The following is a 57,671-nucleotide window of genomic DNA, read 5'->3' as shown; positions in this document are numbered from 1 at the left end:
CTCGGGCATGAGCACCCGGTGACACCCGAACCCCAGACCCGCGAGCCGAATACCTGATGATCCGCGACATTCTCAAGATGGGCGACGAACGCCTGCTGCGCATCGCCCCGCCGGTGCCGGAGCATATGCTCGGCAGCCCCGAGCTCAAGCAACTGATCGACGACATGTTCGAGACCATGGCCCATGTCGGTGGGGTAGGCCTGGCCGCGCCGCAGATCGGCATCGACCTGCAACTGGTGATCTTCGGCTTCGAGCGCAGCGAGCGCTACCCGGACGCCGAGCCGGTGCCGCGGACCATCCTGCTCAACCCGGTGATCACGCCGCTGGCCACGGAAGTCGAGGACGGCTGGGAAGGCTGCCTGTCGGTGCCGGGCCTGCGCGGCGTGGTGCCGCGCTACAAGCACATCAGCTATTCGGGCATCGACCCCCAGGGCAACCCGATCAACCGCTTTGCCGATGGCTTTCATGCGCGGGTGGTGCAGCATGAGTGCGATCACCTGATCGGCCGGTTGTACCCCTCACGCATCCAGGACTTCAGCAAGTTCGGCTACACCGACGTGCTGTTCCCCGGGCTCGATGTGGCCGACGACTGATCCCGCACCAGCGCCACCAAGGGCTTGCTGCGCTGGTAACGGGCCAGGCGCGAGGCCAGGGCTTCGGGCAGTGTGGTGGCGGGCGTGAAGGCCAGGCGCTGGTAGAAGGGCGTCAGGTCCGGATGGCAGAACAGCCAGGTCGCGCAGGTGCTGTCGGCCAGCGCGGCCTCCAGCATCTGTGAAGCGATCTTCTGGCCACGCCATTGTGGGGCGACGAACAGGCCGGTCAGCCAGTAGCCGCCGTCTACGGGTGACAGGTTCATCCCGCCGACGATGTCACCGCTGCGCGCCACCCACTGCTCGCCATCACCGGCGGCGCGCATGCGCGAGCCGTGCTGGCGATAGAACTGCTCCAGCAGGCGGCGCTGGATTGGTGGCAGTCGGGCGTAGATCAGGGCCGGCATGCTGGCTCTCGGGGCCGCTATGCGGCCCAATCGCGGGACAAGCCCGCTCCTACAGGATCGACGCAAACCTGTGGGAGCGGGCTTGTCCCGCGATTGGGCCCGAGCAGGCAAAATTCATGGCTGCGCTTTGTCGCAGATTGTTGCAAATCCGGCAAGGGTGAATAACCGACCCAGGGGTTCAACTATTCTGACTGCGGAGTAGACTTTCACTCATCCCCCCGGCAGTACGATAAAGCGGGATCGGTACTTCGTGTCATCTTCGCAGTCGATGACAACTTCTCCGCGCCATTGACGGCATCAGAAGTCACGCGATCAGCTTGATAGCCATCAAGGTCGTTATCCATGAAAGCCTTACTGATTCTTGCATTGGTCGGTATGTCCTCGCTCGCCTTCGCGGACCAGGTCAAGACCGCAGACACCCAACCCGTGGTCGAGCAGTACGACTATTCCACCAACCTCGACATCAAGCGCGTGATCAGCCTGTCGACGATTCCCAACGTCTGTGAAGTGGTGCCCGCCACCATGACCTACGAGGACCATCAGGGACAGGTGCACACCCTTCAGTACCGTGCCCTGGGTGAGGGTTGCCGGCTGAACTGAGCCGCGCACAATCCCTGTAGGAGCGGCCTTGTGCCGCGAAAGGGCCGCAAAGCGGCCCCGGCGATCTTTGCGCCAACACTGAAATCTGGGGCTGCTGCGCAGCCCTTTCGCGGCACAAGGCCGCTCCTACAGGGGCAGGTGTAAATCCCGGACGAGCTCCAGCCCCTGCTTCAACTGCGCGCGGCTGTGCGCCGCCGACAGGCTGACCCGCACTGCCCGCACACGCTCCGTGCCCACCGCGAACACACTGGCCGGCACGATCTCCACTCCTTGCGCCCGACACCGGGCAACCAGCGTCTCGGCTTCTGCAGACGTGGTCAGCCAGGCATGGGGCGAAGGCACGCCGTCCACCTGCAGTGCATTACCCAGCAACGCCCGCGCCAGGCGCCAGCGCTCGGCCAGCTCCTCCCGCTGCCAGGCCAGTCGCCGTGCGGCGGTCCCGTCCGAAATCCACTGGCAAGCGATGTGCAGGTTCAATGGCGACACCGACCAATGGGTGGCCTGGGCATAGGGGTCGATCTGCTCCAGCAACGCTGGCCGGGCCACGATCCAGCCCAGGCGCAGGCCGGCGGCCACGGTCTTGGACAAGCTGCTGATCAGCACGCCGCGGCCTTCGAGCAAAGGGTAGAGTGGCGGCCGGTCGGTCAAGGCGCCGTACACGTCATCCTCGATCACCAGCAAGTCGTGGCGCCTGGCGACTGCCGCCAGCGCCTGGCGCCGGGCCTCGCCCATGCAGGCCCCGGTCGGGTTGTGCAGGGTCGGGGTGGTCACCAGTACCCGCGCGCCACTGGCCCGCACGACGCGGTCCAGTTCGTCCGGGCGCAAACCCTGTTCATCCAGAGCCACCCCCTGCACCGGCAGGCGCAGCTGTCGACAGGCCGCCTTGATGCCCGGGGCGGTCAACGCTTCGACCATCACCGGCTCGCCTGCCTGGCACAGTGACTGCAGCACCAGGATCAAGGCCTGTTGGGCGCCACCGCAGAGCAGCACCTCCTTGGGCCTCAGGTCCAGGCCGCGATTGGCCAGCCAGCGGGCGCCCTGGATCCGCCCCAGTAACAATTGCTCCGGCCCCAGGTAATGGTCGAGCAGGGTGGTTTCACCCTGTTCGAGCAGTCTGCGCAGGCTGTGTTCGAGGTCAAGATTGTGCGGATCGGCCACTGGCACGTTGGTCGACAGGTCGATCACCGGGTGCTGGCGGTCGGGCTGCTTGAGGCGGAATAGTGTCGCCTCCTTGCTGCTGGCCAGCACGTAGGTGCCGCGCCCCACTTCACCGGACACCAGGTGCCGCGCCGCAGCCTCGCGGTACGCCTGTTGCGTGGTGCTTGGGTTCAGGCCCAGCGTCCAGGCCAGGCGACGCTGGGGCGGCAGGCGTTCGCCGGCTTTCAGCTCGCCCTGTTCGATGGCGCCGGCAATGGCTTCGACCAGCGCCAGGTAGCGCGGCTGGTCGTTGTCTGGCAGGGAGGGAATCCACACGAAATTGCTACCCATGCAATATATGTTTGGACCCATACAATGACCGGCGCTTAGGATCGGATCAAGCCCTACCGATGAAGGAAGATCGCCATGTTCGACTTGCCCGCCCTGCGTGAAGCCGCCGACTTTGTTCACCAGCACGTTCCGCCGACCCCGCAGCATGCCTGGCCGCTGCTGGCCGAGCGGCTAGGTTGCCAGCTCTGGGTCAAGCATGAGAACCATGCCCCCACCGGTGCCTTCAAGGTGCGTGGTGGGCTGGTCTACGTGCGTTCCCTGCAGGCCGCTGGCGAAGTCCCCCGCGGGCTGGTCACCGCCACCCGCGGCAACCATGGCCAGAGCATGGCCCTGGCGGCGCGCCAGGCGGGCTTGCCGCTGGTGATCGTGGTGCCTGAAGGCAACTCGCGAGAGAAGAATGCCGCCATGCGCGCCCTGGGCGCGGAACTGGTGGAGCACGGCGTGGACTTCGACGTTGCCCGTGAAGAGGCGGCGCGCCTGGCCGAGGAACGCGGCTACCAGATGGTCCCATCGTTCCACCCGGAGCTGGTGCGCGGCGTGGCCACCTACGCCTTGGAGCTGTTCGAGGCGGTGGCCGACCTGGATTGCGTGTACGTGCCGATCGGCATGGGCTCGGGCATCTGCGGGCTGATCCAGGCGCGCAACCTGCTGGGGCTGGACACCGAGATCGTCGGCGTGGTCTCCAGTGCTGCGGATGCCTATGCCCAGAGCTTCGAGCGGGGTCGCATCGTTACCACCGCCAGCGCCGACACCTTCGCCGACGGCATGGCTTGCCGCGTGCCGCACCCCGATGCCTTCGCGCTGGTGCGCGAGCATGCCGCACGCATCGTGCGGGTGAGCGACGACGAGATCGCCGAGGCCATGCGCCTCTATCACGAGACCACCCACAACACCGCCGAAGGTGCCGGTGCCGCTGCCCTGGCCGCATTGATGCAGGAGCGTGGGCGTCAGGCCGGCAAGCGTGTGGCGGTGGTGCTCAGTGGCGCCAATGTGGATCGTGGGCGTTATGCGCAGGTTCTGATGGGGAATGAAAAATCCTGAATGAATGTTGGCAGTGGAAGTGCTATCTTTATTTGATAGCATTTTCCAATGAACACTCGATATCGCAAGATTCTGGAGTGCATCTTCAGAACACCGACCACGCCTACATTGCCGTTCGCCGAGATCGAGGCCCTGGTGCTGCACCTTGGCGGCCAGATCCACGAGCGCCAGGGATCCAGGGTCAAGATCCTGCTGGCTGGGCAGTGCTGGCGGTGTCATCGCCCACATCCTGGCAAGGAGGCCAGGCGATATCAGATAGAAGAAGCCCGCGAATTCCTGCTGCGGGCGGGAGTCCGACCATGAGCTGCATGCGATACAAAGGGTACGCCGCCCGCATCGAGTACGACGCGCGTGACGACATTTTCGTCGGCCGCGTACTTGGCCTGCGCGATATCATCAGCTTCCACGCCAGCTCCGTGCCCGCGTTGCACGAGGCGTTCCGCGAGGCACTCGACGACTACCTGGCCGACTGTGCCGAACAAGGTATCGCCCCAGAGAAGCCGGCCTCCGGCAAGGTCATGTTGCGCATCCGTCCCGAAGTCCACGCCGCCGCGAGCATCGCCGCCAGGGCTGCCGGCAAGAGTCTCAACCAATGGGCCGACGAGGTCTTCGAGCAGGCGGCAATGGCCTGAGCGGGCGCAAATTTTTCCTATACGCCTGTGGGCCGGCCACGGTTGAATGGCGTTCCCTTTCCCGGCTTCGAGTGCAGCATGCCTTTCTCCAACGGTTTTCTCCTCAGTCTTTCCCTGTGCCTGGACATCGGCATGGCCAATATAGCGATGATCACCCTGGCCATGCAGCGTGGGTTTCTCCAGGGTTTCTGGCTGGGCCTGGGTACGTGCGTCGGCGACCTGGTCTATGCCATCGCCGCACTGGCCGGGATGGCTGTGCTGCTGCAGTTCGAGGCCGTGCGCTGGACCTTGTGGCTGGGCGGCTCGGCGCTGCTGGTGTGGTTTGCCGTGAAGATGTTGCTGGCGGCCTGGCGCGGCGGGCACCTGGAGTCGCGGGGCGAAGTGGTGGTGGAGTCGGGCTGGCGTGAGTTTCTGCGCGGGATCTTCCTGGCCATGTCCTCGCCCAGCGCGATCCTCTGGTTCGCGGCGGTGGGTGGGGTGCTGATCTCCAGGTCCGGTGGCGGCAGTCTGCTCGACGCGGGACTGTTCCTTGGGGGCTTCTTCGCTGCCGGGTTGGCCTGGTGCGTGTCGCTGTGCGGCATCGCCAGCCATGGTGGGCGCTTGCTCGGTGATCGGCTGCTGACGTGGTCCTACCTGCTGTCGGCGGCCATTTTCTGCTATTTCGCGGTGTATGTGATTCTCTCCGGTTACCGTGAGTTCATCTTGCCTGCACCCGTTTGAGTCTGGTCGATCGCGCCATTCGACTGAATTATTTCCAGGCGGCTGTCGATCTGCCGTTTTCCCGTTCGACCAGTGTTGAAAGCGTCACTACCAACCCTGATGAGTCTTCGGAGGAAACACCGATGAACACTGCAGCCGAGCGTGAACTGGAACAACTGATCGAGCATTGGATGCAAGCCGTGCGCAAGCGTGATGTGGACCGTATCGTTGCCCCCTACGCCGACGATATTGTCGCCTTCGACGCCATCCAGGCCCTGCAATTCAAGGGCAAGGCCGCCTACCGCGCTCATTGGGAGATGTGCATGGGCATGTGCACCGGGCCGATGGTGTTCGAATTGGCGCAGCTGACCGTGCATGCCGACGGTGACCTGGGCCTGGCCCACTGGCTCAATCGCTGCGGGCCGTCCGACGATGAGAGCCAGTGCGGTTTCATGCGCGCCACTGTCGGCTACCGGCGCAGCGGCGGCCAATGGCAGGTCATCCACGAACACTGGTCGGCACCGTTCGACATGGAAACGCAAAAAGCGCTGTTCAACCTCAAACCTTGAACACCCTCGACCGCCTATCGCCACCTTGCCCCGGAGACGATCATGAAATACCTGTGCCTGGTCTATTGTGATGAAGCGCTGTTGCACAGCCTGCCCGACAGCCCCGAGGACGCCGAATGCATGGCCTACGCCGAGTCCATCCAGGGCTCCGGGCGGATGATCGCCGCCGAGGCGCTCAAGCCCGTGCAGACGGCCACCACGGTACGCGTGCGCGCCGGACACATGAGCCTGACCGACGGTCCGTTCGCCGAGACCAAGGAGCAGTTGGCCGGGTTCTACCTGGTCGATGCCCGCGACCTCAATGAAGCGTTGAACATCGCCAGGGGCATTCCGGCGGCGCGGGTCGGCAGCGTCGAGGTGCGTCCGGTGCGTGAGTTGCAACCCTGACCCAATAAGGAGAGCACGATGACCCAGGTATCGCCGGGCTGATGAATAGCGAAGGGCAAATCCGGGATGAAGTGGCGGCGGTCTACCGCCGCGACTCCCGGCGCATCCTGGCCACCCTGATCCGCCTGCTGGGAGACTTCGACCTGGCCGAGGAGGCCCTGCATGACGCCTTCTTCATTGCCGTCGAACGCTGGCAGCGCGATGGCATCCCGGACAATCCGCGGGCCTGGCTGGTCTCCGCCGGCCGTTTCAAGGCCATCGACGCTTTGCGCCGCCGTGCCCGCTTCGACCGCTCCCAGGCGGACCTGATCATGCTGCTGGAGGGCGAGGCCCAGGACCCGGGCGAGCAGGAGCTGCTGGTCGATGACCGGCTGCGCCTGATCTTCACCTGCTGCCACCCGGCCCTGGCCTTCGATGCCCAGGTACCGCTGACGTTGCGCGAGGTCTGCGACCTGACCACCGAGCAGATCGCCCGCGCCTTCCTGCAGAGCCCGGCGACCATCGCCCAGCGCATCGTGCGCGCCAAGGCCAAGATCCGCGATGCGCAGATCCCCTACCAGGTACCGGAGCTGGGCGAGTTGCCGGAGCGGCTGGAGAGTGTGCTGCGGGTGATCTACCTGGTGTTCAACGAGGGCTATTCGGCGTCGTCGGGCGAGGATGTGACCACGCGCGCGCTGACCGACGAAGCTATCCGCCTGGGCCGGTTGCTGGCGCAGTTGTTGCCGGATGCCGAAGTGCTGGGGCTGCTGGCGCTGATGCTGTTGCAGGCCTCGCGGCAGAACGCGCGCAGCGATACCGACGGCGAGCTGGTGCTGCTCGACGAACAGGACCGGAGCCTGTGGGACCGGACACAGATAGAGGAGGGCAGCCAGTTGGTGCGCCAGGCACTGAGCAGCCGGGAGTTCGGCCCCTACAGTGTGCAGGCGGCGATTGCCGCGCTGCATGCCGAAGCGCCCAGCGCCGAGGCCACCGACTGGGACGAGATCGTCGGCCTGTACGACGTGCTGCAGCGCCACTGGCCGTCACCGGTGGTGGAGCTGAACCGGGCGGCGGCACTGGCCCGGCGTGATGGCGCGCAGGTCGGGTTGCGGGCGGTCGAAGCAATTCTCGAGCGGGGCGAACTGGGCGAATACCACCTGGCCCATGCCGCACGGGCCGAACTGCATCGGCAGCTGGGCAATACCGAACAGGCCCGCGAGGCCTGGCAGCAGGCATTGACGCTGACCCGGCAGGGGCCGGAACGCCGCCATATCGAGCGGCGCTTGCGCGAGCTGGGGTGAGGTCATACCTGTAGGAGCGGCCTCGTGCCGCGAAAGGGCTGCGTAGCAGCCCCGGCGATCTATGCATGGACGCTGAAATCCAGGGACTGCTGCGCAGCTCTTTCGCGGCACGAGGCCGCTCCTACAATGACTGTGAAAGTCGCTGTATCAGCCGGCAACGAACTCCGGCGGGCTCACCAGCTCGACGGTCTGTTGCTTGCGCGGCGCGAGGATCTCGGCTTCGCCGGCGACCACCAGCTCGTCGTTCTGGTTGTACACGTTGGTGGCGATGCGCACCTTGAACTTGGGCAGCTTCTCGAGGATTTCCAGGCGCACGGTCAGCTCGTCGCCGATCTTCACCGGCTTCTGGAAGCTCATCTGCTGGCCCAGGTAGATGGTGCCCGGGCCAGGCAGGGTGCAGGCCACTGCGGCGCTGATCAGCGCGCCGCTGAACATGCCATGGGCGATGCGTTCCTTGAACATGCTCTTGGCGGCGAACTCGGCATCCAGGTGCACCGGGTTGTGGTCGCCGGACATGGCGGCGAACAGCTGGATGTCGCGTTCTGCCACGGACTTCTTGTATTCAGCTTTCTGGCCGACTTCGAGGGCTTCGTAAGGCGTGTTGGTGACCTGGGTCATCAGGGGCTTCCTTGTGGAACGGACGAGGCTGCCGATCATTCACTGCGGGCAGGGCGGCCAAGGGCCAGCGCCTGCTCCAGCCAGCCGATGATCTCGGCGGTGACCTCGTCGCGATGGGTTTCGTTGAGCACTTCGTGGCGTGCGCCGGGGTAGATGCGCAACTGTACATGACGGTTGCCGGTCGCGCGCAGGGCGTCGGCCAGGTGGGTGAGACGCTTGCCGGCACTCACCGGATCACATTCGCCGCCCAGCACGAAGATCGGCAGGTTCGGATCGATCTGCGCCAGGTTCTTCTTCTGACTGATCTGCGCCAACCCCTGCAGCAGGTCGAGCCACAGCTGGTTACTGCAGCGAAAGCCGCACAGCGGATCGGCGATGTACTTGTCCACCTCCGCGGCATCACGGCTGAGCCAGTCGAAAGCGGTGCGGTTGGGCTTGAACGCCTTGTTGAACGAGCCGAACGACAGCCAGTCGATCAGCGCGCTCTTGCCCAGCGGGCCCTGGCGCCAGGCCTCGAGACGGGCAATCAGGCGCGCCGCGCGGTACAGCGCCACCGGCTGGAAGTTCGAACCGCTGAGGATCGCGCCCTGCAGGCTGGCGCTGTGGTGCAGCAGGTAGGCCTGGGCGATGTAGCTGCCCATGCTGTGGCCGAACAGGAACAGCGGGGTTCCCGGAAACTGCTGGCCGATGTGCTGGGCCAGCAGGCCCAGGTCGTTGAGCACGGCATTCCAGCCATTTTGCCGGGCGAACAGGCCCAGGCTGCCCAGTTCAGCGGTGCGGCCGTGGCCGCGCAGGTCGGGGGCGAGCAGCCCGTAGCCGGCCGCGTTGAGCGCATGGCCCAGGCGCTGGTAGCGCCCGGCATGCTCGGCCATGCCATGGGCCAGCAGCACCACGGCCTTGACCGGTGTGGCCGGCAGCCATTGGTGGACATAAAGGCTGCAATGCTCGCTGGCGGGGAGCCAGAAGGCGTCGTGGGGCATGGCGGGTCCTTGCGCGCGGAGGTTGCCCAACAGTGTATGCGCAAAGCCATCGATTGCAGGAAGGGCGGAAAAGAGATTCACAATGTTAATGGCGGCACTTGGCGTATTTGCCACCTTCGACAGAGCTGCTAACGTCGGCTGAACACCTTTTTGCCAGCAGGCGAACAGGTCAGGAATGTCCCGGTAGAGGAACAACAATAAATGCAAGCCGATTTCTGGAACGACAAGCGCGCCGCGGGCGTACCTTCCACCATTGACATGAATGTCTACACGTCCGTCGTCGACGTCTTCGAGCGCTGCTGCAAACGCTTCGCCGACCGCCCGGCGTACAGCAACCTCGGGGTCACCCTTAGCTATGCCGACCTCGAGCGTCATTCGGCCGCCTTCGCCGCCTGGCTGCAACAGCACACCGAACTGGTGCCGGGCGACCGCATCGCGGTGCAGATGCCCAATGTCCTGCAATACCCCATTGCGGTGTTCGGCGCCATGCGCGCCGGCCTGATCGTGGTCAACACCAACCCGCTGTACACCGAGCGCGAGATGCGCCATCAGTTCAAGGACTCCGGCGCCCGAGCCCTGGTGTACCTGAACATGTTCGGCAAGCGCGTGCAGGAGGTGCTGCCCGATACCGGCATCGAGTACCTGATCGAGGCGAAGATGGGCGACCTGCTGCCGACGGCCAAGGGCTGGCTGGTCAACACCGTGGTCGACAAGCTGAAGAAGATGGTGCCGGCCTACCAGTTGCCCCAGGCCGTGTCGTTCAAGCAGGTGCTGCGCCAGGGGCGCGGGCTCACTCACAGGCCGGTGGCACAAACCCTGGAGAACATCGCGGTGCTGCAGTACACCGGCGGCACCACCGGGCTGGCCAAGGGCGCCATGCTCACCCACGGCAACCTGGTGGCCAACATGCTCCAGGTGCTGGCCTGCTTCGGTCAGCACGGCCCCGATGGCCAGCCGCTGATCAAGGAAGGGCAGGAGGTGATGATCGCGCCGCTGCCGCTGTACCACATCTATGCCTTCACCGCGAACTGCATGTGCATGATGGTGACCGGCAACCACAACGTACTGATCACCAACCCCCGGGATATTCCCGGTTTCATCAAGGAACTGGGCAAGTGGCGGTTCTCGGCGCTGGTGGGCCTGAACACGCTGTTCGTCGCGCTGATGGACAACCCGGGCTTCAAGTCGCTGGATTTCTCCGCGCTGAAGATCACCAACTCCGGTGGCACCGCGCTGGTCAAGGCCACCGCCGAACGCTGGGAGGCCCTCACCGGTTGCCGCATTGTCGAAGGCTACGGCCTGACCGAAACCTCGCCGGCGGCCAGCACCAACCCCTATGGCCAGCTGGCGCGCCTGGGCACCGTGGGGCTGCCGGTGCCCGGCACGGCGTTCAAGGTGATCGACGATGAAGGCCACGAGCAGCCGCTGGGCGAGCGTGGCGAGTTGTGCATCAAGGGGCCGCAGGTGATGAAGGGTTACTGGCAGCAGGTTGAGGCCACCACCCAGGTCCTGGATGCCGAAGGCTGGCTGAAGACCGGCGATATCGCCGTCATCGATCCGGACGGTTTCACCCGCATCGTCGACCGCAAGAAGGACATGATCATCGTCTCGGGCTTCAACGTGTATCCCAACGAGATCGAGGATGTGGTGATGGGCCATCCGCAGGTGGCCAGCTGCGCGGTGATCGGCGTGCCGGACGAGCGCACCGGCGAGGCGGTGAAGCTGTTCGTGGTGCCGCGTGCGGGTGGGGTGAGCGTCGATGAGCTCAAGGCGTTCTGCAAGACCAACTTCACCGGCTACAAGGTGCCCAAGCACATCGTGTTGCGCGAATCGCTGCCGATGACTCCGGTGGGCAAGATCCTGCGCCGGGAGTTGCGCGATATCGCCTGACGGTGGCTAATCCAATCCTGTGGGATCAGCACAACGCCGTTCCCGCAGGCCCTCTCTAGGGCAGGGCTTTCAGGCGGATTCGCGACATTTTGTATAATTACTCTAAAAATGACCTGTATTGTTCATTGAGTCATTTTTGTGACCTGTCGGCCCATTTCGACCTCTAGGCGACCCCTTGCAAAGCTGTTACTCTCGGCGCGCTTTCAGAGGATCCGGTTTGCAATGAGCCGGCCTCTCATATCAATAATAAGCGCATCGACGCGTACCGAATTCGCTGTTGCTGAAGGAGCGGGCTTCCATGATCGAACATTTTTGGAAGGATAAGTACCCAGCCGGGGTCACGGCGGACATCAATCCTGACGAATTCCCCAATATCCAGGCGGTACTCAAGCAATCCTGCCAACGCTTTGCCGACAAACCTGCCTTTAGCAACCTGGGCAAGACCATCACCTACGGCGAGCTGTACACCCTGTCCGGCGCCTTCGCCGCCTGGCTGCAGCAGCACACCGACCTGAAGCCGGGTGATCGCATCGCGGTCCAGCTGCCCAACGTCCTGCAGTACCCCGTCGCCGTGTTCGGCGCCATGCGCGCCGGCCTGATCGTGGTCAACACCAACCCGCTGTACACCGCGCGGGAGCTGGAGCACCAGTTCAACGATTCCGGGGCCAAGGCCCTGGTATGCCTGGCCAACATGGCGCACCTGGCGGAAAAGGTGGTGCCCAAGACCCAGGTCAAACACGTCATTGTCACCGAAGTGGCCGACCTGTTGCCACCTCTCAAGCGCCTGTTGATCAACAGCGTCATCAAGTACGTGAAGAAAATGGTGCCGGCCTACCACCTGCCGGGCGCCGTGCGCTTCAACGACGCGCTGGCGCTGGGCAAGGGCGGCGCGGTGACCGAGGCCAACCCGCAGTCCGGCGATGTCGCCGTGCTGCAGTACACCGGCGGTACCACCGGCGTGGCCAAGGGCGCGATGCTCACCCACCGCAACCTGGTCGCCAACATGCTGCAGTGCCGCGCGCTGATGGGCTCGAACCTGCACGAAGGCTGCGAGATCCTCATCACCCCGCTGCCGCTTTACCACATCTACGCCTTCACCTTCCATTGCATGGCCATGATGCTCATCGGCAACCACAACGTGCTGATCAGCAACCCGCGCGACCTGCCGGCCATGGTCAAGGAACTGGGCAAGTGGAAGTTCAGCGGCTTCGTCGGCCTCAACACGCTGTTCGTCGCCCTGTGCAACAACGAGACGTTCCGCAACCTCGACTTCTCGGCGCTGAAGATCACCCTGTCCGGCGGCATGGCCCTGCAACAGAGCGTGGCCGAGCGCTGGAAGACGGTGACCGGCTGCGCCATCTGCGAAGGCTACGGCATGACCGAGACCAGCCCGGTGGCGGCGGTCAACCCGACTTCGGCCAACCAGCTGGGAACCATCGGCATCCCGGTGCCGTCCACCCTGTGCAAGATCATCGACGACAACGGCCAGGAATTGCCCCTGGGCGAGGTGGGCGAGCTGTGCATCAAGGGGCCGCAGGTGATGAAGGGCTACTGGCAGCGTGAAGATGCCACCGCCGAGATCATCGACAGCAATGGCTGGCTGAAGACTGGCGACATCGCCCTGATCCAGCCGGACGGCTATATGCGCATCGTCGACCGCAAGAAGGACATGATCCTGGTGTCCGGCTTCAACGTGTACCCCAACGAGCTCGAAGATGTGCTCGCCGCGCTGCCGGGCGTGCTGCAATGCGCGGCCATTGGCGTCCCGGACGAAAAATCCGGCGAGGTGATCAAGATGTTCATCGTGGTCAAGCCGGGCATGACCCTGACCAAGGAGCAGGTGATGGAGCACATGCGCGCCAACGTCACCGGCTACAAGGTGCCCAAGGCCATCGAGTTCCGCGACGCGCTGCCGACCACCAACGTCGGCAAGATCCTGCGCCGCGAGCTGCGCGACGAAGAGCTGAAGAAGCAGGGTCTGAAGAAGATCGCCTGATCCGCAGCGTGCGCGATCGATGTAGGAGCGGCCTTGTGCCGCGAAAGGGGTGCGAAGCACCCCCATCGATTGATGCGTTGCCGCTGAAATCCTGGGGCTGCTTTGCAGCCCTTTCGCGGCGCAAGGCCGCTCCTACAGAGAGGTTGCGGCTCAGCGCAGCTTTTCCTGCATCTGGTAGTACCACATCCCCGCCGCCAGCAGCGGATTGCCCAGCAGGTCGCCCATCGGCACCTTGATGTGCCTGCACCCGGCAAAGGTATCGAACTTCTCCAGCGTCCCGGTCAGCGCCTCGGCCATGATCTCCCCCATGATATGGCTGGTGGCGATGCCGTGCCCGGAATACCCCTGGCAGTACCAGACGTTGTCCGACAGCTTGCCCAGCTGCGGGATGCGGTTGACCACGATGCCCATGGCGCAGCTCCATTGGAACTCGATCGGCACGCCCTTGAGCGCCGGGAAGGTGCGCTCGATGCACGGGCGCAGCTCACCTTCGATGTCCCGCGAGTCGCGCCCGGAGTAGTTGGCGCCGCCACCGAACAGCAGGCGCTTGTCGGCGGTCAGGCGGTAGTAGTCGAGGACGAAACGGCAGTCGTACACCGCCAGGTCCTGCGGGTTGATCTGCTCGGCCAGCTCGCCCAGCGGCGCGGTGGTGACGATGCCGCCCATGGCCGGGAAGATCTTGCCCTTGAGCTGGCGCTTTTCCAGCTTGTGATACACGTCGCCGGCCAGCATCACCTGGCGCGCCTCGATCCGTCCCTGGGCGGTGACCACCGCCGGCCGCGGACCGTGGACGATCTCCAGCACCTCGGAGTTTTCGAACACCAGCGCACCCAGCCCGTGGGCGGCGCGGGCTTCGCCCAGGCACAGGTTGAGCGGGTGCAGGTGCAGGTTGCGGCGGTTCTTCAGCGCGCCGAGGTACAGCGGGCTCTGCAGGTGGCGTTGCATGGCGCTGCGGTCGAGCAGTTGTACCTGGTCACCCATCCCACGGCGCTGGGCCTCGGCCTCGAAGGCGCGCAGCTCGTGCATGTGCGACGGTTTCATCGCCGCGTGCAGATGGCCGTGCTTGAGGTCGCACTGTATGCCGTAGCGCTCGACGCGCTGCTCGATGATCTGGTGGCCGCGCCAGCGCAGGTGCCAGATGAAATCGTCCACCTCGGCGCCCAGCCGGTCGCGCATCTGCGTGCGCATGGCCTCGTCGCCCGACAGGCTGCCGGTGACCTGGCCGCCGTTGCGCCCGCTGGCGCCCCAGCCGATGCGGTTGGTCTCGACGATGGCCACTTTCAGGCCGCGCTCGGCCAGTTCCACGGCGGTGGCCACGCCGGTGAAGCCGCCGCCGATGATCGCCACGTCGACCTGCACCGTGCCCTTGAGCGTGGGGTATTCGGTGGTGTCGTTGAGGGTGGCGCTGTAATAGGACGGCGCGCGCTGGGCCGGGCCGTTGTTCACTGCTGCGTTCATGGTTGTTCCTTCTTGTAATCTCGTGGGCATCAGGCCTGGTGCAGGTACCAACGCCAGTCCTGCTCGCCGACCTCGGCCATGAACTGGCGGTACTCGGCGCGCTTGACCTTCAGGTAGACGCCGAGGAAGGCTTCGCCCAGCGCCTCCCGGGCCCAGCTCGAATTTTCCAGGGCCTCGAGGACGGTTAGCCAGTCGGTGGGCAGGTGTTCGCCGGCCTGGGCATAGCCGTTGCCCTCGACCGGGGCGCCGGGATCGAGTTGTTCACGGATGCCCTGGTGGGTGGCGGCGAGAATCGCGGCGGCGGCCAGGTAGGGGTTGGCGTCGGCGCCGCAGATGCGGTGCTCGATATGCCGGCTGTTGGCCGGGCCACCGGGTACGCGCAGGCTGACGGTGCGGTTGTCCACACCCCAGGTCGGTGCCAGCGGTGCATAGCTGTTGGCCTGGAAGCGGCGGAACGAGTTGGCGTTGGGGCAGAACAACAGCAGCGATTCACGCAGGTGACGCAGCATGCCGGCCACCGCCTGGCGCAGCAGCGGGGTGCCGGCCTTGTCTTCGCTGGCGAACAGGTTGTTGCCGGCGGCGTCGGCCAGGCTCAGGTGCATGTGCATGCCGGTGCCGGCCAGCTGGGCGAACGGCTTGGCCATGAAGCAGGCCTGCATGCCGTGGGCGTTGGCGATACCCTTGACCAGACGCTTGTAGCGCACGGCCTGGTCCATCGCCTGGAGCGCGTCACCGTGCTCCAGGGTGATCTCCACCTGGCCGGGCGCGTATTCGGAGATCGCCGTGCGGGCCGGGATGCCCTGGGCCTTGCAGGCGGCATAGAGGTCGGCGAGGAAGGGTTCGATCTGCTCCAGCTCGCGCAGGCCATACACCTGGGTACCGCGCGGACGTCCTCCGTCGCTGTCCAGCGCTGGCTGCGGCCGGCCCTGGGCGTCGCGCTGCTGGTCGAGCAGGTAGAACTCCAGCTCGCAGGCCATCACCGGGTGGAAACCATCGGCCTTGAGCGCGTCGATCACTCGCAGCAGCACATGACGCGGGTCGGCCACGCTGGCCGGCAGGCCTTCGCTGGGGTGCATGCTGACCTGCACGGCGGCGGTCGGCACCCGGCGCCAGGGCAGGCGCACCAGGCTGCCGTCCAAGGGGTAGGCGCGGCAGTCGATGTCGCCGACATCCCAGACCAGGCCCGAGTTTTCCACGTCGTCGCCATTGAGGGTCAGGCCGAGGATGGTGCTGGGCAGCGGGCGGCCGCTTTCGAACACCGCCAGCAGCTCCTCGCGGTGCAGCAGCTTGCCGCGGGGGACGCCGTTGGCGTCGAGGATGAACAGCTCGATCAGGTCGATATCGGGGTTGTCGGCCAGGAAACGCCTGGCTTGCTCTGCGGGGGCAAAGTGCATGGTGGATTCGCTCTGGGGCACACGTGACCGCCGCGCAGGCGAGCGGTCAGGCTGAGTCAATCGGCCAGTGGGGCGGCCGGGTCGGGTCAGGAGTGCGTGAGCGACGTGTCCGGTGGGCGCGCGTGACGGCAATGCCACAGCGCCCAGAACGCCATGATGATATGGACCAGCGGATTTTCACCGGCACGGGCCCGGGCCTTCGGCAGCGAAGGGTAGGGCAGCGGGCGGGCAATCATCGGGTCGAGAAGCATCCCTGGATACTCACATGGCCTGTAAGGTTGATTAAAGCAGTGAATGGCGACGTTCATTCCGGTGGCAGCTAAACATTGGCAAGGTCTGCCCGCCGCGTTGCAGCAGCTTAGGAAGCTTCCCACAGTTTTATCGGACCTAGGCTAGTTGGCAGGTGGCGCGCCAGCGGTGAAAGTCCCTTTCTTTGTAAGAATGGTCAGGGATCGCCATGCAAGCGCAAAGGACTTATCAGGTAATCGCCCATCACGCGATCGTCTTCGATGTCAGCGAGTTCATCATCCAGCCAGGAGAATGTTGCCAAATCCGGCAAACGGGCCTGCCATGGGTGCATGCCGGGCACTATCGGGTCGTTGAAAAAATGGCGGAGCTTTACGACCGGATGCTGGCAGGGCAGCGGCCTTGCCTGATGACGGTTGCGGTATCGCGGCCGTTAACTCGCCAGCAGGGGGACAGCCTCAATCAGCAGAGGTACAGGGTTTCGGGCATTTTCAGTACCGCAGCGGGTAAAGCGACGGCGGATGTCGCGCTAGCAATGGCAGGTGGGCCTGCGGCGGCGGTCGCAGGGATCGCCGCCACCGGAGCTGTGGCGTGGTTGATTCAGAATAAGATTCCTACTTTTCATGCTGGGGATGTACTGGCATCGCTGTCAGCAACCGTGAAAGGCGGTATTGGTCCCCAATCCAGCAGCCTGATGCTGATTATCTGAAGGGGAGCGGATATGTGGGTACTTTATGGTATTTGCTATGCCCTCGTGGTCGGCACGTTGGTCGACTGGGCATGCCGGTCAAGGTGCATCAGGTTTCTTCTCTATATCGTCTTCAACGTCACGGGGATTACCGCCTGTAATCAACTGGGTGAAGAGCAGTTCCTGCAACTTGATGGTATTGGCTGGTCAGCTTTTTTCGTGGCAATTGCTACCCCGTTGTTGTTCAAGCGCTCCCGCTATTTCGAGCGTGACCGCGACTGAACGGCGGGCACAGGCAGCATCGATTTCGCAAATCTGCGACAATCCTGCCTCTTACGCCTGCCGATCATGAAAAAGCAGCACTCGCCTGCATCATTAAAAAGCCCCATGACAGACCACGCCATCGACCAACTGCTGAAGAACCTCGACCACGCCATGATCGCCGACCGCCATCGGTTGCGCCGGCAATTGCACGAGCTGCGCAAGCGCCCCGACGAGGGCAAGCTCGCGCAGTGGGTGGAAAAGGTCCAGGCCTCCTGCGCCCAGGTCACCGCGCGCCAGCAGAGCCTGCCGAGCATTCGCTACGACGACAACCTGCCCATCGCCGCCAAGCGCGACGAGATCAAGAAGGCCCTGGCCGAGCACCAGGTGCTGGTGATCGCCGGCGAGACAGGTTCCGGCAAGACCACCCAGCTGCCGAAGATCTGCCTGGAGCTGGGCCGCGGCAGCCATGGCCTGATCGCCCACACCCAGCCCCGGCGGATCGCCGCGCGCAGCGTGGCGGCGCGGGTCGCGGAGGAGCTGGGCACGCCGTTGGGGGCGCTGGTCGGCTACCAGGTGCGCTTCGAGGACCAGAGCGATTCGAACACCCTGGTCAAGCTGATGACCGACGGCATCCTGCTGGCCGAGACCCAGCACGACCGCTTCCTCGAGCGCTACGACACGATCATCGTCGACGAGGCCCACGAGCGCAGCCTGAACATCGACTTCCTGCTCGGCTACCTCAAGACCCTGCTGCATCGCCGCCCCGACCTGAAGCTGATCATCACCTCGGCGACCATCGACCTGGAGCGCTTCTCCAAGCACTTCGACGGCGCGCCGATCATCGAGGTGTCCGGGCGCACCTACCCGGTGGAAACCTGGTACCGGCCGCTGACCAGCGAGCACGACGAGGAGGGCAACCAGGTCGAGGAGGACCTGTCCGTCGACCAGGCGATCCTCGCCAGCCTCGACGAGATTGCCCAGCACGAGCGCAGCCAGGGCAAGGGGCCGGGCGATGTGCTGGTGTTCCTGCCCGGCGAGCGCGAGATCCGCGATGCCGCCGAGATCCTGCGCAAGGCGCAGTTGCGCCACACCGAGATCCTGCCGCTGTATGCGCGGCTGTCGCCGGCCGAGCAGCAGCGGATCTTCCAGTCCCACAGCGGCCGGCGCGTGGTGCTGGCGACCAACGTCGCCGAAACTTCGCTGACCGTGCCGGGCATCCGCTACGTGATCGACAGCGGCACCGCGCGCATCAGCCGCTACAGCTACCGCGCCAAGGTCCAGCGCCTGCCCATCGAGGCAGTGTCCCAGGCCAGCGCCAACCAGCGTAAAGGCCGCTGCGGCCGGGTCGAGCCGGGCATCTGCATCCGCCTGTACAGCGAGGACGATTTCAACGGTCGGCCGGCGTTCACCGACCCAGAGATCCTGCGCACCAACCTGGCCGCGGTAATCCTGCAGATGCTGCACCTGCGCCTGGGTGCGATCGATGCCTTCCCGTTCATCGAGCCGCCGGATGGCAAGGCCATCAGCGACGGCTTCAACCTGTTGCAGGAGCTGTCGGCGGTCAACCGCGAGAACCAGCTGACGCCCCTGGGCCGCCAGCTGGCGCGCCTGCCGATCGACCCTCGTTTGGGTCGCATGTTGCTCGAAGGCGCCCGCCAGGGCAGCCTGCAGGAAGTGCTGATCGTCGCCAGCGCGCTGTCGGTGCAGGACCCGCGCGAGCGCCCGCCGGAGCGCCAGCAGGCCGCCGACCAGGCGCACGCGCAGTGGAAGGATGTCGATTCCGACTTCGCCGCGCTGGTCAACCTGTGGCGCGGCTTCGAGGAGCAGCGCCAGGCGCTGACCGCCAGCCCGCTGCGCAACTGGTGCCGCAAGAACTTCCTCAACTACCTGCGCCTGCGCGAGTGGCGCGACGCCCACCGCCAGCTGGCGCTGATCTGCCGCGACCTGCAATTGGCGGTGAACAAGGACGCCTGCGACTACCAGCCCCTGCACAAGGCGATTCTCAGCGGCCTGCTCAGCCAGATCGGCCAGAAGACCGAAGAGGGCGACTACCAGGGCGCGCGTCAGCGGCGCTTCTGGGTTCACCCCTCTTCAGGCATCGGTCGCAAGCGCCCGCAGTGGGTGATGGCTGCCGAGCTGGTGGAAACCACCAAGCTGTATGCGCGCATGGTGGCCAAGATCGAGCCGGACTGGATCGAGCCGCTGGCCACCCACCTGATCAAGAAGAACCACTTCGAACCGCACTGGGAGAAGAAGCGCGGCCAGGTGGTGGCCTACGAGCAGATCACCCTCTACGGGCTGATCCTGGTCGGTCGCAGGCCGGTGCATTTTGGCCCCATCGACCCGGTCACTTCCCGTGAGCTGTTCATCCGCGACGGCCTGGTCGGTGGCGAGATCCAGTCCCGGGCCAAGTGCCTGGCGGCCAACAAGCGCCTGCTCGAGCAGCTCGACGAGCTGGAGGCCAAGGCCCGCCGGCGCGACATTCTTGCCGACGAGGAGACGCTGTACGCCTTCTACGAGGCGCGCCTGCCCGAGGAGATCCACCAGACCGCGACCTTCGACAGCTGGTACCGGATGAACAGCCAGAAGGATCCGAACCTGCTGATCATGCGCGAAGAGGACGTGCTCGCCCGCGAGGCCAGCGAGGTCACCGCCGCGCAGTATCCCGACCACCTGCAGGTGGGCGAGCTGCGCCTGTCGCTGAGCTATCACTTCGAGCCGAACCACCCGCGTGACGGCGTGACCGTGCGGGTGCCGGCGCCGTTGCTGCCGAACCTGCCGGGCGAGCGCCTGGAATGGCTGGTGCCCGGCCTGCTGGAGGCCAAGTGCATCGCCCTGGTGCGCAACCTGCCCAAGGCCCTGCGCAAGAACTTCGTGCCGGTGCCCGACTTCGTCAAGGCGGCCCTGTCGCGCCTGGCGTTCGGCCAGGGGGCATTGCCGCAGGCGCTGGGCCAGGAGTTGCTGCGCATGACCGGGGCACGGGTATCGGACGAGGCCTGGGCGGAAGCGGCCGGGCTGGTCGAGGGCCATCTGCGCATGAACATCGAAGTGGTCGACGCCCAGGGCAAGTTCCTTGGCGAAGGCCGCGACCTCGCCGAGCTGACCGCCCGCTTCGCCGCCGCCAGCCAGGCGGCGCTGGCCCTGCCGCGCAGCGAGAAGGCCGAGCAGCCGGTACAGGCCAAGGCCTTCGCGCAGGTGGCGCAGACCGCCCAGCAGAAGATCGCCGGGCTGTCGATGACGGTCTACCCGGCGCTGGTCGAGGACAACGGCACGGTACGCGAAGGGCGTTTCTCTACCCAGGCCGAAGCCGAGTTCCAGCACCGTCGCGCCTTGCAGCGCCTGTTGCTGCAGCAGTTGGCGGAACCGGCCAAGTTCCTGCGTGGCAAGCTGCCGGGGCTGACCGAACTGGGGCTGTTGTACCGTGAACTGGGCCGGGTCGAGGCGCTGGTCGAGGATATCCTCCTGGCCAGCCTCGACAGCTGTGTGCTGGAAGGCGAAGAGCCACTGCCGCGTGATGGCGCGGGCCTGGCCTCGCTGGCCGAACGCAAGCGCGGCAACTGGACCGAGCACGCCGAACGCCTGGCCCGCCAGACCCTGGAGGTGCTGAAGCTGTGGCATGGCCTGCAGAAGCGCTTCAAGGGCAAGATCGACCTGAGCCAGGCGGTGGCGCTCAACGACATCAAGCAGCAGCTGGCCAACCTGGTGTACCCGGGCTTCGTGCGGGAGACGCCGGGTGCCTGGTTCAAGGAGTTGCCGCGTTATCTCAAGGCGGTGGAACTGCGTCTGGAGAAGCTGGGTTCGCAGGTGCAGAAGGACCGGGTGTGGAGCGCCGAGCTGGCCAATTGCTGGGCGCAGTACCAGGCCCGCGCCGACAAGCATGCCCAGGAAGGCAAGCGCGATGAGCAACTGACCCTGTACCGCTGGCTGCTGGAGGAATACCGGGTGTCGTTGTTTGCCCAGCAACTGGGGACGAAGGTGGCGGTTTCCGACAAGCGACTGAGCAAACAGTGGAGTCAGGTGGAAGCCTAAGCTCCCAAAGTTGTGGCAAACTTGCAGGAATTTGCGGCCGCTGTGCGGCCGATCGCGGCACAAGGCCGCTCCTACAGGAGAACGCCGATTCTGTAGGAGCGGCCTTGCGCCGCGAACGAGGGCTCAGCCCTCGCCTCAAAATTGGTACCAAGGTGCCATTAAGTTGCCCTTATTCCGGCCAGCGCCTTGTGGCGATGGCCCCAGACCAGAGGAACGACCGTGCACAACGTCGTCATCAGCGGCACCGGCCTGTACACCCCGGCCCAAAGCATTTCCAACGAAGAACTGGTGGAATCCTTCAACGCCTGGGCACAGCGTTTCAACCGTGACAACGCCGCCGCCATCGAGCGTGGCGAGGTCGAGGCGGCGCCGCTGTCCGACGCCGCCTTCATCGAGAAGGCCTCGGGTATCAAGAGCCGCTTCGTCATGGACAAGGTCGGCATTCTTGATCCGCAGCGCATGAAGCCGCGCCTGCCTGAGCGCGGCAACGACGAACAATCGATCCTCTGCGAGATGGGCGTGGCCGCCGCCCGCCAGGCCCTGGAGCGTGCCGGGCGCACCGCCGCCGATGTCGACGGGGTGATCGTCGCCTGTTCCAATCTGCAGCGCCCATACCCGGCCATCGCCATCGAAGTGCAGCAGGCACTGGGTATCCAGGGCTTCGCCTTCGACATGAACGTGGCCTGCTCGTCGGCCACCTTCGGTATCCAGACCGCCGCCAACAGCGTGCAGTTGGGTCAGTCGCGCGCCGTGCTGGTGGTCAACCCGGAAATCTGCACCGGCCACCTGAACTTCCGTGACCGCGACAGCCACTTCATCTTCGGCGATGCCGCCACCGCCGTGCTGGTCGAGAGTGCCGACCTGGCCACCTCCGAACACCAGTTCGACATCGTCAGCACCAAGCTGCTGACCGCGTTCTCCAACAACATCCGCAACAACTTCGGCTTCCTCAACCGCGCCGCGGAAGAGGGCATCGGTGCCCGCGACAAGCTGTTCGTGCAGGAAGGCCGCAAGGTGTTCAAGGAAGTCTGCCCGATGGTCGCCGAGCTGATCGGCCAGCACCTGGCCGAGAACGACCTGCAACCGTCGGACGTCAAGCGCTTCTGGCTGCACCAGGCCAACCTGAGCATGAACCACCTGATCGTCAAGAAGCTGCTGGGGCGTGAAGTGGCCGAGGAAGATGCGCCGGTGATCCTGGATCGTTATGCCAATACCAGCTCGGCGGGGTCGGTGATTGCCTTCCACCTGTATCAGGATGACCTGGTCAAAGGGTCGCTTGGCGTACTGAGTTCGTTCGGTGCTGGCTATTCGATTGGTAGTGTGGTGCTGCGCAAGCGCTGATTATCAGTTCGAGAAAGCTGGGGCCGCTTTGCGGCCCTTTCGCGGCACAAGGCCGCTCCTACAGGGGACCGCATTTCCCTGTAGGAGCGGCCTTGTGCCGCGAAAGGGCTGCAAAGCAGCCCCCAGCTTTCTGACAGGCAAAAAAAGCGGGAAATGCCGGATGGGGTCGGCATTTCCCGCTTCAGGGTGGAGCAAGGGAGCGTAGCGCTTAGAACTTGGCTTCCAGGTCGACCTGCAGGGTATCGACGTCAGCATTGTTGTTCGGCAGCTGCGACAGGTCGGTCTTGGCCATCAGGTAGGCCGCGCCCAGCGAGAAGTTCTTGTCGATCTCGTAGCCGACCTTGAACTTGTGGCCACGCGAACCGGTAAAGCCGGCGCCGAAGTCGGAGTCGGTGAACAGGCTGACCACGGCGTTGCGCTGCACGTCGCGGTAGTTGTAGTCCAGGCTCCAGGCGCCCAGCTTGGTCTTCAGACCCGCCAGCCAGGCCTTGTCCTCGCCGTCGGTGCTGTCGGTGTTCTTGACGAACTGGCCATAGGCCGACAGCGGGATAGCGAAGCCGGTGAAGTCCACCTGGCCAAAGCCTTCAGCCAGGTTGAACTCGGTGGTGGTGTTGCCGAAGCTGCGCAGCACGGCCGACTTCTTGTCGTTGTCGAAGCCGTAGAGGCTGCCGCCGACGGTGACCTTGACGCTGTCAGCCAGGTTGAACTTGGTGCCCAACTGGCCGTGGTACAGCTGCGCGTCGTGCTTGAACTGCACGCCGTCGCCGTCGACGTTGTCCTTGAGGGTGTAGTGACCGGCGCTGCCGAATACTTCGGCGCCGCCCAGGTTGGTCTTGTAGGTGACGGCCACGCCTTCCGGGTTGATGTCGCTGTCCCAGATGATGTCGCCCATGCTCACCCACGGCTGCAGCATCTTGCCGCCGATCAGGTGCAGGTTCGGCACGGCGGTCGGGTGCCAGTCGAGGTAGGCAAGGTCCACCCACAGCGATTTCTTGTCGAAGTAGTTGTCCAGGCTCTGGTTGGTCGAGCGGGCGTCCGAGCTGCTGCCGGTGGCCACGCGAATGCCGGCGTCGACCTGCGGGTTGATCTCGCTGTAGAAACCGACGCGGGCACGCACACGCTCGCGGTCCTGGTTGCCACTGCGGCTGTTGGGGTTGTCGACGTTGACGTCTTCGTAGCGCAGGCGCACGTCACCCTTGATCTGGGTCTTGGCGGCCCATGCCACTTTTTGTTCGAAGGAGCTCAGGCGCTCGGACTGGGCTTTCTGGTCGGCCTTTTCCTTGGTTTCCTTTGCCAGGTCGCCCTGCAGTTCGGTGTACTGCGCCTGGTTGATCGAGCCGTTGGCGCGGAGTATTTCGAGCAGCTTGGCGTCGACAGCAGCACTGGCCGGAGTACTCAGAGCCAGCATCATGCCGGTGAGGCTCACTCCGGTAAGTGTAGAAACAAGACGCATAAGGTTCTCCCTGTTGGAAAAGTGGGGAGGCTCAAGCGCCCGCCCCCGAGTTGGCATGTCTTCGGAAAGGGCCTGACTAGACAGGTTCTGGGGTTCCGGAAAACAGGCGCAAGTATTGCGGGGGGGAATGACAGAATAATGTCTGAATAGTGGCACTGTTGTTAAGTAAACAGGCCGTCATTTGTGTGTCACGGCGGCTTTGGCAATACTGGCGCCCTGTCCATAGCGAGTTGCAACCGTGATCAGCCTTCACAGCCTTGCCCACCTGCGCGACCTGCCGGCGACCACCTGGGACGCGCTGGTGCCCGACGGCCAGCCGTTCCTGCGTCACGCCTTTCTCAGTGCCATGGAAGACAGTGGCAGTGTGGTACCCGACACCGGCTGGGCCGCCGAACACCTGGTGCTGGAGCGCGATGGCGAGGTGCGGGCGCTGCTGCCGGCGTACCGCAAATGGCATTCGTTCGGCGAGTATGTGTTCGACCATGGCTGGGCCGATGCCTGCGAGCGGGCGGGCATCGCCTACTACCCCAAGCTGCTCGGCGCGGTGCCGTTCAGCCCGGTCGCCGGGCCGCGCCTGCTGGCGTCCGACCCTGCTGATGGCCTGCTGCTGTTGCAGGCGATACCCGAGTACCTGGACAAGGGGGGGCTGTCGGGGGCGCACATCAATTTCACCGACAGCGTGCTGGACGCGGCCATTGCCGGCCAGCCGGGCTGGCTGGAGCGCCTGGGCTGCCAGTTCCACTGGCGCAACCGGGGTTACCGGGACTTCCAGGATTTTCTCGACACCCTCAGCTCACGCAAGCGCAAGCAGATGCGCAAGGAGCGCGAGCAAGTGGCGGGGCAGGGGATCGACTTCGCCTGGTACCGCGGTGATGAACTGAGTGAGGCGCAGTGGGACTTCGTCTACCGCTGCTATGCCAACACCTACGCTGTGCGACGCCGGGCGCCGTACCTGACCCGCGAATTCTTCAGCCTGGTGGCCGAGCGCATGCCCGAGGCGATTCGCGTGGTGATTGCCCGGCAGCAAGGGCGCGAGGTGGCGATGGCCTTCAGTCTGGTGGGAGGCGACAGCCTGTATGGCCGCTACTGGGGTTGCCTGGACGAATTCGACCGCCTGCATTTCGAGACCTGTTTCTACCAGGGCATGGACTTCGCGATCGGTGAAGGCCTGCAACGCTTCGATGCCGGTGCCCAGGGCGAGCACAAGCTGATTCGCGGGTTCGAGCCTGTGATCACGCGGTCGTGGCATTACCTGCTGCACCCGGGGTTGCGCCGGGCGGTCGCGGACTTTTTGCGTCAGGAGCGCGAAGGAGTGATGGCCTACGCCGACGAGGCGCGGGAGATGTTGCCGTATCGCCAGGTTTGAAGTGACTGGCCACACGCTATCCCTGTAGGAGCGGCCTTGTGCCGCGAAAGGGCCGCAAAGCGGCCCCGGCGATCTTTGCGTCAACGCTGAAATCCTGGGGCTGCTACGCAGCCCTTTCGCGGCACAAGGCCGCTCCTACAAGGGACCCCTTCAACTCAGTCGACGCCGACAAAACCCCCGGTCTGGTGATGCCACAACCGCGCATACAACCCGCGCTGTGCCAGCAACTCGGCATGGCTGCCGCTTTCGACGATATGCCCCTTGTCCAGCACGATCAGCCGGTCCATGCGGGCGATGGTCGACAGGCGGTGGGCGATGGCGATCACCGTCTTGCCCTGCATCAGCGTCTCCAGGCTTTCCTGGATTGCCGCCTCGACCTCCGAATCCAGCGCCGAGGTGGCCTCGTCCATGATCAGGATCGGCGCGTTCTTCAGCAGCACCCGGGCGATAGCGATACGCTGGCGCTGGCCGCCGGAGAGCTTGACGCCGCGTTCACCGACATGGGCGTCGAAGCCGGTGCGGCCCTGGGCATCGGACAGCTGCGGGATGAACTCGTCGGCCCGGGCCCGGCGCACCGCCTCCCAGACCTCCTCGTCGCTGGCCTGCGGCCGGCCGTACAGCAGGTTGTCGCGGATCGAGCGGTGCAGCAGCGAGGTGTCCTGGGTGATCATGCCGATCTGCGCGCGCAGGCTGGCCTGGTTGACCTCGGCGATGTCCTGGCCGTCGATGAGGATGCGCCCGCTGTCGATGTCGTACAGGCGCAGCAGCAGGTTGACCAGGGTCGACTTGCCGGCGCCGGAAGGGCCGATCAGGCCGATCTTCTCGCCAGGGCGGATGTCCAGGTTCAGGGCATCGATCACCTTGCCGCCCTTGCCGTAGTGGAAATCGACATGGTCGAAGCGCACCGCGCCGCGGCTGACCTTGAGCGCCGGGGCATTGGGCCTGTCGCTGACGGTGACCGGCTGGGCGATGGTCTGCAGGCCGTCCTGGACCATGCCGATGTTCTCGAAGATGCCGTTGACCACCCACATGATCCAGCCGGACATGTTGACGATGCGGATCACCAGGCCCGTGGCCAAGGCGATGGCGCCGACGCTGATCAGCGACTGGCTCCACAGCCACAGGGCAAGGCCAGTGGTGCTGACCACCAGCAAGCCATTCAGCGAGGTGATCACCACGTCCATGCTGGTGATCACCCGTGAGGCCAGCTGGGTCTTCTCGGTCTGCTCGCTGATCGCCTCGCGGGCGTACTGCTGCTCGTAGTCGGTGTGGGCAAACAGCTTGAGCGTGGCGATGTTGGTGTAGCCGTCGACGATGCGCCCCATCAGCTTGGAGCGGGCGTCGGAGGAGATCACCGAGCGCTCCTTCACCCGTGGCACGAAGTAGTACAGCGCACCGATATAGCAGGCGATCCACACCAGCAGCGGCAGCATCAGCCGCCAGTCGGCCTCGGCGAACAGCACCAGCGCACTGATGGCGTAGATCAGCACGTGCCACAGCGCGTCCACCGCCTGCACCGCCGAATCGCGCAGGGAGTTGCCGGTCTGCATGATGCGCTGGGCGATGCGCCCGGCAAAGTCGCTCTGGAAGAAGTTCAGGCTCTGCTTGAGCACGTAGGTGTGGTTCTGCCAGCGGATCAGGCTGGTCATGCCCGGGCTGATGGTCTGGTGCACCAGCAGGTCATGCAGGCCGAAGAACACCGGCCGCAGCACCAGCACCACCACCAGCATCCAGATCAGCTCGCCGCTGTGCTCGCTGAAGAAATTGGCGTTGGGCGTGCCCTGGGCCAGGTCGATGATCCGGCTCAGGTAGCTGAACAGCGCCACTTCGATCAGCGAGGCGATCAGGCCGACGATCAGCAGGGCGAGGAAGCTTGGCCACACCTGGCGCAGGTAGTAGAGATAGAAGGGCCAGACCTTGCCGGGAGGCGCCTCGCTGGGCGCCTCGCGGAAAATGTCGATCAACTGCTCGAAACGACGGTACAGCATGGGTGACGACACTCCTGTTCGACCCGACTCACGTCCCTGTGTGGCGCGGGATCAGTCGATGCGTTTGGCCGACTTGATGTAGACCGGATCCGCCGGTACATCGCGCATGCCTTTCTTGACGGTGGTCGGCGAGTTGACGATCTGGTCGACCACCTCCATGCCCTTGGTGACCTTGCCGAACACCGCGTAGCCACGGTCGCGACCCGGGTTGAGGAAATCGTTGTCGGCGACGTTGATGAAGAACTGGCTGGTGGCCGAGTTCGGGTCGGAGGTACGGGCCATGGACAGGGTACCGCGAGTGTTCTGCAGGCCGTTGCTCGCCTCGTTGCGGATCGGGTCCTGGGTGCTCTTCTGCACCATCTGGTCGGTGAAGCCGCCGCCCTGGACCATGAAGCCCGGGATCACGCGGTGGAAGATGGTGTTGTTGTAGAAGCCGCTGTCTACGTACTGGAGGAAGTTCTTGGTACTGATCGGCGCTTTTTCTGCGTTCAGCTCGATCTCGACCTTGCCAAAGCTGGTGACCAGCTCAACGTGCGGGGTCTTGTCGGAGGCCATGACGCTGGTGGCGAAGGCGACCGAGCAGGCAGTGAGCAGAAGTTTTTTCAGCATGGGCTCAAAGATCCTTGAGAGGTGGAAGCGGCTGCGAGGAACTGCAGCACGGTACGGTTGAAGACTTCAGGTTGATCCAGGGGCGTAGCGTGCCGCGAATCGTCGATGACCGCCAGTCTGGCATTGGGCATCAGGGCGACGTAACGCTCCTTCAGTTGTATCGGTGTGTAATCGTGGTCGGCGGCGATCACCAGGGTGGGACAGCGGATCTGGCCGATGCGTTCCTGCACGCCCCAGTCGACGATGGCGTCGAAGCTTTTCAAATAGGCACGTTTGTCGTTGCGCGCCCAGCGCTCGGCCATCTTGCGCCGCAATTCGGCCTGCTCCGGCTTGGGGAACAGCCGTGCGGCCAGGCCCTTGCCGACGGTCTCGACGCTGAGCAGGCGCGCCAGGCTCCAGCGCTTGAGCCACCAGATCCAGTCGCTACGGGTGCGGCGCTTGACCTCGGGGGCGCTGTTGACGATGCACAGGCTGCGCAGCCAGTCGGGGTGGTCGACGGCGAACTGGAAGCCGAGCATGCCGCCCATGGACAGGCCGACGAAGTGCACCGGGCCGGTGTCCAGATGGCGCAACAAGGCCAATAGATCCTCGCTGAAGGTCTTTATCTGGTAGCCCTTGCGTGGCTTGGACGATTGCCCGTGGCCGCGGATGTCCATGAGGATCACCCGGTACTGGCGGCTGAGCTCGGGTACCTGCAGTTCCCAGTCCTGGCTGCTCGAGCCCAGCCCGTGCAGCAGCACCAGGGGCTCGCCCTGGCCGTGTTCCTGGTAATGCAGCAGGCATCCGTCATGTTCGAAACAGGCCATGGGCGCGGTCCTCTCAGGCTTGCGGGGGGGCTGCGAAGGGCACGTCCAGCGGCGCGGTGTCGAAGTTGCGCAGCAGTTCGATGAGGATCTGCGTGGCCGGGCCCAGGGTCTTTTCCTTGCTCGAGTAAAGGTAGAACAGTGGATGGCGGCTGCCACCCTGATCCAGCGGCAGGGGCTTGAGCACGCCTTCGCGCAGCTCGCGCTCGATCATGTGCCGGGGCAGCCAGGCAAAGCCCAGGCCGCTGCCGACGAAGGTCGCCGCAGTGCCCAGGCTGCCGACCGTCCAGCGCTGCTCGGCGCCGAGCCAGCCGACATCGCGCGGCTGGGCCCGGCCGGAGTCGCGGATCACCACCTGCAGCTGGCTTTCCAGGTCCTGGAAGGTGATCTCGCGGCCCATGCGGTGCAGCGCGTGCTCGGGGTGGGCGACGGCGATGAACTCCACCGGGCTCAGCTCGGTGCCCAGGTAGCCGCCGATGTTGAAGCTGCTGATGGCAAGGTCGGCGATGCCTTCGTGCAGCACTTCCTCGACCCCGGACAGCACCTCTTCGCGCAGGCGTACCCGGCAGCCGCGGCTCTGCGGCATGAAGGCGGCCAGAGCGCGCACCAGGCGGGCGCTGGGGTAGGCGGCGTCGACCACCAGGCGCACTTCGGCCTCCCAGCCCTGTTCCATGTGGTGGGCCAGGTCTTCCAGCTGGCTGGCCTGCTTGACCAGTTGCCGCGAACGGCGCAGCAGCACGCTGCCGGCCTCGGTCAGCACCGCCTTGCGTCCATCGATGCGCAGCAATGGCACGCCCAGTTGCTCCTGCATCCGCGCCACGGTGTAGCTCACCGACGACTGCGAACGGTGCAGGGCCTCGGCGGCCTGGGCGAACCCGCCGTGGTCGACCACTGCCTGCAGGGTCCGCCACTGATCCAGGGTAACGCGCGGTGCTTTCATCCAGGGCTCCTGTTGTCCTAAGCTGCGCTCTTCCCAAGGAGAGCGCCCGTATGAAGAAATGTTGTGCGGCTTTGCTGTTGTGCCTGCCCCTCGGGGCCATGGCATACCCGATCGATGTGGAAAAGGACCTGACCGGGGTCAAGGTCGACTACACCGCCTACGACACGGCCTACGACATTGGCTCGATCAGCCTCAACAACTATGGGCAGGTGCCGGCGGCGTGCAAGGTCACTTTCCGCAACGGCCCCGAGGCGCCACGGGTGCGCCGGGTCAATGTGCCCGCCGGCAGGAGCGTGGATGTCACCGCCAAGTTCAACCGGCAGATCATCAAGCTGCGCATCGTGCTCGACTGCAAAGCGCAATAAAACAGATTAATCGATAGGTTGATCCCACTTTTTACGCTTTTTTATCGATAGGTCAACCACTAATCTCACCTCCATCGAATCGCCACCCCTTACCGCCGATGGAGGCACCCCATGTCCCGCGTACTGATCATCGAAAGCAGCGCCCGCCAGCAGGATTCCGTTTCCCGTCAACTGACCCTGGACTTCATCCAGCAATGGCAAGCGGCGCATCCGGCTGACGAGATCAAGCTGCGCGACCTGGCCGTGAACCCCGTGCCGCACCTGGACGCCAACCTGCTCGGCGGCTGGATGAAGCCCGAGGAGCAGCGTAGCGCCGCCGAGCGTGACGCGCTGGAGCGTTCCAATGCGCTGACCGACGAACTGCTGGCTGCCGACGTGCTGGTGATGGCCGCGCCGATGTACAACTTCACCATCCCCAGTACCTTGAAAGCCTGGCTGGACCACGTGCTGCGCGCCGGCATCACCTTCAAGTACACCCCGACCGGGCCGCAGGGCCTGCTCAACGGCAAGCGCGCCATCGTCCTGACCGCCCGCGGCGGCATCCATGCCGGTGCCAGCAGTGACCACCAGGAACCCTACCTGCGCCAGGTGATGGCTTTCATCGGCATCCATGATGTGGACTTCATCCACGCCGAGGGCCTGAACATGAGCGGCGAGTTCCACGAGAAGGGCCTGAACCAGGCCAAGGCCAAGCTGGCCGCGGTGGCCTGAGCCGCGACGAATTCCCAACCCTGACACCTTGTTGCTCCTTTGGGTGTGCCTGCCCGGCCAAGTGATGGCCGGGCTTTTTTATGCCTGTGAGGACGGCACGCCTCCTGTAGGAGCGGCCTTGTGCCGCGAAAGGGCCGCAAAGCGGCCCCGGCGATTTCTGCTCGATACTGAAATCCTGGGGCCGCTACGCAGCCCTTACGCGGCACAAGGCCGCTCCTACACGGGGAAGCGCGCGAAGAGAAAGGGGAGACGTCCACGAGCACCCCAAAAATCCCATGGTTGAACTGCCCAGGCCCAACCCGCTAAGGTCCCCGCCTTGATCCACGAGGGCCAACCATGGGCTACCTGATAATCGTCGCGCTGATCCAGGCGTACTCCTTCAACCTGATCGGCGAATACCTGGCCGGCCACGTCGACAGCTACTTCGCCGTACTGGCCCGCGTTGTCCTGGCCGGCCTGGTGTTCCTGCCGCTGACCCGCTGGCGCCAGGTCGAGCCGCGCTTCATGCGCTCGATGCTGCTGATTGGTGCGCTGCAGTACGGCATCACCTATGTCTGCCTGTACCTCAGCTTCCGCGTGCTGACGGTGCCGGAGGTGCTGCTGTTCACCATCCTCACCCCGCTGCATGTCACCTTGATCGAGGATGCCCTGAACCGGCGCTTCAACCCCTGGGCGCTGCTCGCCGCCCTGGTGGCGGTGGCCGGCGCGGCGGTGATCCGCTTCGACACGGTCACCGGCGAGTTCTTCATCGGTTTCCTGTTGCTGCAACTGGCCAACTTCACCTACGCCGCCGGCCAGGTGCTGTACCGCCACCTGGTGGCCCGTCACCCCAGCGACCTGCCGCACTACCGCCGCTTCGGCTATTTCTACCTGGGCGCGTTGCTGGTGGTGTTGCCGGCCTTCCTGCTGTTCGGCAATGCCCAGCACCTGCCGAGTACCGACACCCAGTGGCTGGTGCTGCTGTTCCTGGGCCTGTGTCCGACGGCGCTGGGGCTGTACTGGTGGAACAAGGGCGCCTGCCTGGTCTCCGGCGGTACCCTGGCGGTGATGAACAACCTGCATGTGCCGGTGGGCTTGCTGCTCAACCTGCTGATCTGGAACCAGGACGAACCGCTCGGGCGCCTGGCCATTGGCGGTATGGTGATCCTCGCGTCGGTGTGGTTGAGCCGTTTGGGCGGTCCGCGTGCAGGGCTGCCGGGGGCCGCCTCGTCGCGCTGAGGTATCTGCGCAAGACGAAGGCGCCCGCATGGGCGCCTTCGTCATTCACGGGGGCAATACCAAGGCAGGCTTTGCCCGGCCGACGGTGGCAGGCAAGATGGACGCAGGCGGCTCAAGATCGCCCGTTCCGACAATGGATTTGCCTGACACTACAAGGAAGAGACCGTGAACCTTGACCTGACCGACCTGAAACTGTTCATCAAGATCGCCGAGTCCCCCAGCCTGACCCAGGGCGCCAAGCGTGCATGCCTCTCGCCTGGAGCCGCCAGCATGCGCATCAAGTCGATGGAAGCCGAGCTTGGCGAGGGGCTTTTTCATCGCCAGCACAAAGGGCTGGTGCTGACCCTGGCAGGTCAGCGGTTGTTGATCCATGCCCGCAAGATCCTGCGCCAGCTGGAAGTGCTCAAGGCCGAATTCGACCACCGCGAAGAGCCTGACGGAGCAAGCATGCGCATGTATGTCGCAGGCTTCAGCGCATTCGAGTCGACCCAGCGCCGGCTGGTACGCTATCTCGCCGATCACGCCAATGTCGCCATCGACCTGCAGCAACGCACGGCCGGGGATATCGTTCGCGGCATTCGCGAGGGCGCCGTTGACATGGGCGTGGTGCTCGGCAGCGACCCTGTGGAGGGTTGCGCCTCGATCGCCCTGCCAGTGCTCAACTACGTGGCGGTGCTGCCCAGGCATCATGCATTGGCCGCCAGCGCCTCATTGCGCCTGGGCGACGTGCTGCGCCACCCGCAGGTCGGGTTGGCGACCGACAGTGCACTGTGCCGTCTGATCGAGCAGCAGGCCGATATCGATGGTGTCGCGGTCCAGTTCAGGATCAAGGTGTCCGGCGCCGAGTCGCTATGCCGGATGATTGCCGAAGGCGTCGGTATCGGTATCGCATCGGATGCGGCGGTGCAGCCTTATCTCGATGGCTGTGGCCTGGTGGCCCGACGCCTCGATGAAAGCTGGGCGCGCCAGCAGCACATGATGCTGGTCAGGCATTTCGAGCGCATGCCGCGGCATGTCACCGAACTGGTTTCCTACCTGAGCGCCGCCTGAGCAAACCCGGCAAAGGGGCCGCGTTGCGGCCCCGATGGGTCGGTCATCGTGTGCCGGGCACCAGGCTGAGGATTTCATCGATGGGCATGCAGGCCGGCTCGATCTCGTAGGCCCGGTCGTGCTCGAGGATGCTGGTGGCGACCTGGCGCATGGCCGAGTAGGCGCCGCGTAGCATGTGGTTGGCGTAGATCACCGCATTGAAACCGGCATCGGCCAGGCACGAGAAGGTCAGTTGCGGGTAGCTGGTCGGCACGCAGACCAGGGGTGTGTGCGGATGGGTCTGCTTGAAGCGGCGGGCGAATTCGAGGATCTCCTCGCCCGTGCTCTTGCGGCTGTGGATCATGATGCCGTCGGCGCCGGCCTCGGTGTAGGCGCGACAGCGTGCGAGGGCGTCATCCAGGCCTTTTTCCAGGATCAGGCTCTCGCAGCGGGCGAAGATCATCATCGAGCCCCCCAGGCGATGTTGGGTGCCGACCCTGATCTTGTCGCAGAAGTGCTCCATGGTTTCCTGCTCCTGGTGCACGCTCAGGCCCAACAGCGAGTTTTTCTTCAGCCCGCATTTGTCCTCGATGACGATCGCCGACACCCCGGCGCGGGCCAGCCACTGCACATGGATGGCGAAATGCTCGATCTTGCCGCCGGTGTCGGCGTCGTAGATCAGCGGCAGGTCACAGATTGCGAGGATTTCGTTCAGTCGTTCCAGGCGGTCGCTGGGCGAGAGGATCTCGATGTCCGGCAGGCAGCGCTGGGTCGAGTCGGTCAGCGAGCTGGACCAGATGGCATCGTAGCCCAGGCTGCTGTCGCCGGCGCCGAGGCGCACGCTCTTGGCCAGCATGGCCGAGATCGGGCTGTGTGCCTCGAGTACCCGCAGGCAGGCTTTTTCACTGAACAACTGGCGCAGGTCGATGCGCGCGTCACGCTTGATCACGTTCATATGCCTTATCCCTGTTGTGAGGTGTTCGTCAGGCGGCGAGCACCGACTCCATCTTGTCCAGGTGCTCGCAGGCTCTTTTCACGTATTCGCAGGACAGCGCCTCGATGCGCGCGTGGTCCAGTGGCTGGCGCGTGGCGCGGCAGTAGAGTTCGAGGGCGCTGGTGGCATGGAAGAAATGCTGCGCCTCGACCGCGCCGCAATGCACGCTGAGGAACGAGGCGATGCGATGCGCCTCACCTGGGGTCTTGCCTTGCGCCTCCTTGAGCCAGTCCTTCCACAGGGGCGTCATCACGTTGTATTCCCCGGTATTGAACAGCTCGGTCATCGCCATCATCTCGATGGCCTCGACCAGTTGCGGGGCGAGCGGCCGCTTGCTGCCCACCCAGGTGGAGAATTCCTTGGTCACCGGGTTCAGGTAGCGGTCCTGCAGGCGCCAGTCCTCCGAGCCGCAGATGGCGGTGGCCATGCGCGCATACAGCTTGGAGTGGTGCGGGTGGCCGTGCATCTCGCCCAGGCCGATGTCCTCGACGATGATTTCGCCGCAGTGACGGGCGGCGTCCTGCAACAGCAGCCGGGCCTGGGGATCGTCGATGGCCTCGGACTCCTGCAGCAAGCGCACGATGATGCTTGATACCGCATGGGCGGCACCGTCCGGGCTGCGCCAGCCACAGAAGAAGGTGCACAGGCTTTCCCGTGACCAGGGTTTGGCGGTGATGCGCTGGTAGGTATCGAGGTAGTCCTCCAGCAGGTCGGCGTGCACCTCGAAGCCTTTTTTCAGGGCGCTGGCCAGCCGTTTGTCCTGCACATCGGTCAGGGCCTGGTCGACGAATGACAGCATGAAATCCGTTTTCTTCATGTCATGTTCTCGCGGGTTTTGGAAAGTCCGGGGTCAGGCAAGCGTTGCAATGAAGTCGGTGAAGCGGCCCAGGCCCTCCTCGAGGTCCTGCGGGCTTACCGAGTAGGACAGCCGCACGGCGCTCGGGTCGCCATTGCTGCAGCCGGGCACCAGGGCGATGCGCGCCTCGGTCAGCAACAGCTCGCAGAGGTGACTGGCGTCGCGGATCGCCTCGCCCTGGTAGCGTTTGCCGAGCAGGCGGGTGATATCCAGGTAGAGGTAGAACGCGCCCTGTGGTGGCGAAAAGCGGATCGCCTCGAGCTTGCCGAGCAGCGCCGTAGCGATGGCCAGCTGCCGATCGAGCTGGGCATTGACCTGGGCACCGAACCGCCGCGCGCCATCGCCATCCAGGGCGTTGAGCGCCGCGTACTGGGCCAGGCTGCTGGGATTGGAGGTGGTGTGGGCCTGCAGGTTGTGCATGGCCGCGACCACCGCCTTCGGCGCACAGGCATAGCCCAGGCGCCAGCCGGTCACTGCCTGGCTCTTGGAGAACGAGTCGATGATGATGGTCGAGGCCTTGAGCTCGGGCAGCAGCGTGACCAGGTTGTGGTGTTGCTGGCCGTTGCGCAGCAGGCTGCGGTAGCACTCGTCGAAGATCACCCAGAGCTTGTGCTCCAGGGCCAGCTCACCGATGGCGAGCAGTTCCCGTGGGTCATAGACCACCCCGGTGGGATTGTTGGGGGTGTTGATGATGATCGCCTTGCTGCGCGGCGACAGCGCGGCCTTGACCGCCGCGCCGCGCAGGCTGTGGTGGTCGCTCTTGGTGTCGACGAACACCGGACGTGCACCGGCCAGTTCGACCTGGGTGGGGAAGGTTTCCCAGTAGGGCCGCGGGATGATCACTTCATCACCCGGATCGAGCAGCACCATGGCGCTGTTGAACAGGGCTTGCTTGGCACCGCTGGACACCGCGATCTCATCGGCGCCGTAGTCGACGCCCAGGCGCTGGCTGACGCTGCTGGCCAGGGCTTGGCGCAGCCGCGGATTGCCCAGGGGCGGGGTGTAGCGGTTCCACTGTTCGTGGACCGCCGCGATGGCGCCGTGGCGCATGTCCGGAGCGGCGTCGCTGGACAGCTCGCCGGCGGCGAAGTTGATGACCTTGATGCCGGCGTCACGCAGGGCGTTGGCCTTGCTGCGCATGCTCGAGGTGCCGGGCGCGCTGATACGCGCGGATCGTTGCGACAGTCCGTTGCTCATGGTTGACGTCCTTGTTGTTCTTGATCTGGAGCGATGTTGCGGATCAGCGGCGCGGTAGTCCCTTCATGCCGTTGTAGATCACCAGGCACAGCGGCAAGGTCAGCAGCAGCACGCAGGCCAGCACTACCAGGCCTTCGACGACACCGGCCTGGTCGGATATCGCGCCGATCAGCACCGGGGCGAGGGCGCCACCACCCACGGTCCCGGTATAGAACCAGGCGAATACCCGGTCGCGCCGGTCCCGTGGGGCGAAATCCGGAACCAGGCCGCCAAGTACCGACGAGGTGCCGTTCAGCGCCACGCCGATCAGCGGCATCACCAGCATCAGGGCGCCATAGGGCAATACCAATGCCAGCAGGATCAGCAGCGCGGTCAGCACTTCCGTGCAGATCACCGTGCGCACCGGCCCCAGGCGTGCGCCGAGGTAGCCGCAGAACAGCTTGCCGAAGGCGCCGCCGATGAACAGCAGGGCCAGGGCCAGGCCGATGTGCTCGGTGTTGGCGCCCTTGCTCTGCAGCAGGAACGGCAGGAAGGTCAAAAAGCCCATGCGCACGCCGCTGTCGATGCTGCCGGTGGCGATCAGCGCCATCAGGCCGGCTGGCGTGCCGGTCGCGTCGGCGACCTTGGTCTTCTTGCTGGCGGTTTCGTGGGCCTGGTTCTTTGGCATCAGCCACCACAAGGCGAAGGCGGCGGCGATGCCGAGCACGCCAAGCAGGGTGGCGTTGGTCTGCCAGGAGATGTAGACCAGCACCAGCCCGGTCAGGCCGGGGATGACCGCCTTGCCGATATCCCCGGCGAAGTTGTACTGGGCCAGCGCCTGCTTGACCCGCCCGCTACCTTCGTAGGCGTCGGATACCAGCGCCGAAGCCAGCGGGTGCTGGGTGCTGGCGCCGAGACCACCGATCATCAGCGCCAGCAGCAGCAGATTGATATCCGTGGCCTGGGCCGCCAGCAGGTAGGCGAAGCCGGCGAGGGCGGTGCCCCTGACAAGCAGGGTTTCGCGCCCCCATTTGCGTGCGCCGCGGCTGGCCAGCAACTGGAAGCCGGCCATCATCCCGGCGTAGGCGCCGCGCAGCAGGCCGACCTGGGCATAGCTCAGGCCGAAGGCGGCCTGCCAGATAGGCAGCAGCACATAGATAACGTCGGTCAGGCCATCGTGCACGCCATGGGCCAGGCTGCCGGCGGCCAGTGCCTTGCGGCGGTTGGCCGGATCGCTGCGGTCCGGTTCGTCGAGTGGTTTTTCCAGGGAGATGTCCTGACGCATCGCTTGCTCGCAGTCCTTTGGCCGATACCGTGCCGCCTGTCATTGGGGCGACCTGTTCGCTGCAGGTTAGGAGAAGCGGGGAGAGGCGGGTATTCGTATTTCTCGAAGGCTGGCGTTTAATAATTCTGAAATACTTGTAACTAATTGTTTCTTTGTGCTTTGTGAGAACACAAGGCCATTGTGCACAGCTGAAAAAACTTTCCGTTCGTCAGCGATCCGTGGGAGCGGGCTTGCCCCGCGATGGCAGTGCCAGCCTTTTCGCGGGGCAAGCCCGCTCCCACGCATCCCTAAATCAGGCTTCGTCGAATTCCCGCATCGAGGTCACCAAAGGTGGCCTGGCCGCCAGCCCCGCACGCATGTCGTTGCCACTCGGCTGCTGGTACAGGCTCAGCCCGAACTCCGGCAGCACCGCCAGCAGGTAGTCGAAGATATCGCCCTGGATGCGCTCGTACTCGGCCCACACCGTGGTGGTGGTGAAGCAGTAGATCTCCAGCGGCACGCCCTCGGCGGTGGTCTGCATCTGGCGGACCATGCAGGTCATGTTCGGGTGCACGTTGGGGTGGTTCTTCAGGTAGGCCAGGGCGAAGGCGCGGAAGGTGCCGATGTTGGTCAGCTGGCGGCGGTTGGCCGAAAGCTCCGCCACCGGGCCCAGGGCCTCGTTCCAGTGATGCAGTTCCTGGCGCTTCTGCGCCAGGTAGTCGCCCAGCAGGCGTACCTGGCCCAGGCGCTGTTCTTCGTCCGGGCTGAGGAAGCGCACGCCGGCGGCGTCGATGAACAGGCTGCGTTTGATCCGACGCCCGCCGGACTGCTGCATGCCGCGGTAGTTGCGGAATGACTCGCTCATCAGGCGCCAGGTGGGGATCGAGACGATGGTCTTGTCGAAGTTCTGCACCTTGACCGTGTGCAGGGTGATGTCCACCACATCGCCGTCGGCGCCGGCCTGGGGCATCTCGATCCAGTCGCCGACGTGCAGCATGTCGTTGCTGGTCAGCTGCACGCTGGCGACGAACGACAGCAGGGTGTCCTTGTACACCAACAACAGCACCGCCGACATGGCGCCCAGACCCGACAGCAGCAACAGCGGCGAGCGGTCGATAAGGGTGGCGACGATGACGATGGCGGCGAAGATCCACAGCATCATCTTGGCCAGCTGCATGTAGCCCTTGATCGAGCGGGTGCGGGCGTGCTCGCTGCGGGCGTAGATGTCCAGCAGCGCGTCGAGCAGGCAGGACAGGGCGCGGGTCATGAACAGCAGGGTCACCGCCAGGGCGACGTTGCCGAGGAAGTGCTGGGTGGTGGCCGACAGCTCCGGCACCAGCTTCAGGCCGAACTGCACCACCAGCGACGGGGTGGTCTGTGCCAGGCGGTGGAACACCTTGTTGTGGCGCAGGTCGTCCAGCCACCTGAGTGCCTGTTGGCGGCCGAGCAGGCGGGTGGAGTGCAGGATCAGGAAGCGTGCGAGGCGGCCGACCAGCAGCGAGACCACCAGCAGCACGATCAGGCCGAGGGCGGCGTGCAGCAATGGGTGTTGGTCGAGCGTGCCCCAGAGGTCGAGGGCGTCGCGCCAGAAGCGTTGGATGTCCATGGGCGTGGAAGCGGTCTGTGTTGCGGTATGAAGGGGTATTAGAGCGTGGATCGGCGCAAAGTTGCCAAAAGAAATTCGGTTCTGGCCACGGAAAACGTTACCCTATGCAACTGAATTTTTCGCACTTGCCCGAGGTTACCCCCGTGTTTTCCCAATTCGCCCTGCACGAACGCCTGCTCAAAGCCGTGGCCGAGCTGAAATTTGTCGAGCCGACGCCGGTGCAGGCAGCGGCCATTCCCCTGGCCCTGCAAGGGCGTGACCTGCGGGTGACGGCGCAGACCGGCAGCGGCAAGACTGCCGCCTTCGTGCTGCCGCTGCTCAACCGCCTGGTCGACCGCAAAGGTCCAAGCGTGGAGATCCGTGTGCTGATCCTGCTGCCGACCCGCGAGCTGGCCCAGCAGACCCTCAAGCAGGTGCAACTGTTCTCCCAGTTCACCTACATCAAGTCGGGGCTGGTCACCGGCGGTGAAGACTTCAAGGAGCAGGCCGCCATGCTGCGCAAGGTGCCGGACGTGCTGATCGGCACCCCCGGCCGCCTGCTCGAGCAGCTCAATGCCGGCAACCTGGACCTGTCGCACGTGGAAGTGCTGATCCTCGACGAAGCCGACCGCATGCTCGACATGGGCTTTGCCGAAGACATGGAGCGCCTGTGCAAGGAGTGCGAGAACCGCAAGCAGACCCTGCTGTTCTCGGCCACCACGGGCGGTGCGGCCCTGCGCGATATCATCGGTAAAGTGCTCAAGGACCCTGAGCACCTGATGCTCAACAGTGTCTCGCAACTGGCCGAGGGCACCCGTCAGCAGATCATCACCGCCGACCACGACCAGCACAAAGAGCAGATCGTGCAGTGGCTGCTGGCCAACGAGACCTACCAGAAGGCAATCATCTTCACCAACACCCGTGCCCTGGCCGACCGTATCTATGGTCACCTGGTGGCCAAGGAGGTCAAGGCTTTCGTCCTGCACGGCGAGAAGGACCAGAAGGACCGCAAGCTGGCCATCGACCGCTTCAAGGATGGCGGTTCCAAGGTCCTGGTGGCCACCGATGTCGCCGCCCGCGGCCTGGACATCGACGGCCTGGACCTGGTGATCAACTTCGACATGCCACGCAGCGGTGACGAATACGTGCACCGTATCGGTCGCACCGGCCGTGCCGGTGGCGAAGGCCTGGCGATCTCGCTGATCACCCACAACGACTGGAACCTGATGTCGAGCATCGAGCGCTACCTCAAGCAGCAGTTCGAGCGCCGCGTCATCAAGGAGGTCAAGGGCACCTACAGCGGGCCGAAGAAGGTCAAGGCCTCGGGCAAGGCTGCCGGCAGCAAGAAGAAAAAGGGTGAGAAGAAGGCCGGTGCCGACAAGAAGGGCGCGGCCAAGAAAAAGCCTACCGCCAAGCCGAAGGCCAATGCGCCTCTGGCCAGCTCCGACGGCCTGGCACCGCTGAAAAAGCGCAAGCCGGCGGCTGAGTAAGCCCCTCCGGTCATGAGCCCGCCACTGCAACGGTGGCGGGTTGCTTCACCTCTTTCCCCAGGGCGCGTAGCCCGTTTCCCAAACCGTATTCCAGCCCGGGCATTTTGCCGCCCGACCGCCACACTCCTCTGGCATCTGCAGTCAAGGAGGAGTAGTGTATGTACAGCTGTAAATACGATTGTCCCGTGCGATTTGAATGGGACGAGGACAAGAACCTGCTCAACATCCGCAAGCACGGTATCGACTTCAATGACGTGCCCGAGATGTTCCGCCAGCCGATGCTGGCGTTGCGCGATGAGCGATTCGAGTACCCGGAGGCACGCTGGATAGGCATGGGCTGGATCAACGCCTGGGTCAGCGTGGTCGCCTACACCGAACGGCAGGGTGATGTGATCCGCATCATTTCCGCCAGAAGAGCCACACGACGTGAGGTAACGCGCTATGTCGAAACCGTCCAGAAGCTGTGAGCAAGACCAAGCCCCGTTCGATACCTCGGACATCCCCGAACTCGACGATGACTTTTTCCGCCGCGCCGAGCTGCGAGTGCCGGCCAAGCAAACGGTGACCATCCGCCTGGACGCCGACGTGCTGGCCTGGTTCAAGGAACAGGGGGCCGGCTACCAGACCCGCATCAACCAGTTGCTTCGCCAGTACATGCAAGCCCAGCAGCGGCGCTGACACTGGCGCGGTCAGGTTTTCCTTTCCGCTTCTTTAAGCTCCTGGATGCGCTTGTCGATCAACTGGCATTTGTCCGGCAAGTCCTTGCTGGCCGTTCCGAGCTGCATGTGCTGGAGCTCGTCGTTTATCTCCTTGGCCTTGCGCGGGTTCTGTTCGGTCAACTGGCTGACCAGCCCTGCCAGTTCTTCTCTTTTCTGCGTGGCCTCTTCCGGTGTGCAGGCCCAGATGGGCTGTGCGCAGAGCAGGGTGGCCGCGCAGATAAGGCATGGCAACGGTTTCATCCCTCGACTCCTTGTTACCAGTGGATTCAGTCCGGTGGAGGCGTCTGGCTGCCTGGAAGTTCAGTCCAGGTGATTGCTGGAAGGGTCCTTTGACGATTTCACGGTTTTTTGACGATATTAATTTGACGCCATGATGATGGCCAAATAATATCCCGCGCTCTTTTCCGTGGTCCAGGGACTGGATGATGTCTATGCGTTTTAACCGGGGGCGAGCTTGCATGCTTGCCGCCTTGCTGGCCTGCACGACCATGGGTACGGCCCGTGCTGCCTCACCCGGCGACCAGGACCTGATCCGCGACCGCCAGGACCGTCTGCTCGAAGAGCAGCAGCGCCGCCTCGAAGAGCTGCGCAACCTGCCCGGCAAGGCCGCTGAACCCGGTGAGTCGCAACCGGCGACCGACAGCCGCTGCTTCACCATCCACACCATCGAACTCAAGGGCGCCGACAGCCTGTCCGCCGCCGACCGCGACCGCCTGCTCAAGCCCTTCATCGACCAGTGCCTGGGCGTCACCCAGCTCAATGCCCTGCTCAAGGCCATCACCGACCATTACCTGGGCCGCGGCCTGGTCACCAGCCGCGCCTACCTGCCGCAGCAGGACCTGTCCTCGGGCCACCTGCAGGTACTGGTGGTGGAAGGGCGCCTGGAAGGGCTGCGCCCGGACCCGAACAGCGGCTTGAGCGACCGCGAACTGGCCATGGCCTTCCCCGGCGATATCGACCAGCGCCTGAACCTGCGCGAGATCGAGCAGATGGTCGACCAGCTCAACCGCCTGCCGTCGAACAAGGCGCAGATGGAGCTGACCCCGGGCAAGGCCGTCGGCGGCAGCGAAGTGCTGGTGCGCAACACCCAGCAGAAACCCTGGCGTGCCTCGCTGTCGCGCAACAACGAAGGCCAGCGCAGCACCGGCGAGCAGATGCTCAACCTTGGCCTGGAATGGGACAGCCCGCTGGGCCTGGCCGACCAGCTGATGCTGCGCGGCGGTCATGACGTGGTCAGCGACCATACCCAGGGCTCGAAGAACGGCGTGCTGTTCTACAACCTGCCGTGGGGCTGGTGGAACTTCACCTACAGCTACAGCGAGAGCGAATACCGCTCCCTGGCCCAGGCCAACGGTTTTGCCTTCAAGCAGACCGGCGACAGCCAGAACCACCAGCTGCGCGCCGAGCGCGTGGTGCACCGCGACGCCACCAGCAAGACCTCGCTCAATGCCGGCATGGCCCACCTGCGCACCAACAACTACATCGAGGACAGCCGCCTGGCCGGCAGCAGCAACCGCCTGAGCGAGGCGCAGTTCGGCATCAACCATGGCCGGCGCCTGGGCAATGCCTTCGTCAACCTCGACCTGGGCACCCAGGAGGGCATCGGCGCCTTCGACGCCCAGGACAACGGCCATCCACGCCCGGGCCAGCCGGTGGCGCGCTACCGCAAGTACAGCGCCACGCTCAGCTACGTGCAGGGTTTCCAGCTCTTCGGCGAGCGCCTGAGCTTCAGCAGCCTGGCCACCGGCCAGCGCAGCGAGGACGTACTGTTCAGCCCGCAGCGCATCAGCCTGGGCGGGCTGTCGTCGGTGCGCGGCCTCAAGGACCAGTCACTGTCCGGCGACAGCGGCGGCTACTGGCGCAACGACCTGCGCTGGACCCGCCCGGTGAACTGGCCGCTGCTGCAACCGCTGGTGGCCGAGTACGGCCTGGGCCTGGGCTACGACCTCGGGGTGATCCGCAACGATCGCTACAACGGCGAGTACCACGGCCGTGCCAGCAGCCACTCGCTGGAGCTGTTCGCCCGCGGCCAGCACATGGCCGCCAGCGTGACCTTCGCCCACAGCCTGGAACGCCCCGACGTGCTGACCGACAAGGAACGCCCGGTGTATTTCCGCCTGGATTTCTTCCTCTGATCCACCTGATCCCCTGACTTACGAGACCTGACATGGACGTCCGCCTGTTCGCCTTCCTGGCCCGCCAACGCTCGGCCGCCATTCAGCCTCGTGAGCGTTTCTGCGGGTTGCCCAAGCGGGGCCTGGCGTTCCTGCTGGCCAACGCCATGTTCTGGCAGCCATTCTGGGCGCAGGCCGCCGAAGGCGTGGTGGTCAGCGGGCCGGGCACCCGGCTGGACCAGGCGGGCAATGGCGTGCCGATCGTCAACATCGCCGCGCCCAATGGCAGCGGGCTGTCGCACAACCAGTTCAGCGACTACAACGTCGGCCAGCAGGGGCTGATCCTCAACAACGCCACCGAGCGCACCCAGGCCACCCAGCTGGGCGGGATCATCCTTGGCAACCCCAACCTCCACGGCCAGGCGGCCAATGTCATCCTCAACGAGGTCAATGGCGCCAACGCCAGTCAGTTGCGTGGCTATACCGAGGTGGCCGGGCATGCGGCGCATGTCATCGTCGCCAACCCCCACGGCATCACCTGCGATGGCTGCGGTTTCATCAATACGCCACAGGCCACGCTCAGCACCGGCAAGCCGGTGATCGAGAACGGCCAGCTGACCCGTTACCAGGTCGACCAGGGCCACATCGCCATCGAAGGCGCGGGGATCAATGCCAGCAACGTCGACAGCTTCGAGCTGATTGCCCGCAGCACCAAGATCAATGCCGAGATCCAGGCCCGCAACCTGGCCATCGTCGCCGGGCGCAACGATGTCGATGCCCGCACCTTGGCGGCCACCGCGCGTGCTGACGACGGCAGCGCCAAGCCGAGCCTGGCGATCGACTCCAGCGCGCTGGGCGGCATGTATGCCGGCGCGGTCAGGCTGGTCGGCACCGAGGCCGGTGTCGGTGTGCGCCTCGACGGGCGGATGATCGCCAGCGGTGGCGATATCCAGCTCGATGCCAATGGCCAGCTGAGCATGGCCCAGGCCAGCGCCGGGGGCGATGTGCGCATCCGGGCGACCGGTATCGAAACCCAGGGGCCGGTGCATGCCGGCAAGCAACTGCAGGTGGAAAGCCGTGGTGACCTGGTCAACCGTCAGGGGCTGACCGCGGCAGGTTCGGTGCAACTGGACGCGGCAGGTCAACTGAGCAACCTTGGGGGCATCCAGGCCGGCATCCAGGCCGATGGCAGCCGCGCGGCCGATGCCGACCTGAAGATCAACGCCGGAGCCGTGGACAACCGCAACCAGCGCCTGATCGCCAGCGGTGACCTGACGCTGACCACGGGTGGCCGCCTGGATAACCAGGGCGGCAGCCTCAGCGCCGGGCGCCATGTCGACATCAACGCCGCAACGCTGGACAACCGCCAGCAGGGCAAGGTTGTCGCGGACGGGCGCATGACCCTCACCGGCGGGCAACTGCTCAACAGCGACCGTGGCCAGATCATCAGCCAAGGGGCACTGAACGCCACCTGGGCGCACCTCGACAACCAGGCCGGTGAGTTGTCCAGCTTCGATGCGCTGACCGTGCATCTCGACCAGGCGCTGCTCAATGTCGATGGCGTGGTTTCTGGTGCTGGCATGGAGATCCATGCCCTGACGCTGAACAACCTGCGTGGCGTGGTGTCCAGCAGTGCCGGCCTGGAGCTGGTCAGTGGCGCCGATATCGACAACCAGCACGGTGAGATCTCCAGCGCCGGTGCTAGCCAGCTGCGCGCCGCCAGCCTCGACAACCGTGGCGGCAGGCTCAGTGCCGATCAGGCGCTGACGCTGACCGTCGGCCAGGCTCTGGATAACCGCAAAGGCGTGCTGGCCTCGGGTACGGCGCTGACGGTGAGCGCCGCCAGCCTCGACAACCGCGAGCAGGGCAAGCTGCTCAGCGATGGCACACTGACCGCCAAGGTCAGCGGCGTGCTCGACAACCAGGACAAAGGCTTGCTCAGTGGTACTGGCGCGACGCACATCGAGGCCGGCCAGCTGGACAACCGCGGCGGCCGACTGGTTGGCAAGGACTTGCTGACCCTGCAAGGCCAGCGCTGGGACAACCGCGGCGGCAAGATCGAGGGCGATGGCGCGATGACGCTGACCCTCGACCAGCTCGACAACCGTGACCAGGGCCTGGTCAGCGGCCAGGCCGGGGTGCGCTTCGATGGCACCGAACTGCTCAACCAGCTCGGCATCTTCGGCGCTAAGGGCAATCTGGATCTGGTCGCTGCGCACCTGGACAACAGCGGTGGCAGCCTGACCAGCGGTGGTGATCTCGATGGCCAGGTCACGCGCCTGGAACAGCTCGGCGGCAAGCTGTCCGCCGACGGCAAGCTGACCCTCAAGGGTGATTCGCTGGTCAACCGCCAGGGCGCCGTGCTGGGCGCCGGGCAGGGCATGCGCCTGACCGTGGACAGCGTCGACAACCGTGGTGGTGAACTGTCCGCGGCCAAGGCGTTGAGCCTGACCGGCCAGCGCCTGGACAACACCGGCGGCCAGGTCCTGGCCGAAACCGACCTGTCGCTGACGGTGGTCGAAGTCATCAACCAGGCCCAGGGCCTGCTGCGTGGCAAAGGCCAACTGACCCTCGACGGCCAGACCCTGGACAACCGCGACGGGCGTGTTTCCGGCGAGCAGGGCGCACGCCTGCGCTTGGGTCAGGCGCTCGACAACGGCAAGGGGCTGCTGACCAGCGAGGGTGACCTCGATATCGGCGCCGCCAGCCTCGACAACAGCGACGCCGAGCTGAGCAGCGCCGGCAAGCTCATCCTGGCCACCACTGGCAAGGTAGACAACCAGCGCGGTTCGATCACCGCCGACGGCACCCTCGACCTGCGCAGCGCCAGCCTGGACAACCGTGCCGGCGAGATCGGCGCCCAGGGGGCCATGGATATCGCCACCGGCACGCTGGACAACCGCGACAGCGGGCACGTGGTCGGCAACGACCGCCTGACCATCAAGGCCGGCCAGGTCAACAATGCCGGCAGCGATAGCCGCATCGACAGCGATGGCGCCATGCAGCTGACCGCCACGGGCTTCGACCAGCAGGCCGGGCGTCTGCTGAGCAAGGCCTCGATCACCCTAGACCTGGGCCAGGGCGCGTTGGTCAACCATGGCCTGATCAAGGCTCCGCTACTGGTGCTGAATAACCTCGGCAGCGTCGACAACCAGAAGGGCGAGATTTCCAGCCCGCAAGGTTTCACCCTCGTCACCACGACGCTGGACAACCGCCAGGGCAAGCTGATCAGCGACCAGGCGTTGACGGTGCGTATCGCCCAGGCACTGGACAATACCAAGGGGCTGGTCTCGGCCAAGGGCCTGGACCTGCGTGCCGCCAGCCTGGACAACCGCGAAGGTGAAGTCAGCAGCCGCTCCAGCCTGGTCGTGGCTATTGATGATCGCCTGGACAATCGCCAGGGCACATTGGTAGGCGACACCTCGCTGAAGCTCGACGCCAAGACCCTGGACAACAGCAAGGGCAAGATCTCCGGCAAGGGCCGCGGCGAGATCGAGGCCGCCACACTGCTCAACACTGCGGGTTCGCTGGTCAGCCTGGAGCAGTTGCGGATCAAGGGTGGCGAGCTGGACAACCGTGAGTCAGGGCTGCTCGGCAGCAACGGCGCCCTGACCCTGGACGTCGATCGGATCGACAACCGTGGCGGCGAGATCACCGGCAAGGCCGCTGTCGCGGTCACCGGCACCTCGCTGGACAACAGCGACGGCGGCCTGCTGGTGGCCGGCACGGGCATGACCCTCGCACTGCAGGCACTGCTCAATCGCAACAAGGCACGTATCGAGGCCCAGACCGGCCTGACCCTGACCGGTCTGACCCTGGACAACGACGGTGGCCGCCTGACCAGCCAGCGGGACATGACCCTGACCTTGACCGGCGCGGCGCTCAACCGCCTCGGCCTGATCAGCGCCGAGGGCCAGCTGGTGATGGCTGCGCAAAGCTTGGACAACAGCACTGGCAAACTGGATAGCGCCGGCAGCTTGAAGCTGACCACGGCAGGCGCGCTGCTCAACAAGGGTGGCGAGTTGCTGAGCGACGGTGACATCACCCTGGCCAGCGCCAGCCTGGAAAACACCGACAAGGGCGTTATTGCCAGCAAGGGCGCGCTGGCCATTACCACCGGCCACCTGGACAACAGCCGCCAGGGCAGTGTCAGCAGCAACCGCACCCTCGACCTGCACGCCGGCCAGCTGGACAACCGCGACGGCGGCCGCGTGGGCAGCCGCGAAGCACTCAGCGCGACGGTTACTGGCCTCGACCAGCAGGGCGGCAAGCTGTTCAGCGACACTTCGGTGAACCTCGACCTGGGCCATGGCCACCTGGACAACCGTGGCGGCCTGATCAACGCCCCGTCGCTGCTGCTGAACAACCTCAAGACCGTGGCCAACCAGGGTGGCGAGATTTCCAGCGCGCAAGCGTTCACCGTCGCCGCCGAGCAACTGGACAACGGCAACGGCCGCTTGCTCAGTGACCAGGGCCTGCTGCTGCGGGTCAGCCAGCGCCTGGACAACCTCAAGGGCCTGATCGGTGGCCAGTCGCTGGAGGTTCATGCCGGCGTGCTGAGCAACCGCGACGGTGGCCGCATCGAAGCCAAGGACGCACTCACACTCACCAGCAAAGGCGTGGACAACCACGGCGGCAAACTGCTCGGCAGCAGCCTTGCACTGGACGTGCTCGGCGCCGACCTGGACAACGGTGCCGGCCTGATCACCACCGCAGGCTCACTGACCCTCGCCAACCTGGCCAAGCTCACCAACCAGGGCGGCGAGATCTCCACCGCCCAGGCCCTGCGCCTGGACCTCAGCGAACTGGACAACCGTGACGGCAAGCTGATCAGCGAACAGACCCTGGCCATCACCAGCGGCGCGATCGACAACCGCAACGGCCTGGTCTCGGGCTGGCAGGGGCTGACCGTTACCGGCCAGAGCCTGGACAACCGCCAGCAAGGCACGCTGTCGAGTCGCTCCGGTGCCGTGCAGGCGACCGTGGCCGGCGCCCTGCGCAACAGTGACGGCGGCGCGCTGGTCGCCCAGCAGCGCCTGGACGTCAAGGCCGACAGCCTGGACAACAGCGCCAAGGGCATCCTGTCCAGCGGCAGCGGCCAGCAACTGACCATCACGGCGGCACTGGACAACCACGAGGGCGGCCTGATTGATGCCGGTGAAAAGCTGGTCATCAGCGCTGGCGCCCTCGACAACCACGGCGGTCGCGTGGCCACCCGCCAGGACCTGGGCCTGACCGCCGCGAGCCTGAACAACAACGACGGCAACCTCGCGGCCCAGGGCGCCCTGACCCTCGATCTGCTCGCCGACCTGCTCAACCGCAAGGGCACGCTGTTCGCCGGCAAGGACCTGCTGATCCAGCGCGCCGGCCTGGTCGACAATCAGGCTGGCCAGATCGCCAGCCAGGGCCTGCTCAAGGTGCTGGCCGGCAGTATCGACAACAGCCAGCGCGGCACCCTGGCCGCCAATGGCGCGCTCGTGCTCAACAGCAGCGGGGCGCTCAGCAACACGAGCGATGGCCTGATCTACAGCCAGCAGGGTGAGGTAGGCCTGCAGGCGGCAAGCCTGAACAATGCCAAGGGCACCGTGCAGGCCAAGGGCGCGATCAGCGTGCAGGCCAACGGCGTGCTCGACAACCAGGGCGGCAAGCTGATCGCCCAGGAAGGCGTACTGAGCGTGACCGCCGACACCCTCGACAACCGCGGCGGCATCCTTGCCAGCCTCAAGCAGTCGCTGGGTGTGCGCACCACCGGTGTACTGCGCAACGGCAGCGACGCCAATGGCCAGCGCGGCGTTCTCCAGGCCCTGGGCCTCGATGTGCAGAGCGCCAGTCTGGACAACCACGGCGGGCGCATCGCGGCGTTGGGTGGTGATGCACTGATCCGCACCGGGCAGCTGGATAACCGCGACGGCGGCATCTCCGCCAGCGGCCTGCTCAAGGTCAACGGCGCCAGCCTGCTCAACGGTGGCGACGCGCGCGGCGAAATGGTCGGCCAGCGTATCGACATCGGGCTGAGCGGCGCGCTGGACAACCGTGGCGGCATCGTCGAAAGCGCGAGTACTTTCGCCATCACTGCCGCCAGCCTGGATAACCAGGGTGGCCAGTTGCGTGCCGTGGGCAGCACAGGCAAGAGCCAGTTCGCCATTGGCGGCCTGTTCGACAACCGCACCGGGCTGGTGGAAGTCGGTAATACCGACCTGACGCTCGGCGTCGGCGTGTTGCAGAACGTCGGCGGCAAGGTGCTGCATGCGGGCAAGGGCGTGTTCGACATCGACACGCTCAACCTGACCCGCGCTGGCGGCAATCTGATCACCCGTGGCGGTCTGACCCTGACCGCCGACAGCTGGACCAACGCCAGCGTGATCCAGGCCGGGCGCCTGACGGTCAACGTCAACAACCTCACCCAGACCGCCGGCGGCCAGTTGCTGGCATTCGACAGCCTGGTGGGCAACGGCGGCAACTGGAGCAACGATGGCCTGATTGCCAGTGACGGTGATCTCAGCCTGAACCTGGGGGGCACTTACAGCAGCGCCAATGGGCGGGTGAACAGCCTGGGTACGCTGGGCGTGAGCGCGGCGCAGATGAGCCTGGGTGGCAACGCCAGCATCACCGGCGTGGGCAACACCACGGTCAACGTGGCGGGCCTGCTGACCAACCAGGGGCGGCTGAGTGCGGCAGGTGATCTGCTGGTCAATGCCGGCAGCCTGAACAACCTGGGGACCCTGGGAGGCAACCAGCTGGTGCGCGTGACCACCGGCAGCCTGCGCAACGATCGCAGCCTGTTGTTCAGTGGCGGGGACATGCAGCTGTACACCGGGACCCTGACCAACTTCTATGGCGACGTCTACAGCCTGGCTGGGCTGACGGTGGCGGGCAATGCCGCAGGTGGGCTGGCGAGCAAGGTGGAGAACATCTCCGGCAGCCTGGAAAGTGCCGGGGACATGCGCCTGAATGCGCAGACGATCGAGAACCGCAAGGAAATCTTCAAGACCACGGGGGCCCCGACCTGGAGCTCGATCGGCATGCGTCAGACCGGTCCGGGCGGCGGTCATATGGTGCTTGAGGAGTACTACGAGAAGAAGGTCGAGATCGACTCGCCCGCCGGCGCCATCCGTGCTGGCCGCGACCTGTTCGTGCTCGGGGGGCGGCTGGAGAACTCGGCTTCGGTGATCACCGCACAGCGTGATATCACGGTCAATGTGCAGAACTTCCTCAACAAGGGCGAGGCACTGGGCACCTATTCGGTATTGAAGTCGTTCACCCTGTCAGGCGTGGACAAGGTCAAGTACGCCATGCCGTATTTTGCTGCGGTGATGCGCTACAACGCAGCCAATGACCCGCAATACACAAGGGCCAACAGTAACGGCGACAGACACCTCGTTGGCACATTGCGCATGTGGGATGCCAACTGGAACGAGTCACGCATCACGCCCTACACCCGACTTGGCGGTACCGCGAACTTCAACACCATCGCGGTCATCGGTTGGAAGAGCTGGTTCGACGGCTTCTCGCTCAGTGCGCTGAACATTGCGCCGGCATACAACCCGAATGTGAGAGCGCCTCTGCCCGCGCAGATTCAAGGCGTCACGTTCTACGACCAGCGCACCATCGAGCACGGCACCCAGGTCGGTGCCGCGAATGCCGTGGTACAGGCGGGTGGCCGGGTAAGCATCAATGCCACCCGGGACGTGATCAACAGCGTCATCCAGGAAGGGCTGACGGTCAGTGGTCCGGCAGGCAAGGCGTTTGACCCCAAGCTGCCGGGCGCTGCCGGTAACACGGTTATCCGTATTCACGCCCAGCTTCCCCCTGACCTGGCGCAACAACAGGTCAACCCCCTGGCTTTGGGCGGCTTCACCTTGCCCACCGGCCAGAACGGACTGTTCCGCCTGAGTGGCCAGGGGGGCAGTACCGCGGGTGCCTCGCCGCAGGGTTGGACACTGGGAACTGCCGAGGTTTCGAACCAGGGCCGCCAGGCGCTGGCACCAGGCGGTCAGCCCGGCGCGCTGCAGGCCATGGACGCCAGTGCGGGGAGCCAGAGCCATCAGGACATCGACCGCATCGCCCACCAGGGCGGTGCCGTGGGCGGCAACGCAAGTGCCATCGGTGTCTACGCACCGGGCGGTGCGCCGGTTGACGCCACCCCTGTGCCGCGCCATCCCGGTACCAACGGCAACCCGTGGAGCAACTCACGTCCCGACATTGCGGGTGTCACCCGTATGCCGGACAGCCAATACACCAGCAAGCCACACAAGTACCTGATCGAGACCAACCCGGTCCTGACCGACCTCAAGCAGTTCATGAGCTCCGACTACCTGCTCGGCAACCTGGGCTACGATCCGGACCAGAGCTGGAAGCGCCTGGGCGATGGCCTCTACGAGCAACGTCTGATCCAGCAGGCGGTGGTGGCCCGTACTGGCCAGCAGTTCATCGATGGCCAGACCTCCGGCGAGCAGTTGTTCAAGTACCTGATGGACAATGCCCTGCGCAGCAAGGACCAACTGCAGCTCAGCCTGGGCGTGGGCCTGACGGCTTCCCAGGTGGCGGCGCTGACCCATGACATCGTGTGGATGGAAAAACACCAGGTCAACGGCGAGGAAGTCCTGGTGCCGGTGCTTTACCTGGCCCAGGCCAACAATCGCCTTGCCCCCAACGGCGCGTTGATCGCCGGCCAGGACGTGGAACTGATCGCCGGCGAGAACCTGACCAACGTCGGGACCTTGCAGGCCAGCCGCAACCTGTCTGCCACCGCTGGCAACAACCTGGTCAACACCGGCCTGGTCCAGGCCGGAGAGCGCCTGGAACTGCTGGCCGGCAACAACCTGAGCAACAGCGCCGGCGCCATCATCACCGGGCGCGACGTGAGCCTGACCGCGGTCAATGGGGACATCCTCAACCAGCGCGACCAGGTGCGCGCCGTCACCAACTTCGGCGGCACCAGCCAGCACAAGGACTACCTGGATAACGCCGCCCGTATCGAAGCCGGGAACAGCCTCAGCCTCAAGGCGGGCCAGGACATCAACAACGTCGCCAGTGTGATCCAGAGTGGCGGCGACCTGTCCCTCAACGCCGGGCGCGATGTCAGCCTGCTGTCGGTCGAGGAGCGCGAAGGCTTCTACAGCAACCGCCAGCGCAACAACACCGTGCAGCAGCATGGCGCGACGGTTACCGCCGGTCGCGACCTGAGCATTGGCGCGGGCCGTGATCTCACCGCGGTGGCCAGCCAGATCGATGCGGGCCGCAACCTGTCCCTGGCCGCGGGCGAAGACCTGAACCTGACCTCCGCCGCCAACGAAGCCCACAGCTTCAGCCGCAGCAAGAAGGTCACCCAGTCCAAGGACCAGGTCACCCAGGTCTCGACCACGGTCAAGGCCGGTGGTGACGTGTCGCTGTCTGCCGGCCAGGACATGGCCATCGTCGCCAGCCAGGTCAAGGGCAAGGGCGATGTCGACATCGACGTCGAGCGCGACCTGACCATCGCTTCCGCCCAGGACGAAAGTGCGTCCTACTACCTCAAGAAGAGCAAGGGTTCGTTCGGTCGCAAGAGTTCGAACCAGAAGGAGAGCTACCACAGCACCAACGTCGCCTCGGTGATCGAGGCCGGTGGTGATCTCACCGTCAACGTCAGCAAGCAGGACTATGGCGGCATCTCCCTGGATGGCGGCCGCGATGTCACGGTGATCGGCAGCCAGCTCAAGGCCGGCGGCGACCTCATGATTGGCGCGACGGGCGATGTGGCGGTGCTGTCCGGCGTCGAAGAGCATGGCGAGTTCAGCAAGAAGACCAAGTCCGGCTTCCTCGGCCTGTCGAAGAGCGGCAAGAGCCAGCTCAAGACCAGCGCCACCCAGGTGGGCAGCGAGCTCGATGCCGGCAACGACATTGTCCTGGCGGCGGGGAGCGACGTGCGCCTGCGCGCGAGCAAGGCCAATGCCGGCAACGATGTGGAACTGCGCGCCGGGTTGGTGGATGACGAGGGCGATGTCAACCTGGTATCGGCCAACGACACCGCCTATAGCCGCAGCGAGGAGTACAAACAGAAGCTCAAGCTGTCGCTTTCGGCCAAGGACATGCTGTCGCCGACAGCGCTGATGCTGCCGGGCGTGCAAAACGTCTCGATCCCCTCGGTCTCGATTGCGTCGGCAAAGACCTCCGGGCATGAAGCGCGCAGCAGCACCAGTGTCGGCAGCCAGGTGGTCGCCGTGCGCGACGCTACCCTGGAGGCGGAACGCGATATCAACGTGCTCGGTAGCGGGATCAATGCCGGACGCAATGTCAGCCTGAACGCCGGGCGTGACGTGAATATCACTGCGGCGCAGAACCAACGTGACGATACGCAGTGGTCCAAGTCGAGCAGCGTCGGGCTGCATTCGGACACCGACGACAACGGTACCAATTTCTTCGCCGGCGTTGAAAAAGAGAAAGCCAAGGACCGCCTGCGCGAGCAGTTGGCTGCCGGCAGTCGCATCCAGGCTGGCAAGGACCTGGATATCAATGCCGGGCGTGATATCAACCAGACCGGTTCGGACTTGCTGGCAGGGCACGATATCAGCCTTGGCGCCGGACGAGACATCAACATCGATGCCGGCCGCGACACGCGGATTCAGGAGCAGGAGCGCGAATATGAGAGCCAGGGGGTCAGTGGCTCGATCAAACACAACGCCGGCAGTACCAAGGATGCGATAAGCAATACCGGCAAGGGCGAGGATGGCGTCAGCAAGGGTTCCAGCACCTTGCAGACCGTGGACGCCATCGGCCAGTTCTTCTCCGGCCCCACCGGAGACGGCAAGATCGGTACCAGCAAGCAGACCAGCAGCCAGCAAAGCGTGGAGCAGAGCAATCGGTCTTCGACGCTGGAGGCCGGCAACGATGTGAAGATGCAGGCCGGCAACGACGTCAATATCAAGGGCAGCAAGGTCCAGGCCGGGCGAGACATCGATATCAAAGGCCGGGATATCAACATCGATGTCGCCAAGGGCAGCAGCAGCCAGGAAAGCAACCAGTCGCAGAGCTGGGGTGGCGTGCATGGTGGTACCAGTGGCGGCTTCAAGGTCGGCATCGGCGGCAGCCATGGCACTGCCAGTGCCGATGGCCAGCAGGGCACCTCCACGCCTTCGCAGCTGGAGGCCGGCGGCAACATCAAGCTCGACGCCAGCAATGACCTGAACATCGTGGGCAGCCAGGTCAAGGCCGGCCGCGATGTGGAGTTGAATGCCGGCAATGAGCTGAACATCGTCGCTGCCAAGAACGACAGCCAGCAAGAGCAGAACCGTCATAGCGGCGGTGGCGAGGTCGGCCTGACCTTCGGCTCGGAAGGTGTGGGCGTCTACGCCAGCGTCAACATGGGCAAGGGCGACCTGGAGCGTGAAACCCAGCGTCATCAGCAAGCCTATGTGTATGCCGGTGACCAGCTGAAGTTCACCAGTGGCAAGGACACCAACATCAAGGGCGCCCAGGTACGCGGCGACGAAGTGATCGGCCGTGTCGGTGGCGACCTCAACGTGGCCTCGGCCATCGACACCGGCAAGGTCAAGGGCAAGGAGTTCGACATCAATGCCACCGTCACCGTGGGCCCGGGCGCCGGTGTCAGTGGCTCGGTCGGCTATGGCAAGACCACCGGCAAGACCGAGTGGGTCGAGGACCAGACGCGCATCACCGGGCGTGACAAGGTCGATATCCGCACCGAGAACCACACCCAGCTCGACGGTGCGCTGATCGCCGCCGACAACGGCAATCTCAAGCTCGATACCGGCACCCTGGGCTTCAGCGACATTGCCGGCAAGGACAAGGAGCACGGTTACTACCTGAACGTGGGTGGCAGCTGGAAGAAGGGGTCGGCCAGTGCCGAGCAGGACCCTTCCAACGGCAAGGTCACCGCAGACGCGGGCAACGGCGAGAAGGGTTCGAAGAACCAGACCAGCTGGAGCGTCAGTGGCTGGGAGTATGAAAAGGACCGCGAGCAGACCGTCCGCGCCACCGTGGGTGCAGGTGATATCACTGTGCGCAAGGACGCCGAGACCGGCCAGGACTCCACAGTCGGGCTGAACCGTGACCTCGACAAAGCCTACGAAATCACGCGGGACAAGGAGTCGCGCACCGATCTCTATGTGACCGACAGCTCGCTGCACGATGTGCTGAATCCCAAGGAGACGCTGCAGAAATGGAGCGATGGGCTGCTCGACTACGACAAGACGGCGCTGAAGAACTTCGAACAGGCCGGCAATGCCCTCAACGCCCTGGTCAATCGTTACCAGCGCATGACCGGGCGGCCAATGGACAGCGGCGCTGTTGCGGTCGCGGGCCGGGCGCTGGCGGAAAACACCCTCGAGTCGCTGATCCTGGCAGGGATGTCGCCACGCGATGCCATGGCCTTGATGGGCAAGGAAGACTTCCAGACCCAGGTATTGCAGCAGCTCAACAACCTTGAGCATGTGTTCGAGCAGTCGCAGGATTTCACCCGCGAGCTTGAGCGAAATCTGGGGGCTCTGCAGCTAGACACGACACATGTCACGGCGGAGCGCGACAGCGTCCAATGGACGCTGACCTATGTCTCGACCATCAACGAGTACCTGGACGCGCATCCGGATGGGGCCGAGGCGGTCACCGTGGCACTTGCCATGCTGCAAGGCCCCAAGGCTGTCATCCAGTTGGCTGTCAGCCAGGTGATCGACCAGACGGAGCTGGGCAAGGACTTCAATGCCAAGGTCGAAGAGGCCGTGGCGAAGGTTGGCAAGTACATTGCCGAACGCATGGAAGGAGAGGACGACCTCGACAAGAAGGAAGGTGGCGACTTCCTGATTGGCGGTGGCAAGTTGATCACCAGCGTGATCATGGGCGCCATACCAGGACGCAAGGGCGGCACCCACCATGAAGGGAGCAATGGGCCGGGATCTCATCTGGATGTGCCGGACACCCGCAAGCCGCACGAGCCGCCTGCCGGCGATGTGCCGCCCAAGGGGCCGACATCGGCGTTCACCCAGCTTTCCAGCCAGGCACGGCGTTATCTCAATGAGCTGGAGGCGCACACGGGCCTCAAGGTCACCGCCGAGCAACGCGACAACCTGGCAAATGCCTTGCGCGAAAAGAACTACACCAAGCTCACGCCCAAGGAAACCCAGAAACACCGACGCGAGTTCAACAAGGTCAAGGACGAGCTGATCGGCCAGTGGGAAACCAAGACGGGCCAGACATGGCCCCGCTACACCGAGAACGTGATGAGCAAGGATGGAACAAAGGTGGTGCGCAAGGCCGGACAGCCCTACGATGCGCACCACATCATCGAAAGTGGGTTCGGCGGACCTAACGAATGGTGGAACATGCACCCGGCACGCTTCCCCGACCAGCATCAAGGCGGCATCCATGGGAAAGACAGCGTGAGCAGGGAAATCTTCACATCACGATAAGAGGGCAGGGTGAATGGGAATGTATGACGATCTGCAGCCGGACAAGGTGTCCGGCCCCCTTTCCAAACTGACGACAGCCGAAGCGCAGATGCTCTCGGCGCTGGCTGGCCCCCATTCGCAGGTGCCGGCCGATTACCTGGCGTTCATCAGGGAGCTTGGATGGGGGGAAGTGGGTGAGGCGGCCTATATGTTGTACGAAGGCCTGCTCACGCCTGACCAGGTCTACGATGAGGACGGGGACAACGCCCTGGAAGGCATACTGTTGTTCGGCGATGACCTGCAGGGTTACTGCTCAGGGTTCGACACGAACAATGGCTGGGTGGTTGTCGATATCGACCCGGTGAGCCGTGAGGCTCATCAGGTGGCGGACAGTTTCTCCGAGTTCATACGCGAACTGTTGGGTGACTTGTAGTCCGTGTGAACTGCAAGGGCCGGGAATCACCAGGCGGTGTCTCCCGGTTTCGATTCGCGGGTCCTTGCTGGCCGCTGCGGCCAGTTCTTCTCTTCTCTGTGTGGCTTCTTGCGGTGCGCATGCCCAGATGAGGCATGGCACCGATTTCTTCCCTTCCGACGTCCTCGATAGCCCTGGATGCAGTGCGCTGGTGGCCTCTGGCTGCCTGGAGCTTCAGCTTGGGTGGCTGCTGGAACAGGCAGTAGATGGTTTCACGGTTTTTTGACGATATTTATTTGACGTTTCCGTGATGGCAAAATAACATCTCGCGCTCTTTTTTCGAGGGCCAGGCACTGGATGATGCCTGTGCGTTGTCGGCGGGGGCGAGCTTGCGTGCCTACCTTCGCCCACAGCCTGAAACGCCCCGACATGCTGACCGACAAGGAATGCCCGGTGTACTTGCGCCTGGACTTCGTCATCTGACCGCCTGATTCACGAGACCTGACATGGACGTTCGCCTGTTTGCCTTCCTGGCCCGCCAACGCTCGGCCGCAATTCAGCCCCGCGAGCGCTTCTGCGGGCTGCCCAAGCGTGGCCTGGCGT

The 57,671-nt window shown here is 64.8% G+C and carries 46 protein-coding genes (2 of these 46 cut by a window edge); 28 read left to right on the top strand and 18 right to left on the bottom strand.

All coding sequences use genetic code 11. The annotated features are described in order from the left end of the window. Positions 1-57 carry the 3' end of a YihY/virulence factor BrkB family protein gene (locus tag PRtIB026_RS22680; RefSeq protein ID WP_232857274.1) on the top strand. Its footprint begins 900 nt before the window's first position, so 57 of the gene's 957 nt are visible here — the last part of the coding sequence; the start codon falls outside the window, past its left edge; it ends in the stop codon at positions 55-57. Next, positions 57-593, top strand: coding sequence for a peptide deformylase (def, locus tag PRtIB026_RS22675; RefSeq protein WP_186733041.1), 537 nt, complete (start codon positions 57-59; stop codon positions 591-593). The genes PRtIB026_RS22680 and def overlap by 1 nt, the downstream gene beginning before the upstream one ends. Here def and PRtIB026_RS22670 read toward each other — a convergent pair. Next, on the bottom strand, positions 548-916 hold the full coding sequence (locus PRtIB026_RS22670) for a GNAT family N-acetyltransferase (protein ID WP_244670997.1): 369 nt from the start codon (positions 914-916) through the stop codon (positions 548-550). The genes def and PRtIB026_RS22670 overlap by 46 nt on opposite strands. A gap of 423 nt (positions 917-1,339) precedes the next feature. Between PRtIB026_RS22670 and PRtIB026_RS22665 the strand changes: the two genes are divergently transcribed. Continuing rightward, positions 1,340-1,597 carry a DUF2790 domain-containing protein gene (locus PRtIB026_RS22665; RefSeq protein ID WP_028693053.1) on the top strand — a complete coding sequence of 86 codons (258 nt, stop codon included), beginning with the start codon at positions 1,340-1,342 and terminating at the stop codon, positions 1,595-1,597. 126 nt (positions 1,598-1,723) lie between these two features. On the opposite strand, the gene PRtIB026_RS22660 is transcribed toward PRtIB026_RS22665, so the two are convergent. Further along, positions 1,724-3,085 (bottom strand): PLP-dependent aminotransferase family protein, encoded by a 1,362-nt coding sequence (locus PRtIB026_RS22660; RefSeq protein ID WP_244670967.1) that lies wholly within the window; start codon positions 3,083-3,085, stop codon positions 1,724-1,726. A 75-nt stretch (positions 3,086-3,160) separates the two neighbouring features. Between PRtIB026_RS22660 and PRtIB026_RS22655 the strand changes: the two genes are divergently transcribed. The 7 genes from PRtIB026_RS22655 to PRtIB026_RS22625 all read left to right on the top strand — a co-directional run bounded on the left by PRtIB026_RS22655 (position 3,161) and on the right by PRtIB026_RS22625 (position 7,693). Beyond that, a complete protein-coding gene (locus PRtIB026_RS22655) occupies positions 3,161-4,126 on the top strand; it encodes a threonine dehydratase (RefSeq protein WP_203651375.1) in 966 nt (321 codons plus the stop codon). Positions 4,127-4,174: 48 nt separating this feature from the next. Further along, positions 4,175-4,429, top strand: a complete 255-nt coding sequence (locus PRtIB026_RS22650; RefSeq protein WP_203651377.1) for a type II toxin-antitoxin system HicA family toxin — start codon at positions 4,175-4,177, stop codon at positions 4,427-4,429. Then, positions 4,426-4,758: a type II toxin-antitoxin system HicB family antitoxin gene (locus PRtIB026_RS22645; RefSeq protein ID WP_203651385.1), complete on the top strand. Its 333-nt coding sequence runs from the start codon at positions 4,426-4,428 to the stop codon at positions 4,756-4,758. The genes PRtIB026_RS22650 and PRtIB026_RS22645 overlap by 4 nt, the downstream gene beginning before the upstream one ends. A 78-nt stretch (positions 4,759-4,836) precedes the next feature. After that, a complete protein-coding gene (locus PRtIB026_RS22640; RefSeq protein ID WP_203651387.1) occupies positions 4,837-5,478 on the top strand; it encodes a LysE family translocator in 642 nt (213 codons plus the stop codon). Between the two features lie 122 nt (positions 5,479-5,600). Then, positions 5,601-6,026 (top strand): YybH family protein, encoded by a 426-nt coding sequence (locus PRtIB026_RS22635; RefSeq protein ID WP_203651389.1) that lies wholly within the window; start codon positions 5,601-5,603, stop codon positions 6,024-6,026. A gap of 42 nt (positions 6,027-6,068) precedes the next feature. Beyond that, positions 6,069-6,413: a YciI family protein gene (locus PRtIB026_RS22630; protein ID WP_203651392.1), complete on the top strand. Its 345-nt coding sequence runs from the start codon at positions 6,069-6,071 to the stop codon at positions 6,411-6,413. A gap of 41 nt (positions 6,414-6,454) precedes the next feature. Then, the gene (locus PRtIB026_RS22625; protein ID WP_203651394.1) at positions 6,455-7,693 is read left to right on the top strand and encodes an RNA polymerase sigma factor; all 1,239 of its coding nucleotides are present in this window, start codon (positions 6,455-6,457) and stop codon (positions 7,691-7,693) included. 147 nt (positions 7,694-7,840) lie between these two features. Here the strand turns inward: PRtIB026_RS22625 and PRtIB026_RS22620 are convergent, their stop codons facing one another. Both PRtIB026_RS22620 and PRtIB026_RS22615 read right to left on the bottom strand, forming a co-directional pair. Beyond that, positions 7,841-8,311, bottom strand: coding sequence for a MaoC family dehydratase (locus tag PRtIB026_RS22620; protein WP_062574831.1), 471 nt, complete (start codon positions 8,309-8,311; stop codon positions 7,841-7,843). Between the two features lie 35 nt (positions 8,312-8,346). Continuing rightward, positions 8,347-9,291 carry an alpha/beta hydrolase gene (locus tag PRtIB026_RS22615; RefSeq protein ID WP_203651396.1) on the bottom strand — a complete coding sequence of 315 codons (945 nt, stop codon included), beginning with the start codon at positions 9,289-9,291 and terminating at the stop codon, positions 8,347-8,349. A gap of 201 nt (positions 9,292-9,492) precedes the next feature. Between PRtIB026_RS22615 and fadD2 the strand changes: the two genes are divergently transcribed. Both fadD2 and fadD1 read left to right on the top strand, forming a co-directional pair. Then, positions 9,493-11,181 carry a long-chain-fatty-acid--CoA ligase FadD2 gene (gene fadD2, locus PRtIB026_RS22610; RefSeq protein ID WP_203651398.1) on the top strand — a complete coding sequence of 563 codons (1,689 nt, stop codon included), beginning with the start codon at positions 9,493-9,495 and terminating at the stop codon, positions 11,179-11,181. A 298-nt stretch (positions 11,182-11,479) separates the two neighbouring features. Continuing rightward, entirely contained in the window at positions 11,480-13,177 is a 1,698-nt protein-coding gene (fadD1, locus tag PRtIB026_RS22605; protein WP_203651400.1) for a long-chain-fatty-acid--CoA ligase FadD1, read from the top strand. 150 nt (positions 13,178-13,327) lie between these two features. On the opposite strand, the gene PRtIB026_RS22600 is transcribed toward fadD1, so the two are convergent. The 3 genes from PRtIB026_RS22600 to PRtIB026_RS22590 form a co-directional block, all read right to left on the bottom strand. Beyond that, positions 13,328-14,635, bottom strand: coding sequence for an NAD(P)/FAD-dependent oxidoreductase (locus PRtIB026_RS22600; protein WP_267813007.1), 1,308 nt, complete (start codon positions 14,633-14,635; stop codon positions 13,328-13,330). 29 nt (positions 14,636-14,664) lie between these two features. Further along, positions 14,665-16,029, bottom strand: coding sequence for a glutamine synthetase family protein (locus PRtIB026_RS22595; RefSeq protein WP_203651401.1), 1,365 nt, complete (start codon positions 16,027-16,029; stop codon positions 14,665-14,667). Between the two features lie 86 nt (positions 16,030-16,115). Next, positions 16,116-16,337: a hypothetical protein gene (locus PRtIB026_RS22590; protein WP_203652731.1), complete on the bottom strand. Its 222-nt coding sequence runs from the start codon at positions 16,335-16,337 to the stop codon at positions 16,116-16,118. Between the two features lie 149 nt (positions 16,338-16,486). Between PRtIB026_RS22590 and PRtIB026_RS22585 the strand changes: the two genes are divergently transcribed. The 4 genes from PRtIB026_RS22585 to PRtIB026_RS22570 all read left to right on the top strand — a co-directional run bounded on the left by PRtIB026_RS22585 (position 16,487) and on the right by PRtIB026_RS22570 (position 22,597). Continuing rightward, positions 16,487-16,984: a hypothetical protein gene (locus PRtIB026_RS22585; RefSeq protein ID WP_203651403.1), complete on the top strand. Its 498-nt coding sequence runs from the start codon at positions 16,487-16,489 to the stop codon at positions 16,982-16,984. A 12-nt stretch (positions 16,985-16,996) separates the two neighbouring features. Further along, entirely contained in the window at positions 16,997-17,245 is a 249-nt protein-coding gene (locus tag PRtIB026_RS22580) for a hypothetical protein (RefSeq protein WP_203651406.1), read from the top strand. A 105-nt stretch (positions 17,246-17,350) separates the two neighbouring features. Continuing rightward, complete coding sequence (gene hrpA / locus PRtIB026_RS22575) at positions 17,351-21,256, top strand: ATP-dependent RNA helicase HrpA (protein WP_203651411.1); 3,906 nt, start codon at positions 17,351-17,353, stop codon at positions 21,254-21,256. Between the two features lie 219 nt (positions 21,257-21,475). Beyond that, the gene (locus tag PRtIB026_RS22570; RefSeq protein ID WP_203651412.1) at positions 21,476-22,597 is read left to right on the top strand and encodes a beta-ketoacyl-ACP synthase III; all 1,122 of its coding nucleotides are present in this window, start codon (positions 21,476-21,478) and stop codon (positions 22,595-22,597) included. A 208-nt stretch (positions 22,598-22,805) separates the two neighbouring features. Here the strand turns inward: PRtIB026_RS22570 and PRtIB026_RS22565 are convergent, their stop codons facing one another. Further along, complete coding sequence (locus PRtIB026_RS22565; RefSeq protein ID WP_050706803.1) at positions 22,806-24,050, bottom strand: putative porin; 1,245 nt, start codon at positions 24,048-24,050, stop codon at positions 22,806-22,808. A gap of 238 nt (positions 24,051-24,288) precedes the next feature. Between PRtIB026_RS22565 and PRtIB026_RS22560 the strand changes: the two genes are divergently transcribed. After that, positions 24,289-25,416 carry a GNAT family N-acetyltransferase gene (locus PRtIB026_RS22560; RefSeq protein WP_203651418.1) on the top strand — a complete coding sequence of 376 codons (1,128 nt, stop codon included), beginning with the start codon at positions 24,289-24,291 and terminating at the stop codon, positions 25,414-25,416. 155 nt (positions 25,417-25,571) lie between these two features. Here the strand turns inward: PRtIB026_RS22560 and PRtIB026_RS22555 are convergent, their stop codons facing one another. Genes PRtIB026_RS22555 through PRtIB026_RS22540 form a run of 4 tightly spaced genes read right to left on the bottom strand, consistent with a single transcriptional unit; the run spans position 25,572 to position 29,756 of the window. After that, the gene (locus PRtIB026_RS22555; RefSeq protein WP_203651420.1) at positions 25,572-27,404 is read right to left on the bottom strand and encodes an ABC transporter ATP-binding protein; all 1,833 of its coding nucleotides are present in this window, start codon (positions 27,402-27,404) and stop codon (positions 25,572-25,574) included. Positions 27,405-27,455: 51 nt separating this feature from the next. Beyond that, a complete protein-coding gene (locus PRtIB026_RS22550) occupies positions 27,456-28,013 on the bottom strand; it encodes a peptidylprolyl isomerase (RefSeq protein ID WP_203651422.1) in 558 nt (185 codons plus the stop codon). Further along, positions 28,007-28,819, bottom strand: a complete 813-nt coding sequence (locus tag PRtIB026_RS22545) for an alpha/beta fold hydrolase (protein ID WP_203651430.1) — start codon at positions 28,817-28,819, stop codon at positions 28,007-28,009. The genes PRtIB026_RS22550 and PRtIB026_RS22545 overlap by 7 nt, the downstream gene beginning before the upstream one ends. A gap of 13 nt (positions 28,820-28,832) precedes the next feature. Continuing rightward, positions 28,833-29,756: a LysR family transcriptional regulator gene (locus tag PRtIB026_RS22540; RefSeq protein WP_028693074.1), complete on the bottom strand. Its 924-nt coding sequence runs from the start codon at positions 29,754-29,756 to the stop codon at positions 28,833-28,835. A gap of 50 nt (positions 29,757-29,806) precedes the next feature. Between PRtIB026_RS22540 and PRtIB026_RS22535 the strand changes: the two genes are divergently transcribed. The 4 genes from PRtIB026_RS22535 (at position 29,807) to PRtIB026_RS22520 (ending at position 33,100) form a co-directional block, all read left to right on the top strand. Next, positions 29,807-30,121 carry a 3-phosphoglycerate kinase gene (locus PRtIB026_RS22535; protein ID WP_110739155.1) on the top strand — a complete coding sequence of 105 codons (315 nt, stop codon included), beginning with the start codon at positions 29,807-29,809 and terminating at the stop codon, positions 30,119-30,121. A gap of 111 nt (positions 30,122-30,232) precedes the next feature. Next, positions 30,233-30,832 carry an FMN-dependent NADH-azoreductase gene (locus PRtIB026_RS22530; RefSeq protein WP_203651432.1) on the top strand — a complete coding sequence of 200 codons (600 nt, stop codon included), beginning with the start codon at positions 30,233-30,235 and terminating at the stop codon, positions 30,830-30,832. Positions 30,833-31,168: 336 nt separating this feature from the next. Next, the gene (locus tag PRtIB026_RS22525) at positions 31,169-32,050 is read left to right on the top strand and encodes a carboxylate/amino acid/amine transporter (RefSeq protein WP_203651434.1); all 882 of its coding nucleotides are present in this window, start codon (positions 31,169-31,171) and stop codon (positions 32,048-32,050) included. Between the two features lie 165 nt (positions 32,051-32,215). Next, positions 32,216-33,100, top strand: a complete 885-nt coding sequence (locus PRtIB026_RS22520) for a LysR family transcriptional regulator (RefSeq protein ID WP_203651436.1) — start codon at positions 32,216-32,218, stop codon at positions 33,098-33,100. A gap of 43 nt (positions 33,101-33,143) precedes the next feature. Here PRtIB026_RS22520 and aepX read toward each other — a convergent pair whose 3' ends face one another. The 5 genes from aepX to PRtIB026_RS22495 all read right to left on the bottom strand — a co-directional run bounded on the left by aepX (position 33,144) and on the right by PRtIB026_RS22495 (position 38,975). Beyond that, on the bottom strand, positions 33,144-34,034 hold the full coding sequence (gene aepX / locus PRtIB026_RS22515) for a phosphoenolpyruvate mutase (protein WP_203651441.1): 891 nt from the start codon (positions 34,032-34,034) through the stop codon (positions 33,144-33,146). Positions 34,035-34,062: 28 nt separating this feature from the next. Further along, complete coding sequence (locus PRtIB026_RS22510; protein WP_203651442.1) at positions 34,063-34,890, bottom strand: hypothetical protein; 828 nt, start codon at positions 34,888-34,890, stop codon at positions 34,063-34,065. A gap of 33 nt (positions 34,891-34,923) precedes the next feature. Beyond that, positions 34,924-36,126, bottom strand: a complete 1,203-nt coding sequence (locus tag PRtIB026_RS22505) for a pyridoxal phosphate-dependent aminotransferase (protein ID WP_203651443.1) — start codon at positions 36,124-36,126, stop codon at positions 34,924-34,926. A 43-nt stretch (positions 36,127-36,169) separates the two neighbouring features. Beyond that, positions 36,170-37,390 (bottom strand): MFS transporter, encoded by a 1,221-nt coding sequence (locus PRtIB026_RS22500; RefSeq protein WP_203651445.1) that lies wholly within the window; start codon positions 37,388-37,390, stop codon positions 36,170-36,172. Between the two features lie 292 nt (positions 37,391-37,682). Then, positions 37,683-38,975 carry a mechanosensitive ion channel family protein gene (locus PRtIB026_RS22495; protein ID WP_203651446.1) on the bottom strand — a complete coding sequence of 431 codons (1,293 nt, stop codon included), beginning with the start codon at positions 38,973-38,975 and terminating at the stop codon, positions 37,683-37,685. 104 nt (positions 38,976-39,079) lie between these two features. On the opposite strand from PRtIB026_RS22495, the gene PRtIB026_RS22490 reads away from it, so the two are divergent. The 3 genes from PRtIB026_RS22490 (at position 39,080) to PRtIB026_RS22480 (ending at position 41,122) form a co-directional block, all read left to right on the top strand. Next, positions 39,080-40,444, top strand: coding sequence for a DEAD/DEAH box helicase (locus PRtIB026_RS22490; protein WP_203651447.1), 1,365 nt, complete (start codon positions 39,080-39,082; stop codon positions 40,442-40,444). 185 nt (positions 40,445-40,629) lie between these two features. Then, positions 40,630-40,911 carry a BrnT family toxin gene (locus PRtIB026_RS22485; RefSeq protein ID WP_203651449.1) on the top strand — a complete coding sequence of 94 codons (282 nt, stop codon included), beginning with the start codon at positions 40,630-40,632 and terminating at the stop codon, positions 40,909-40,911. Next, a complete protein-coding gene (locus PRtIB026_RS22480; RefSeq protein WP_203651451.1) occupies positions 40,886-41,122 on the top strand; it encodes a BrnA antitoxin family protein in 237 nt (78 codons plus the stop codon). The genes PRtIB026_RS22485 and PRtIB026_RS22480 overlap by 26 nt, the downstream gene beginning before the upstream one ends. Positions 41,123-41,133: 11 nt before the next feature. Here PRtIB026_RS22480 and PRtIB026_RS22475 read toward each other — a convergent pair whose 3' ends face one another. Further along, positions 41,134-41,403, bottom strand: coding sequence for a hypothetical protein (locus PRtIB026_RS22475; RefSeq protein WP_203651453.1), 270 nt, complete (start codon positions 41,401-41,403; stop codon positions 41,134-41,136). A 218-nt stretch (positions 41,404-41,621) separates the two neighbouring features. Here PRtIB026_RS22475 and PRtIB026_RS22470 point away from each other — a divergent pair, with 218 nt between their 5' ends. The 4 genes from PRtIB026_RS22470 to PRtIB026_RS22455 all read left to right on the top strand — a co-directional run. Beyond that, positions 41,622-43,298, top strand: coding sequence for a ShlB/FhaC/HecB family hemolysin secretion/activation protein (locus PRtIB026_RS22470; protein ID WP_244670968.1), 1,677 nt, complete (start codon positions 41,622-41,624; stop codon positions 43,296-43,298). A gap of 32 nt (positions 43,299-43,330) precedes the next feature. Beyond that, a complete protein-coding gene (locus PRtIB026_RS22465; RefSeq protein WP_203651457.1) occupies positions 43,331-56,677 on the top strand; it encodes a hemagglutinin repeat-containing protein in 13,347 nt (4,448 codons plus the stop codon). 19 nt (positions 56,678-56,696) lie between these two features. Continuing rightward, complete coding sequence (locus tag PRtIB026_RS22460) at positions 56,697-57,089, top strand: SMI1/KNR4 family protein (protein WP_203651459.1); 393 nt, start codon at positions 56,697-56,699, stop codon at positions 57,087-57,089. A 485-nt stretch (positions 57,090-57,574) separates the two neighbouring features. Then, a protein-coding gene (locus PRtIB026_RS22455) for a hemagglutinin repeat-containing protein (protein ID WP_267812989.1) crosses the window boundary here: on the top strand, positions 57,575-57,671 show its 5' end (the start). The gene runs 13,289 nt beyond the window's last position; the window shows 97 of its 13,386 coding nt (coding positions 1-97); it begins with the start codon at positions 57,575-57,577; its stop codon lies beyond the right edge, outside the window.

This window comes from Pseudomonas sp. RtIB026 (genome assembly GCF_016861355.2).
Classification (GTDB): domain Bacteria; phylum Pseudomonadota; class Gammaproteobacteria; order Pseudomonadales; family Pseudomonadaceae; genus Aquipseudomonas; species Aquipseudomonas peradeniyensis.
The sequence above is the reverse complement of the archived record's forward strand: the minus strand, read 5'-3'. Positions and strand labels throughout refer to the sequence as shown.

Excerpts from the sequence above, each read along its gene's own strand:
- def (WP_186733041.1), top strand. The coding sequence starts at position 57 with ATGATCCGCGACATTCTCAAGATGGGCGACGAACGCCTGCTGCGCATC.
- PRtIB026_RS22670 (WP_244670997.1), bottom strand. The coding sequence starts at position 916 with ATGCGCGCCGCCGGTGATGGCGAGCAGTGGGTGGCGCGCAGCGGTGAC.
- PRtIB026_RS22665 (WP_028693053.1), top strand. The coding sequence starts at position 1,340 with ATGAAAGCCTTACTGATTCTTGCATTGGTCGGTATGTCCTCGCTCGCC.
- PRtIB026_RS22660 (WP_244670967.1), bottom strand. The coding sequence starts at position 3,085 with ATGGGTAGCAATTTCGTGTGGATTCCCTCCCTGCCAGACAACGACCAG.
- PRtIB026_RS22655 (WP_203651375.1), top strand. The coding sequence starts at position 3,161 with ATGTTCGACTTGCCCGCCCTGCGTGAAGCCGCCGACTTTGTTCACCAG.
- PRtIB026_RS22650 (WP_203651377.1), top strand. The coding sequence starts at position 4,175 with ATGAACACTCGATATCGCAAGATTCTGGAGTGCATCTTCAGAACACCG.
- PRtIB026_RS22645 (WP_203651385.1), top strand. The coding sequence starts at position 4,426 with ATGAGCTGCATGCGATACAAAGGGTACGCCGCCCGCATCGAGTACGAC.
- PRtIB026_RS22640 (WP_203651387.1), top strand. The coding sequence starts at position 4,837 with ATGCCTTTCTCCAACGGTTTTCTCCTCAGTCTTTCCCTGTGCCTGGAC.
- PRtIB026_RS22635 (WP_203651389.1), top strand. The coding sequence starts at position 5,601 with ATGAACACTGCAGCCGAGCGTGAACTGGAACAACTGATCGAGCATTGG.
- PRtIB026_RS22630 (WP_203651392.1), top strand. The coding sequence starts at position 6,069 with ATGAAATACCTGTGCCTGGTCTATTGTGATGAAGCGCTGTTGCACAGC.
- PRtIB026_RS22625 (WP_203651394.1), top strand. The coding sequence starts at position 6,455 with ATGAATAGCGAAGGGCAAATCCGGGATGAAGTGGCGGCGGTCTACCGC.
- PRtIB026_RS22620 (WP_062574831.1), bottom strand. The coding sequence starts at position 8,311 with ATGACCCAGGTCACCAACACGCCTTACGAAGCCCTCGAAGTCGGCCAG.
- PRtIB026_RS22615 (WP_203651396.1), bottom strand. The coding sequence starts at position 9,291 with ATGCCCCACGACGCCTTCTGGCTCCCCGCCAGCGAGCATTGCAGCCTT.
- fadD2 (WP_203651398.1), top strand. The coding sequence starts at position 9,493 with ATGCAAGCCGATTTCTGGAACGACAAGCGCGCCGCGGGCGTACCTTCC.
- fadD1 (WP_203651400.1), top strand. The coding sequence starts at position 11,480 with ATGATCGAACATTTTTGGAAGGATAAGTACCCAGCCGGGGTCACGGCG.
- PRtIB026_RS22600 (WP_267813007.1), bottom strand. The coding sequence starts at position 14,635 with ATGAACGCAGCAGTGAACAACGGCCCGGCCCAGCGCGCGCCGTCCTAT.
- PRtIB026_RS22595 (WP_203651401.1), bottom strand. The coding sequence starts at position 16,029 with ATGCACTTTGCCCCCGCAGAGCAAGCCAGGCGTTTCCTGGCCGACAAC.
- PRtIB026_RS22590 (WP_203652731.1), bottom strand. The coding sequence starts at position 16,337 with ATGAACGTCGCCATTCACTGCTTTAATCAACCTTACAGGCCATGTGAG.
- PRtIB026_RS22585 (WP_203651403.1), top strand. The coding sequence starts at position 16,487 with ATGCAAGCGCAAAGGACTTATCAGGTAATCGCCCATCACGCGATCGTC.
- PRtIB026_RS22580 (WP_203651406.1), top strand. The coding sequence starts at position 16,997 with ATGTGGGTACTTTATGGTATTTGCTATGCCCTCGTGGTCGGCACGTTG.
- hrpA (WP_203651411.1), top strand. The coding sequence starts at position 17,351 with ATGACAGACCACGCCATCGACCAACTGCTGAAGAACCTCGACCACGCC.
- PRtIB026_RS22565 (WP_050706803.1), bottom strand. The coding sequence starts at position 24,050 with ATGCGTCTTGTTTCTACACTTACCGGAGTGAGCCTCACCGGCATGATG.
- PRtIB026_RS22555 (WP_203651420.1), bottom strand. The coding sequence starts at position 27,404 with ATGCTGTACCGTCGTTTCGAGCAGTTGATCGACATTTTCCGCGAGGCG.
- PRtIB026_RS22550 (WP_203651422.1), bottom strand. The coding sequence starts at position 28,013 with ATGCTGAAAAAACTTCTGCTCACTGCCTGCTCGGTCGCCTTCGCCACC.
- PRtIB026_RS22545 (WP_203651430.1), bottom strand. The coding sequence starts at position 28,819 with ATGGCCTGTTTCGAACATGACGGATGCCTGCTGCATTACCAGGAACAC.
- PRtIB026_RS22540 (WP_028693074.1), bottom strand. The coding sequence starts at position 29,756 with ATGAAAGCACCGCGCGTTACCCTGGATCAGTGGCGGACCCTGCAGGCA.
- PRtIB026_RS22535 (WP_110739155.1), top strand. The coding sequence starts at position 29,807 with ATGAAGAAATGTTGTGCGGCTTTGCTGTTGTGCCTGCCCCTCGGGGCC.
- PRtIB026_RS22530 (WP_203651432.1), top strand. The coding sequence starts at position 30,233 with ATGTCCCGCGTACTGATCATCGAAAGCAGCGCCCGCCAGCAGGATTCC.
- PRtIB026_RS22525 (WP_203651434.1), top strand. The coding sequence starts at position 31,169 with ATGGGCTACCTGATAATCGTCGCGCTGATCCAGGCGTACTCCTTCAAC.
- aepX (WP_203651441.1), bottom strand. The coding sequence starts at position 34,034 with ATGAACGTGATCAAGCGTGACGCGCGCATCGACCTGCGCCAGTTGTTC.
- PRtIB026_RS22510 (WP_203651442.1), bottom strand. The coding sequence starts at position 34,890 with ATGAAGAAAACGGATTTCATGCTGTCATTCGTCGACCAGGCCCTGACC.
- PRtIB026_RS22505 (WP_203651443.1), bottom strand. The coding sequence starts at position 36,126 with ATGAGCAACGGACTGTCGCAACGATCCGCGCGTATCAGCGCGCCCGGC.
- PRtIB026_RS22500 (WP_203651445.1), bottom strand. The coding sequence starts at position 37,390 with ATGCGTCAGGACATCTCCCTGGAAAAACCACTCGACGAACCGGACCGC.
- PRtIB026_RS22495 (WP_203651446.1), bottom strand. The coding sequence starts at position 38,975 with ATGGACATCCAACGCTTCTGGCGCGACGCCCTCGACCTCTGGGGCACG.
- PRtIB026_RS22490 (WP_203651447.1), top strand. The coding sequence starts at position 39,080 with ATGCAACTGAATTTTTCGCACTTGCCCGAGGTTACCCCCGTGTTTTCC.
- PRtIB026_RS22480 (WP_203651451.1), top strand. The coding sequence starts at position 40,886 with ATGTCGAAACCGTCCAGAAGCTGTGAGCAAGACCAAGCCCCGTTCGAT.
- PRtIB026_RS22475 (WP_203651453.1), bottom strand. The coding sequence starts at position 41,403 with ATGAAACCGTTGCCATGCCTTATCTGCGCGGCCACCCTGCTCTGCGCA.
- PRtIB026_RS22470 (WP_244670968.1), top strand. The coding sequence starts at position 41,622 with ATGCTTGCCGCCTTGCTGGCCTGCACGACCATGGGTACGGCCCGTGCT.
- PRtIB026_RS22465 (WP_203651457.1), top strand. The coding sequence starts at position 43,331 with ATGGACGTCCGCCTGTTCGCCTTCCTGGCCCGCCAACGCTCGGCCGCC.
- PRtIB026_RS22460 (WP_203651459.1), top strand. The coding sequence starts at position 56,697 with ATGTATGACGATCTGCAGCCGGACAAGGTGTCCGGCCCCCTTTCCAAA.